48 protein-coding genes, 1 tRNA gene, 1 pseudogene and 1 riboswitch (1 of these 51 only partly in view) are annotated in these 46,556 nt (G+C 70.4%); of the genes and pseudogenes, 35 read left to right on the top strand and 15 right to left on the bottom strand.

All coding sequences use genetic code 11. The annotated features are described in order from the left end of the window. Positions 1-136: 136 nt before the first annotated feature. The 6 genes from QFW96_RS25210 to rpmB form a co-directional block, all read right to left on the bottom strand. Entirely contained in the window at positions 137-1,624 is a 1,488-nt protein-coding gene (locus QFW96_RS25210) for a GGDEF domain-containing protein (RefSeq protein ID WP_281458202.1), read from the bottom strand. Between the two features lie 58 nt (positions 1,625-1,682). Further along, complete coding sequence (bluB, locus tag QFW96_RS25205) at positions 1,683-2,363, bottom strand: 5,6-dimethylbenzimidazole synthase (protein WP_281458201.1); 681 nt, start codon at positions 2,361-2,363, stop codon at positions 1,683-1,685. Between the two features lie 78 nt (positions 2,364-2,441). Then, positions 2,442-2,675: a 30S ribosomal protein S18 gene (gene rpsR / locus QFW96_RS25200; protein ID WP_281458200.1), complete on the bottom strand. Its 234-nt coding sequence runs from the start codon at positions 2,673-2,675 to the stop codon at positions 2,442-2,444. Then, positions 2,672-2,977: a 30S ribosomal protein S14 gene (gene rpsN / locus QFW96_RS25195; RefSeq protein WP_281458199.1), complete on the bottom strand. Its 306-nt coding sequence runs from the start codon at positions 2,975-2,977 to the stop codon at positions 2,672-2,674. Before rpsN ends, rpsR begins: the two co-directional genes overlap by 4 nt. Positions 2,978-3,111: 134 nt before the next feature. Continuing rightward, positions 3,112-3,279: a 50S ribosomal protein L33 gene (gene rpmG / locus QFW96_RS25190; RefSeq protein WP_281458198.1), complete on the bottom strand. Its 168-nt coding sequence runs from the start codon at positions 3,277-3,279 to the stop codon at positions 3,112-3,114. Continuing rightward, positions 3,279-3,515, bottom strand: coding sequence for a 50S ribosomal protein L28 (rpmB, locus tag QFW96_RS25185; RefSeq protein WP_281458197.1), 237 nt, complete (start codon positions 3,513-3,515; stop codon positions 3,279-3,281). The genes rpmG and rpmB overlap by 1 nt, the downstream gene beginning before the upstream one ends. Positions 3,516-3,594: 79 nt before the next feature. On the opposite strand from rpmB, the gene mrf reads away from it, so the two are divergent. The 9 genes from mrf to QFW96_RS25140 all read left to right on the top strand — a co-directional run bounded on the left by mrf (position 3,595) and on the right by QFW96_RS25140 (position 12,036). Beyond that, a complete protein-coding gene (gene mrf, locus QFW96_RS25180; RefSeq protein ID WP_425524791.1) occupies positions 3,595-4,839 on the top strand; it encodes a ribosome hibernation factor-recruiting GTPase MRF in 1,245 nt (414 codons plus the stop codon). After that, positions 4,836-5,087: a type B 50S ribosomal protein L31 gene (locus QFW96_RS25175; RefSeq protein WP_281458196.1), complete on the top strand. Its 252-nt coding sequence runs from the start codon at positions 4,836-4,838 to the stop codon at positions 5,085-5,087. The genes mrf and QFW96_RS25175 overlap by 4 nt, the downstream gene beginning before the upstream one ends. Positions 5,088-5,180: 93 nt before the next feature. Then, positions 5,181-5,333, top strand: coding sequence for a 50S ribosomal protein L32 (gene rpmF, locus QFW96_RS25170; RefSeq protein ID WP_281458195.1), 153 nt, complete (start codon positions 5,181-5,183; stop codon positions 5,331-5,333). 126 nt (positions 5,334-5,459) lie between these two features. Further along, positions 5,460-6,155 carry a response regulator transcription factor gene (locus QFW96_RS25165; protein WP_281458194.1) on the top strand — a complete coding sequence of 232 codons (696 nt, stop codon included), beginning with the start codon at positions 5,460-5,462 and terminating at the stop codon, positions 6,153-6,155. Positions 6,156-6,166: 11 nt separating this feature from the next. Continuing rightward, on the top strand, positions 6,167-7,594 hold the full coding sequence (locus QFW96_RS25160) for a sensor histidine kinase (RefSeq protein ID WP_281458193.1): 1,428 nt from the start codon (positions 6,167-6,169) through the stop codon (positions 7,592-7,594). Positions 7,595-7,710: 116 nt separating this feature from the next. After that, positions 7,711-8,502 (top strand): DeoR/GlpR family DNA-binding transcription regulator, encoded by a 792-nt coding sequence (locus tag QFW96_RS25155; RefSeq protein ID WP_281458192.1) that lies wholly within the window; start codon positions 7,711-7,713, stop codon positions 8,500-8,502. After that, positions 8,499-9,572: a galactose-1-phosphate uridylyltransferase gene (gene galT / locus QFW96_RS25150; RefSeq protein WP_281458191.1), complete on the top strand. Its 1,074-nt coding sequence runs from the start codon at positions 8,499-8,501 to the stop codon at positions 9,570-9,572. Before QFW96_RS25155 ends, galT begins: the two co-directional genes overlap by 4 nt. Before the next feature lie 178 nt (positions 9,573-9,750). Next, entirely contained in the window at positions 9,751-11,160 is a 1,410-nt protein-coding gene (locus QFW96_RS25145) for a S1C family serine protease (RefSeq protein ID WP_281458190.1), read from the top strand. Positions 11,161-11,535: 375 nt separating this feature from the next. Then, positions 11,536-12,036 carry a MogA/MoaB family molybdenum cofactor biosynthesis protein gene (locus QFW96_RS25140; RefSeq protein WP_281458208.1) on the top strand — a complete coding sequence of 167 codons (501 nt, stop codon included), beginning with the start codon at positions 11,536-11,538 and terminating at the stop codon, positions 12,034-12,036. A gap of 81 nt (positions 12,037-12,117) precedes the next feature. Here the strand turns inward: QFW96_RS25140 and QFW96_RS25135 are convergent, their stop codons facing one another. Continuing rightward, entirely contained in the window at positions 12,118-12,468 is a 351-nt protein-coding gene (locus QFW96_RS25135; protein WP_281458189.1) for an antitoxin, read from the bottom strand. A gap of 119 nt (positions 12,469-12,587) precedes the next feature. Between QFW96_RS25135 and QFW96_RS25130 the strand changes: the two genes are divergently transcribed. Next, complete coding sequence (locus tag QFW96_RS25130; protein WP_281458188.1) at positions 12,588-12,761, top strand: hypothetical protein; 174 nt, start codon at positions 12,588-12,590, stop codon at positions 12,759-12,761. A gap of 12 nt (positions 12,762-12,773) precedes the next feature. Here QFW96_RS25130 and mscL read toward each other — a convergent pair whose 3' ends face one another. The 4 genes from mscL to QFW96_RS25110 form a co-directional block, all read right to left on the bottom strand. After that, the gene (gene mscL / locus QFW96_RS25125; protein ID WP_281458187.1) at positions 12,774-13,244 is read right to left on the bottom strand and encodes a large conductance mechanosensitive channel protein MscL; all 471 of its coding nucleotides are present in this window, start codon (positions 13,242-13,244) and stop codon (positions 12,774-12,776) included. A gap of 138 nt (positions 13,245-13,382) precedes the next feature. Further along, entirely contained in the window at positions 13,383-13,577 is a 195-nt protein-coding gene (locus tag QFW96_RS25120) for a hypothetical protein (protein ID WP_281458186.1), read from the bottom strand. A 233-nt stretch (positions 13,578-13,810) separates the two neighbouring features. Beyond that, entirely contained in the window at positions 13,811-14,116 is a 306-nt protein-coding gene (locus QFW96_RS25115) for an FmdB family zinc ribbon protein (RefSeq protein ID WP_281458185.1), read from the bottom strand. Between the two features lie 97 nt (positions 14,117-14,213). Beyond that, positions 14,214-14,807 carry a 5-formyltetrahydrofolate cyclo-ligase gene (locus QFW96_RS25110; RefSeq protein WP_281458184.1) on the bottom strand — a complete coding sequence of 198 codons (594 nt, stop codon included), beginning with the start codon at positions 14,805-14,807 and terminating at the stop codon, positions 14,214-14,216. A 37-nt stretch (positions 14,808-14,844) separates the two neighbouring features. Here QFW96_RS25110 and QFW96_RS25105 point away from each other — a divergent pair, with 37 nt between their 5' ends. The 5 genes from QFW96_RS25105 (at position 14,845) to QFW96_RS25085 (ending at position 19,143) form a co-directional block, all read left to right on the top strand. Beyond that, entirely contained in the window at positions 14,845-15,747 is a 903-nt protein-coding gene (locus tag QFW96_RS25105) for a UTP--glucose-1-phosphate uridylyltransferase (RefSeq protein ID WP_281458183.1), read from the top strand. Between the two features lie 60 nt (positions 15,748-15,807). Continuing rightward, the gene (glp, locus tag QFW96_RS25100) at positions 15,808-17,031 is read left to right on the top strand and encodes a molybdotransferase-like divisome protein Glp (RefSeq protein ID WP_281458182.1); all 1,224 of its coding nucleotides are present in this window, start codon (positions 15,808-15,810) and stop codon (positions 17,029-17,031) included. Positions 17,032-17,037: 6 nt separating this feature from the next. Beyond that, positions 17,038-17,703, top strand: a complete 666-nt coding sequence (locus tag QFW96_RS25095) for a GNAT family N-acetyltransferase (protein ID WP_281458181.1) — start codon at positions 17,038-17,040, stop codon at positions 17,701-17,703. A 364-nt stretch (positions 17,704-18,067) separates the two neighbouring features. Beyond that, positions 18,068-18,979 carry a gephyrin-like molybdotransferase receptor GlpR gene (locus QFW96_RS25090; RefSeq protein ID WP_281458180.1) on the top strand — a complete coding sequence of 304 codons (912 nt, stop codon included), beginning with the start codon at positions 18,068-18,070 and terminating at the stop codon, positions 18,977-18,979. Between the two features lie 91 nt (positions 18,980-19,070). After that, a tRNA-Ala gene (locus QFW96_RS25085) sits at positions 19,071-19,143 on the top strand. A 178-nt stretch (positions 19,144-19,321) separates the two neighbouring features. On the opposite strand, the gene QFW96_RS25080 is transcribed toward QFW96_RS25085, so the two are convergent. Beyond that, positions 19,322-20,257 (bottom strand): AraC family transcriptional regulator, encoded by a 936-nt coding sequence (locus QFW96_RS25080; protein WP_281458179.1) that lies wholly within the window; start codon positions 20,255-20,257, stop codon positions 19,322-19,324. Positions 20,258-20,448: 191 nt separating this feature from the next. On the opposite strand from QFW96_RS25080, the gene QFW96_RS25075 reads away from it, so the two are divergent. From QFW96_RS25075 to QFW96_RS25055, 5 genes are all read left to right on the top strand, one after another. Beyond that, a complete protein-coding gene (locus tag QFW96_RS25075; RefSeq protein WP_281458178.1) occupies positions 20,449-21,006 on the top strand; it encodes a flavin reductase family protein in 558 nt (185 codons plus the stop codon). 156 nt (positions 21,007-21,162) lie between these two features. After that, positions 21,163-22,641 (top strand): 4-hydroxyphenylacetate 3-hydroxylase family protein, encoded by a 1,479-nt coding sequence (locus QFW96_RS25070; RefSeq protein WP_281458207.1) that lies wholly within the window; start codon positions 21,163-21,165, stop codon positions 22,639-22,641. Positions 22,642-22,740: 99 nt separating this feature from the next. Continuing rightward, a complete protein-coding gene (locus tag QFW96_RS25065) occupies positions 22,741-24,303 on the top strand; it encodes an adenylate/guanylate cyclase domain-containing protein (RefSeq protein ID WP_281458177.1) in 1,563 nt (520 codons plus the stop codon). Positions 24,304-24,560: 257 nt separating this feature from the next. Beyond that, on the top strand, positions 24,561-25,754 hold the full coding sequence (locus QFW96_RS25060; protein WP_281458176.1) for a glycoside hydrolase family 64 protein: 1,194 nt from the start codon (positions 24,561-24,563) through the stop codon (positions 25,752-25,754). A gap of 140 nt (positions 25,755-25,894) precedes the next feature. Then, the gene (locus QFW96_RS25055) at positions 25,895-26,704 is read left to right on the top strand and encodes an NBR1-Ig-like domain-containing protein (protein ID WP_281458175.1); all 810 of its coding nucleotides are present in this window, start codon (positions 25,895-25,897) and stop codon (positions 26,702-26,704) included. Positions 26,705-26,993: 289 nt separating this feature from the next. Here the strand turns inward: QFW96_RS25055 and QFW96_RS25050 are convergent, their stop codons facing one another. Next, positions 26,994-27,845 carry a helix-turn-helix transcriptional regulator gene (locus QFW96_RS25050; RefSeq protein WP_281458174.1) on the bottom strand — a complete coding sequence of 284 codons (852 nt, stop codon included), beginning with the start codon at positions 27,843-27,845 and terminating at the stop codon, positions 26,994-26,996. Positions 27,846-27,971: 126 nt separating this feature from the next. Between QFW96_RS25050 and QFW96_RS25045 the strand changes: the two genes are divergently transcribed. Then, positions 27,972-28,700, top strand: a complete 729-nt coding sequence (locus tag QFW96_RS25045; RefSeq protein ID WP_281458173.1) for an SDR family oxidoreductase — start codon at positions 27,972-27,974, stop codon at positions 28,698-28,700. 131 nt (positions 28,701-28,831) lie between these two features. Next, complete coding sequence (locus tag QFW96_RS25040) at positions 28,832-29,839, top strand: SDR family NAD(P)-dependent oxidoreductase (protein WP_281458172.1); 1,008 nt, start codon at positions 28,832-28,834, stop codon at positions 29,837-29,839. Here the strand turns inward: QFW96_RS25040 and QFW96_RS25035 are convergent, their stop codons facing one another. Then, positions 29,840-30,382: a TetR/AcrR family transcriptional regulator gene (locus QFW96_RS25035; RefSeq protein WP_281458171.1), complete on the bottom strand. Its 543-nt coding sequence runs from the start codon at positions 30,380-30,382 to the stop codon at positions 29,840-29,842. Positions 30,383-30,583: 201 nt separating this feature from the next. Between QFW96_RS25035 and QFW96_RS25030 the strand changes: the two genes are divergently transcribed. Continuing rightward, the gene (locus QFW96_RS25030) at positions 30,584-31,354 is read left to right on the top strand and encodes an SAM-dependent methyltransferase (protein WP_281458170.1); all 771 of its coding nucleotides are present in this window, start codon (positions 30,584-30,586) and stop codon (positions 31,352-31,354) included. A 163-nt stretch (positions 31,355-31,517) separates the two neighbouring features. After that, on the top strand, positions 31,518-32,870 hold the full coding sequence (lat, locus tag QFW96_RS25025) for an L-lysine 6-transaminase (RefSeq protein WP_281458169.1): 1,353 nt from the start codon (positions 31,518-31,520) through the stop codon (positions 32,868-32,870). A gap of 44 nt (positions 32,871-32,914) precedes the next feature. On the opposite strand, the gene QFW96_RS25020 is transcribed toward lat, so the two are convergent. Beyond that, on the bottom strand, positions 32,915-34,369 hold the full coding sequence (locus tag QFW96_RS25020) for a dolichyl-phosphate-mannose--protein mannosyltransferase (RefSeq protein WP_281458206.1): 1,455 nt from the start codon (positions 34,367-34,369) through the stop codon (positions 32,915-32,917). A 184-nt stretch (positions 34,370-34,553) separates the two neighbouring features. On the opposite strand from QFW96_RS25020, the gene rsmI reads away from it, so the two are divergent. From rsmI to QFW96_RS24965, 11 genes and pseudogenes are all read left to right on the top strand, one after another. Further along, complete coding sequence (gene rsmI, locus QFW96_RS25015) at positions 34,554-35,390, top strand: 16S rRNA (cytidine(1402)-2'-O)-methyltransferase (protein WP_281458168.1); 837 nt, start codon at positions 34,554-34,556, stop codon at positions 35,388-35,390. 185 nt (positions 35,391-35,575) lie between these two features. Beyond that, positions 35,576-37,372: a methionine--tRNA ligase gene (metG, locus tag QFW96_RS25010; protein WP_281458167.1), complete on the top strand. Its 1,797-nt coding sequence runs from the start codon at positions 35,576-35,578 to the stop codon at positions 37,370-37,372. Next, positions 37,372-38,205 (top strand): TatD family hydrolase, encoded by an 834-nt coding sequence (locus QFW96_RS25005; RefSeq protein WP_281458166.1) that lies wholly within the window; start codon positions 37,372-37,374, stop codon positions 38,203-38,205. Before metG ends, QFW96_RS25005 begins: the two co-directional genes overlap by 1 nt. Positions 38,206-38,502: 297 nt before the next feature. Further along, a pseudogene (locus QFW96_RS25000) lies at positions 38,503-38,751 on the top strand (transglycosylase family protein); the annotation flags it as partial. Positions 38,752-39,372: 621 nt separating this feature from the next. Further along, positions 39,373-40,869 carry a resuscitation-promoting factor gene (locus QFW96_RS24995; protein WP_281458165.1) on the top strand — a complete coding sequence of 499 codons (1,497 nt, stop codon included), beginning with the start codon at positions 39,373-39,375 and terminating at the stop codon, positions 40,867-40,869. Between the two features lie 100 nt (positions 40,870-40,969). After that, positions 40,970-41,839 carry a 16S rRNA (adenine(1518)-N(6)/adenine(1519)-N(6))-dimethyltransferase RsmA gene (rsmA, locus tag QFW96_RS24990; protein ID WP_281458164.1) on the top strand — a complete coding sequence of 290 codons (870 nt, stop codon included), beginning with the start codon at positions 40,970-40,972 and terminating at the stop codon, positions 41,837-41,839. 174 nt (positions 41,840-42,013) lie between these two features. Next, positions 42,014-42,103, top strand: a riboswitch (SAM riboswitch). Between the two features lie 242 nt (positions 42,104-42,345). Next, positions 42,346-43,368 (top strand): methionine ABC transporter ATP-binding protein, encoded by a 1,023-nt coding sequence (locus QFW96_RS24985; RefSeq protein ID WP_281458163.1) that lies wholly within the window; start codon positions 42,346-42,348, stop codon positions 43,366-43,368. Beyond that, complete coding sequence (locus QFW96_RS24980) at positions 43,365-44,048, top strand: methionine ABC transporter permease (RefSeq protein WP_281458162.1); 684 nt, start codon at positions 43,365-43,367, stop codon at positions 44,046-44,048. Before QFW96_RS24985 ends, QFW96_RS24980 begins: the two co-directional genes overlap by 4 nt. A 93-nt stretch (positions 44,049-44,141) precedes the next feature. After that, the gene (locus QFW96_RS24975) at positions 44,142-44,948 is read left to right on the top strand and encodes a MetQ/NlpA family ABC transporter substrate-binding protein (RefSeq protein WP_281458161.1); all 807 of its coding nucleotides are present in this window, start codon (positions 44,142-44,144) and stop codon (positions 44,946-44,948) included. A 354-nt stretch (positions 44,949-45,302) separates the two neighbouring features. Then, a complete protein-coding gene (locus QFW96_RS24970) occupies positions 45,303-46,259 on the top strand; it encodes a 4-(cytidine 5'-diphospho)-2-C-methyl-D-erythritol kinase (protein ID WP_281458205.1) in 957 nt (318 codons plus the stop codon). A 19-nt stretch (positions 46,260-46,278) separates the two neighbouring features. Then, positions 46,279-46,556, top strand: the 5' end (the start) of a protein-coding gene (locus QFW96_RS24965; RefSeq protein ID WP_281458160.1) for an ABC-F family ATP-binding cassette domain-containing protein. Its footprint extends 1,504 nt past the window's final position; 278 of the gene's 1,782 nt are visible here — the first part of the coding sequence; it begins with the start codon at positions 46,279-46,281; the stop codon falls past the right edge of the window.

Here is a 46,556-nt window from a genome sequence, read left to right as displayed (position 1 = left end):
TCCTGGTTCCTGGTTCCTGGTTCCTGGTTCCTGGTTCCTGGTTCCTGGTTCCTGGGCGAGGGTGAGATCTTACCGTGCCGGAGCGCGGAATTCGCCGGTTCGGCGAGGGTCGGCGGGGTCGGCATGACGCTCGATCCTAGTCGGAGCCGGGTTCCCGGCTTTCGGTTTCCACGCGGTTCCGCCCTGCGCGCTTGGCCTTGTAGAGGGCGATGTCGGCGGAGGCGAAGAGCTGGTCGAGGTCGTTGGGGCCTGCGGCGACGCCGATGCTGACCGTCGGTTTCTTCTCCAGGCGGCCCAGGACCAGGCGCCAGTCGTGGGCGTTGACGGCGGCGCGGATGCGTTCGGCGACCAGGGGGCCCGCCTCGCGGGAGTCCTCGGCGGCGTCGACGAGCAGGACCACGAACTCGTCGCCCGCCCACCGGCACAGCAGGTCGCCGGCGCGGCACTCGCGGCGCAGCATGTTCGCGACCTCCTGCAGGACCACGTCGCCCGCGGTGTGCCCGGCGAAGTCGTTGACGTCCTTGAACCAGTCGACGTCGAGCAGCACCAGCCACGGGATGCGGCCGGCCGCGGCGGTGCGCTCCAGCAGGACGGGGGCCATCCGTTCCAGGCCGAGCCGGTTGGCCAGGCCCGTCAGCGGGTCGCGCAGCGCCGCCTCGCGGGCGGCCATCGCCATCCGCTGGGCCTGGGTGGCGACCCTGCGCTGCTCCAACGCCTGGCCGAGACCCTCCTTGAGGATGTCGACGGCCGAGAACGCGGCGGTCACCGCCCGGCGCAGCGCGGCGGCCTCGCCCACCGGGTCGCCGAGGCTGCGGCAGATCTCGGCGAGCTCGCTGGAGAACCGCATCATCAGCAGCGACTCGTGGACGTTCTCCGCGCCCTCCAACGCGCGGCTCGCGAACGTGCGGGCCTCGGTCAGCACGCCCTCGGAGCGCTTGATGCCGGCCAGCACCCAGTTCGCCATCGCCGTCGCGTAGATGTCGGAGGAGTCGCGGGCGAGCTTGAGCGCCTCGTGCGCGACGCGCTCGGCGGTCTCCACCTCGCCCATGCCCGCCAGCGAGCGGGCCAGGACCGCCAGGGCGCTGCGCTTGACCCGGCCCGGCTTGGCGAGCGACTGGGCCTCCTCGGACAGCTCGCGGGCCGCCGCGAACTGGTGCGCGGCCTGGTCCGGGTGGGTGGCGGCGCGGAACACCCGGGAGATGCCCTCGCGGAGCTGGCAGTGCGCCAGCGTCGGCTGGTCACCGGACTCGCGGGCGATCTGCACGGCCAGCGACATCAGGTCCATCGCGGGTCCGCGCCTGCCGATGCCCTCCAGCATGAAGCCGAGCATGCTGATGGTGTGCGCGGCGGACCCGCCGGTCGGCGGCTGCGTGTCGAGCTCCGTCCAACCGTCGGTGAGCAGCTCCAGCGCGAGCGGGATGCGGCCCAGCCGCCAGGCCAGCACCGCGCGGTGCACCAGCACCGTGGAGCGGACCCAGCGGGAGTCGACGGAGTTCGAACCACCGGCCAGCAGCTCGTCGAAGGCAGCATCGGCTCTGGTGAAGCGTCCTGCGTCGAGCAGTTGCCTCACCAGCCGGTCCTGGGCCGGGATGTGGCCGGCCAGCGGTTGATCCTCCAGCTGCACCGCGACCTCGTCATGAGCGCGTCATGGTGGCCGCTCGGCCGAGCGGCCCCGTGCGAGGTTACCGGTTGCGACCACGTCCGTACGCTTCGTAGTGCACGACGTCCTCAAGAGGCATCCGCTGACGCCACCCGTGCCGCTCCAGGTCCGGAGTGTCGGCGAGCTCGCGAACCGGCCCCACGCACAACCATGCCACCGGCCTGACCTCGCTGGGAACTCCCAGCAGTCGCCGCAGGAACTCCTCGCGGTAGAAGCTGACCCAGCCGACGCCGAGGCCCTCGGCGGTCGCGGCCAGCCACAGGTTCTGGATCGCCAGGCACACCGAGTACAGGCCGGCGTCGGCGATGGCGTGCCTGCCCAGCACCTGCGGCGCGCCGCGGTTCGGGTCGTAGGTGACGGCGATGCCCAGCGAGGACTCCACGATGCCCTCGACCTTGATCTTGCTGAAGGTGTCGGCCCGCTCGCCGTCGAGGCCGCTGGCGAACACGCTGCGCTCGGCGAGCACGTGCTCGCGGAACTGGCGGCGCGTGGTGGCGTCGCGGACCAGGATGAAGTCCCACGGCTGGGAGAGCCCGACGCTGGGCGCGGTGTGCGCGGCGGTGAGCACGCGGCGCAGCACCGGCTCGGGGATGTCGGCGCCGGAGAACTCGCGGCGGACGTCGCGCCTGCGGTTGATCACGTCGTAGAGCTCGGCGGCGGGGGCGGAATCGGTCAGGCCGGGGTTGTGTCCAGGGGTCTTCATCGCGGTCAATGCTGCACGCCGATACCGGTCACCCGCGCTCAAGGTGACCGGTATCGCACGTTGTTCGAACGGATCGCCCTATTTGTGGTGATAGGGGAGCAGCGCCATCTCGCGGGCGTTCTTGATCGCCTTGGCGACCTCCCGCTGCTCCTGCGCGGTCAGACCGGTGACCCGGCGGGAGCGGATCTTGCCCCGGTCGGAGATGAACTTGCGCAGCAGGGTGACGTCCTTCCAGTCGACCTGGACGACGCCCTCGCGCTGCAGGAGGTTCGGCTTCTTGCGGCGTTCGGCGGGTCGGCGCACGGCGCTCACCAGCTCGACTTCGTCACGCCGGGCAGTTCGCCGTTGTGCGCGGCTTCGCGCAGCCGCACCCGGGACAGCCCGAACTTCCGGAAGTAACCGCGCGGCCGCCCGTCCACGGCGTCCCGGTTGCGCACCCGGGTCCGGCTCGCGTTCCGCGGCTGCCGCTGCAGCTCCCGCTGGGCTTCGACCCGCGCCTCCGGCTCGGTCTCCGGCGACGCGATGATCCGCTTCAGCTCGCTCCGCCGCTCCGCGTACCGCGCGACGATCTCCTTCCGCTGCTCGTTCCGGGCGATCTTCGACTTCTTGGCCATGCCTTCCTCTCTCGACTTCGCGTCCCACACCCCCCGATCCGGCGACTCAAGTCGAAAACCGCTGCTCTTGACCGATGAAAACCGGGGTTTTCGACCGGGTGACACCTGCGTGTGTGGCCGGGGGAGTGGTGGGGTCAGCGTTCTTCGCGGAATTCGACGTGCTTGCGGGCTACCGGGTCGTACTTGCGGAGGCGCATGCGGTCCGGGGTGTTGCGGCGGTTCTTGGTGGTGACGTACGTGAAGCCGGTGCCCGCGGTGGAGCGGAGCTTGATCACCGGGCGGGTGTCGGTGGCTTTGGCCATCAGAAGCGTTCTCCTCGGGTGCGCATGTCGGCCACGACCGCGTCGATGCCGCGCTTCTCGATCGTCTTCATGCCCTTGGTGGACACCCGAAGGCGGATCCAGCGGTTCTCCGACGGCAGCCAGTAGCGCTTGTTCTGCACGTTGGGCAGCCAGCGTCGGCGGGTCTTGTGGTGGGAGTGCGAAACCTGGTTGCCGTAACCGGGCTTCTTGCCGGTCACCTGGCAGCGGACGGACATGACCTACCTCTCGATAACGACATCCATTTTCATCTGACTGGCCACCAGGGTAGCGTGTCGGTAGCGAAGATGAAAACCGTTGTCGATTGAGGTGGGGATGTTCACCGATCCGTCCGCGCGGACGCCGCTGCTGCTGGTGGCCGGACTCCGCGAACCCCAGGTCGCCGAGGTGGCCGAGGCCGCGCGCCGCCGCGACCCGTCCGGCACCGCCCTGGTGCACGCCGACCTGCGCTCGATCTCCGAAGGCGTGGTGCGCCGCGAGGTCCGGCACGGCGACCACGTCGACAGCCACGTCCTCGAACTCGCCCACGGCTGCGTGTCCTGCACGCTGCGCGAGGACCTCCTGCCGCTGCTGCGCAGGCTCGCCGCCGCGCCCGACGTGCGCCGCATCGTCGTCCGGCTCGACCCGGCGCTGGAACCCGAGGCGATCTGCTGGGCGCTGCGGCACGTCGAGGTCGACGGCCGCACCCTGCTCACCGACGTCGCCGTCGAAGCCGTGCTGACCACCGTCGACCTCGAAACCTGGTTGCCGGACAGCCTCGGCGAGGAGGAGCTCGCCGAACGCGATCTCGGCGGCAGCGCCGACGACGAGCGGACCGTGGCGCAGGTGACCGTCTGCCAGGCCGAGTTCGCCGACGCGATCGTGCTCGCCGGTCGGGCCGAGGACCGCTGGCAGCGGGTCCGCACCGAAGCCGTGCTGGCCCGGCTCACCCCGACCGCACCGCTGATCCACCTCGACGACCTCGACGTCGACGCCCTGCTCGCCCGCATCCCCGCCGACGCCCGGCGCGGTGAGGTCGACGGCCCGCACGGCAGGCTGCTGCGCGGCCAGCCGTCGCTCGACACCGACGCCGGCGTGGCCACGGTGCTGTTCGAGGAGCGGCGCCCGTTCCACCCCAAGCGCCTGCACGAGGCCATCGACCTGCTGCTGGACGGCGTGGTGCGCACCCGCGGCCGGTTCTGGGTGGCCAGCCAGCCCGACGACGCGCTGTGGCTGGAGTCCGCGGGCGGTGGGCTGGCCGTCGCCCACGCCGGACCGTGGCTGGCGACCGTCGACGACTGGGACGACCTGTCCGACGACCGGCGCATGAGAGCCGCGCTGAGCTGGGACGACTACTACGGCGACCGGATGAACGAGCTCGTGGTCATCTCCTGCGACGCCGACCCGCACGAGATCGTCCGCGCCCTGCGCGACGCCGTGCTCACCGACGACGAACTGGCCGCCGGCGAGGAGGTCTGGGCCCGGTACCCGGACCCGTTCGCCGACTGGCGCGAAGAACCCTGCGCCGAACCCGCCGAATCCGAGCTGAAGGGCAACCAGTGAAACCCGACATCCACCCCCGCTACGAGCCCGTGGTGTTCCAGGACCGCACCACCGGCAAGGCCTTCCTGACCCGCTCGACCGCGACCTCCGAGGCCCGCATCGAGTGGGAGGACGGCAACACGTACCCGCTGATCACGGTCGACGTCACCGCCTACTCGCACCCGTTCTGGACCGGCAACCAGCGGGTCATGGACACCCAGGGCCGGGTGGAGAAGTTCCGCCGCCGCTACGGCGACCGCCAGCGGTAGGTGCAGGCAGCGCTCGGCTCGCGCGGCGGTGCGAGCCGAGTCCCACACCTGAAGCAGCGGCTTAGCCGCATCCGATGGGAGGAAAACCGAGAGATGGCCGTTCCCAAGCGCAAGATGTCGCGGGCCAACACCCGCCACCGCCGCTCGCAGTGGAAGGCGAAGGCGCCCGAGCTGGTGCCGATCGTCGTCGACGGCGAGCGGAAGCTGGTGCCGCGCGCGCTGATCCGGCACTTCCAGGAGAGGTGAGCGTCCCGGCGCGCGTCGTCACCAACCGTGATCGGCGCGCGCCGCGGCCGAGACCGCCGTCACCGCGACGCGCGAGGTGGAGGGGCTTCTCAGCTGGTTCTCAGGGCAACGGGTAACACTGTCCGCATGCGCATCCTCGTCGTCGACGACGATCGTGCCGTGAGGGAGTCGCTGCGAAGGTCCCTGCAGTTCAACGGGTACCAGGTGGAGCTCGCCGCGGACGGTCAACAAGCACTGGACCTGCTGGCCGACAGCCGCCCGGACGCGATGGTCCTCGACGTGATGATGCCCCGCCTCGACGGTCTGGAGGTGGCGCGGCGGCTGCGCAGCACCGGCGACGACCTGCCGATCCTGGTGCTCACCGCCCGCGACGCCGTGTCCGACCGGGTCGCCGGGCTCGACGCCGGCGCCGACGACTACCTGCCCAAGCCCTTCGCGCTGGAGGAGCTGCTGGCCCGGCTGCGCGCGCTGCTGCGCCGCGCCACGCCGCCCGAGGGCGGCCCCGACGCCCAACCCGCCGCGCTGCGCTTCGCCGACCTGGAGCTGGACCCGGGCACCCGCGAGGTCCGCCGCGGCGAGCGCGCGATCAGCCTCACCCGCACCGAGTTCGCCCTGCTGGAACTGCTGATGACGCACCCCAAGCAGGTGCTCACCCGCAGCAGGCTGCTGGAGGACGTGTGGGGCTACGACTTCCCGACCTCCGGCAACGCCCTGGAGGTCTACATCGGCTACCTGCGCCGCAAGACCGAGGCGGAGGGTGAGCCGCGGCTGATCCACACCGTGCGCGGTGTCGGCTACGTGCTCCGCGAGACGCCGCCATGATGGGCAATCCGATGACCGTTCCCGCGCCGCCCCCACCCGAGCTGGACGAACCGCCGCGGCCGAGCCGGCTGCAGCGGGTGTCGCTGCGCAACCGCGTCACCTGGCTGGCCGCGATGTGCGTGGCCGGTGCCGTGGCGCTGGTGTCGGTGGGCGCGTTCGTGACCGTGCGCGACAGCCTCTACCAGCAGCTCGACGACAACCTCACCGAGCGCGCGGTGGAGGCCGCCGAGGGGCCGCTGGTGCGCACCGCCGACCTCCAGCAGGTGCCGGTGGCGTTCTTCGTCGCCACCAACTTCAAGATCAACGTGCTGTCCGCGGACGGCACCGTGTTCGGCCCGGAAGAGCGCCCGCCGATGAGCGTGCTGGAGCTCTCGGTGGCCAAGGGCGAGGCGCAGCGCTCGCTGCGCACCGACAAGGGCAGCAACAGCCGCGTCGTCGCGGTGCCCACCGGGCGCAACGCGGCCCTGGTCATGTCGACCTCGCTGCAGCCCACCCAGGGCACGTTGGCGCAGCTCAGCGTGGTCCTGGTGGTGATGGGCGGCGCCGGGATCCTGCTCGCCGCGGCGGCCGGGACCGCGGTCGCTCGGGCCGGTCTGCGGCCGGTGCAGCGGCTGACGGCCGCCACCGAGCGCGTGGCGCTGACGGGTGATCTGCGGCCGATCCCGGTCAGCGGTGACGACGAGCTGGCGCGGCTGACGGCCAGCTTCAACGGCATGCTCACCGCCCTCGCCGAGTCGCAGGAGCGGCAGCGGAGGCTGGTCGCCGACGCCGGGCACGAGCTGCGCACGCCGCTGACCTCGCTGCGCACCAACCTGGAGCTGCTGCAGGCGGCGGCCCGGCCGGACGCGCCGTCGCTGTCCGAGCAGGACCAGCGGGAGATGTTCTCCGACGTCCAGGCCCAGGTGGAGGAGCTGTCCGCGCTGGTCGGCGACCTGGTGGAGCTCGCCCGCGAGGACACCCCGCAGGCCGTGCACGAGCCGGTGGACCTGGTCGAGGTCGTCGAGCGCGCCCTGGGCCGGGCCCAGCGGCGCGCCCCGCGCATCGAGTTCGACGTGGACCTGAGCCCGTGGGTGATGATGGGCGACGCGACCGCGCTGGAGCGGGCGGTGCTGAACCTGCTGGACAACGCCGCGAAGTGGAGTCCGGAGGGCGGGCGCGTCCGGGTCGAGCTGCGGCCGGAGGAGGGCGCCGGGATGACGGTGCTGGAGGTCGCCGACAGCGGGCCGGGCATCGCCGAGGCCGACCGGCCGCACGTCTTCGAGCGCTTCTACCGCTCGTCGGTGGCGCGGACGCTGCCGGGCTCGGGCCTGGGTTTGTCGATCGTCAAGCAGGTCGCCGAGCGGCACGGCGGTTCGGTGCTGGCCGCGGAGGCCCCGGAGGGCGGTGCGCTGCTGCGCATGACGTTGCCCGGCAGCTCTCAGCAAAACGAACAGCAATGAACACTTGATTCCGTTTCAGGCGGCTGCTCCCCGGCTGTCGGTCCCGTATTCCGTCAGGTATTGTTTGTTTTTGTTGACTTGACGGCTGAAAGACGGCGCCGGGCCAGGGAGTGGACGTGCTCGCACGACAACGCCAGGAAGTGATCCTCGACGAGGTGCGGCGCACCGGAGCCGTGCAGGTCGGCGAGCTGGTGCAACGGCTCGGCGTGTCCGACATGACGATCCGCCGCGACCTCGACGCGCTGGCCCGGCGCGGCCTCGTCGAGAAGGTCTACGGCGGTGCGACCTCCACCATCGGCACCAGCACCGACGAACCCGGATTCGAGGCCAAGTCCGTCCGGCAGCTCACCGAGAAGGAAGCGATCGCCGCGCTCGCCGCCGAGCAGATCCAGCCCGGCACCGCGATCGGCCTGTCCGCCGGAACCACGACCTGGACGCTCGCGCGCCAGCTCGACGAGATCCCGGACCTGACCATCGTCACCAACTCGGTCCGGGTCGCCGACGCCCTGCAGCAGCGCGGCCGCGTCGACCGCACCGTCGTGCTCACCGGCGGCGTGCGCACGCCCTCCGACGCGCTGGTCGGACCGGTGGCCGTGCAGTCGCTGCGCTCGCTGCACCTGGACCTGGTGTTCCTCGGCGTGCACGGGATGGCGCCGCGCGCCGGATTCACCACGCCGAACCTCAACGAGAGCGAGACCAACCGGGCCTTCGCCGAGGCCGCGGGTCGGTTGGTGGTGGTCGCCGACAGCTCCAAGTGGTCGACCGTCGGGATCTCGACGATCGTCGATTTCGACGAGGTCGACCTGCTGATCAGCGATCAGGGGCTGCCGCCCGAGGCGCGCGAGCTGCTGGGCGAGCACGTCGAGCTGCTGCTGGCAGATCAGCAGCCAACGGAGGAGGACGAGTGAAGCGCACCGCGCGCCGCCTGGCCGACGGCCGGGAGATCATCTACTTCGACGACGACGGCGCCCAGGAGCGCACCGCGGAGGACACCCGCGAGCTGCCGCCCCAGGCGCCGGCGTCGGAGATGCGGCGTGATCCGCTGACCGGTGAGTGGGTGGGCATCGCCGCGCACCGGCAGTCCCGCACCTACAAGCCGCCGGCGGAGATGTGCCCGCTGTGCCCGAGCGCCCCGGGGCGTCCCAGCGAGATCCCCGAGCCCGACTACGACATCGTCGTCTTCGAGAACCAGTTCCCGTCGTTCGCCCAAGGGATCCCCGGCGAGGCGGGTGTCGTGGACGGGATGCCGATGGTTCCGGCCGCGCCCGCGCGGGGCCGCTGCGAGGTCGTCTGCTTCACCTCCGACCACCACTCCTCGTTCGGTTCGCTGAGCGCGAAGCGGGTGCGCGGCGTCGTCGACGTCTGGGCCGACCGCACCGCCGCGCTCAACGAGACGCCCGGTGTCGAGCAGGTCTTCTGCTTCGAGAACCGCGGCGAGGAGATCGGCGTGACGCTGCACCACCCGCACGGGCAGATCTACGGCTACCCGTTCGTCACGCCCAAGACCGCGACGATGCTGCGCGTCGCCGAGCAGTACCGCGCCGAGCACGGCACGCACGTCATGGGCGACGTGCTGGCCGCCGAGCGCGCCTCCGGCGAGCGGGTGCTGGTCGACTCCGAGCACTGGACGGCGTTCGTGCCCGCGGCCGCGCGCTGGCCCGTCGAGGTGCAGGTCGTGCCGCACCGCCAGGTCCCCGACATCGCCGCGCTCACCGACGCCGAGCGCGACGACTTCGCCACCACCTACCTGGACGTGCTCGGGCGCCTGGACCGGCTCTACGACAAGCCGCTGCCCTACATCGCCGCCTGGCACCAGGCCCCGGTCAACACCGGCCGCGACCTGTCGTGGCTGCACCTGGAGCTGTTCTCGGTGCTGCGCAGCGCGGACAAGCTGAAGTACCTCGCGGGCTCGGAGTCCGGCATGGGTGTGTGGATCAACGACGCGACCCCGGAGCAGATCGCCGCCCGCCTGCGCTGAGCGCGGCAGCGGGTCCGAACCGGCCGCGTCGACCGGTCGGTTCGGACCGGAACTCCCGACCCGCTCTCGCCTTTCGGGCGGTTCGACGGGGTAGGTGAGGACGATCATGGCGACTTATCATCCGGGACCACAGCCAGATCTCAGGCACTTCTCAGACGCCCGGAGCACAGTGGGAGCCATGACCGAACACACCCCGGAATTCGGTGACAAGCCGGACGAGCCGAAGCCGAGCGGAGAAGGCGTCGGCGCGGGCGAAACCCCTCAGTCCGGGGTGTCGTCCCAGCAGCCGAACACTGCCGAGGCCCAGCCCGGTTCGGCGAGCCAGCCGACGCAGCCGACCCAGTACCAGCCCGGCCAGCCCAACCAGCCCGGCCAGCCCGGTTCGCAGCAACCCGGCCCGTACGGCCAGGACCCCTACGCGCAGCAGCACCCGTACGGCGTGCACCAGCAGCCGCAGCAGACCCAGCAGTTCGGGCAGCAGCCCTGGTACACCTCGGGCCAGGCGACGCAGCAGAAGAAGTCCGGCCGTGGCCTGGCCACCGGTGTGGCCGTGCTCGCGCTGGTGTGTGGCCTGGTCGGAGGCGGTGTCGGCGGCTTCGTCGGGCACCAGCTCGCCGGTGACACCAGCACCGGGGCCAGCGCGCTCGACGAGTCCAAGCCCGCCCGCAGCGCCAGCACCGCGCCGCAGGGGTCGGTGCAGCAGGTCGCGCAGAAGGTCCTGCCGAGCGTCGTGCAGATCCAGATCGCCAGCTCGCAGGGCTCCGGCGAGGGCTCGGGCATCGTGCTCAGCAGCGACGGCCTCATCCTCACGAACAACCACGTCGCCGAGGGCGGCCAGGGTGGTCGGCTGACCGCGCTGTTCCACGACAACCGCACCGCGCCGCTGCGCGTCGTGGGCACCGACCCGAACTCGGACCTGGCGGTGGTCAAGGCCGACATCACCGGGCTGACCCCGGCCGAGCTCGGCCGCAGCGACGACCTGCCGGTCGGCTCGCAGGTCGTGGCGATCGGTTCGCCGTTCGGCCTGTCCGGGACCGTGACCAGCGGCATCGTCAGCGCCAAGGACCGCCCGGTGCGCGCGGGCGGCGAGTCGGGCAGCCAGGACACCGTCCTCAACGCGCTGCAGACCGACGCCGCGATCAACCCCGGGAACTCCGGTGGTCCGCTGGTGGACATGGACGGCCGCGTGGTCGGCATCAACTCCGCGATCTACAGCCCCGGTTCCGGCCAGGAGCAGGCCGGTTCGGTCGGCCTGGGCTTCGCGATCCCGATCGACCAGGCCCGCCGCATCGCGACCGAGCTCAAGGAGACCGGCTCGGCCAGCCAGACCACGCTGGGCGTGATGATCACCAACGCCAACCAGCCCGGTGCGATGGTCCGCGAGGTCACGCCGAACGGCCCCGCTCAGCAGAGCGGGCTCCAGCAGGGCGACGTGATCACCAAGGTGGACGACCGGTCGATCCTCGACTCGGACGCCCTGGTAGCCGCGGTTCGATCGCACAACCCCGGTGATCGGGTCAAGATCACCGTCGCCGGCCCCGGCGGCGAGCGCACGGTCGACGTGACGCTCGTCGGCCAGAAGGGCTGACCCTGATCGCGTCGGCTGGTCCTCGCAGCCCATGCCCCCTTCCTGTGAGGCTGCGAGACCGGCCGACGTGTCCAAATGCTTGTCTGAGAACTCGTTCTGCGCAGCGGTGCGGGTAGCGGAACCTCAGACGCCGCCTGGCTCCGGGATCCGCGACTGATGTATGACCAATGCACGGCGCTGCGGCTGTCCTCACCAGGCGACGTCTGAGAACCCGTGGCGGTGCCAGCGGCGAGGGTGGTTGTGAAGACGAAGGAACATCTGGGGAGGACCATGTCCGACAAGACGCGCACCGTGACCGGGATCGCGCCGAAATTGGTGGAGCTCACCGACTCCTTTGACCTGACCGAACCCGACCTTGGCACTACGGTTACCGGCATGGAACGCAGCGCGCAGCGGCTGGGGCGGGCTCTGGTGGTCGTGGTGGACGACCGGATCGCCCAGGGCGAGCAGGAGGACAACATCGGTCCGCTGGTGACCGAGTTGCTGGAAGAGGCCGGATTCATCGTCGACGGGACCGTCGCGGTGGCCGGTGAAACGGTGGACATCCGCAACGCGCTGAACACCGCGGTGATCGGCGGTGTCGACGTGGTGATCACGGTCGGCGGCACCGGCGTGTCGCCCCGGGACGTCACGCCGGACGCGACCGCGGGCGTGCTGGACCGGCCGGTCCCGGGCATCGCGGAAGCGCTCCGCGCCTCCGGGCTGGCCGCGGGTGCGGTCGACGCCGGGGTGTCGCGCGGGCTCGTCGGGGTCTCCGGCAGCACGTTGGTGGTGAACCTGGCAGGTTCGCGGTCCTCGGTCCGCGACGGCATGGCGACCCTGACACCGCTGGTGGCCCACGTGATCGAGCAGCTCTCGGGGCTCGACACCCCGTGAGGCGGACGACGACTCCCTGAGGGGGAGAACGAAAGAGCGGTGGCGGCTCCCACGTGGGAACCGCCACCGCTCTTTCGTCGATCAGCTGGGCTTCGCACCGCCGGTGGGGTCGTCGGGGCCCCTGTCCTGCGAACCGTTTGAGTCCTGCGAACCGTTGGACCCGGTTCCGGGGTCGTCCTTCTTCGCGGAGTCCCCGTTGGCGGAATTCCCGGGGCCGGCGTCGGCGCCGCCGGAGTCACGCTTGAGGACGCCCTCGACCTTGCCGCTCACCGACTCGATCTTGTCGTGGTACTTGCCGCCGGTGGCTTTGTCCAGGCTCGACTTGGCGGCGTCGAGCCCTTTGGCGGCGTGGGGGCTCGCCTTCTCGGCGAGCTCCTCGGCCTTGCCCTTGGCTTGGCCGGCCAGTTCCTTGGCCTTGTCCAGGAAACTCATCGCAGCCTCCCTGCGTCGCTGTCTCCCGCGACGGCGAGATACGCACACACTGTAACCGATTTCACACTCGCTGAGACCGGTTCGTGCGAGAACCACCGCGATCGAGGCAGGATGGACGGGTGACCAGCGAACCCGAGAAGAAGGCCGAGCGCGACCGGCGCCGCAGGCTCGCCGAGATCTTCGGCGACGTGCTCCCGGAGACGACCTCCGACGATCGCCCCGAGCCGTCCTCGGCGAGCACCCGCGAGAGCTGGTACCGCGAGAACCGCCCCCCGCACCACGACGCCCGCTAGGGCCGGATCAGGTCAGTTGCGCGAGGACGCGGTGCCGCCGTTGGTGGAGGCGGACTTCTCCTCGGCGCTGGCGAGGCCCTCGATGTGCGGCAGGCCCTGCTCGGCGCGCAGCAGGTTGCGGATCTCCAGCAGCAGCTCGACGTCGGTGGGCTCGGACTGACCCTCTTCCTTGCCCTTCTTGCGGCGCTCGGAAATCTTGTTCATCGGGACGACGAACAGGAAGTAAACGACGGCGGCCGTGATGAAGAACGTGATCACCGCGTTGATCACCGCGGCGAAATCGATCGTGGAAGCGTTGTTGCCGGGAACGACCGTCAGGCTCAGGCCGGTGACGTTGCCACCGCCGGTGGCGGCGATCAGCGGCTTGATGATGCTGGTCGTGAAGGCCGTGACCAGCGCGGTGAAGGCGCTACCGACGACCACCGCGACGGCGAGGTCGATGATGTTGCCGCGCATCAGGAAGTCCTTGAATCCCTTGAGCACGCTGGAACTCCTCTCGAAGAATGCGGGTCCGGATTTTCCGGATCGATGATCGCCCGTTTCTCGCCACCGATCGGCGCGGTTTCAGGCACTGCGGGGCAGCGTAACGGTAGTTGAATCCCGGAAAGTCATTACCGACGCTCAATGCTCACCCGATTGGGTTACCCCTGTGGTGATGTCCACATCGCTGCGCACCTCCCCGATGGCGAGGACCAGCGCCAGCAGCAGGAGGGCCGCGGCGGCCGTTCGGCGCAGCCACAGCGCGCTGCTCCTGCTCAGCAGCAGGTCGCGCAGCCTGTCCAGCGGAGTGGGATCGAGCCCGGAGCGTGCGGGCATGGCGCGCCTCCTGAGCGTTCGGCGGAGATCGGTTCGTCCGAAGGTAGGGACGCGCTCACCGGCGGGGGAAGGGGTGGGTTCGAATCTGTGGAGCAACCCGGTGCCTGTGGACAACTCGGCTCACCCCTGCGAATGAACGCGGATGCCACCCGGCCGCGGAATTCGGACTTCTCGTGCGCACGACAAAGCCGCCGGTCACCTCGAAAGGTGACCGGCGGCCGGGAAGTGCGGAATCAGGAAGCCGCGGCGGTGGTGCTGCTCGACGACCCCGATGAGGAGGAGCTGGAACTCGTCGACGAGCTCGTCGAGGACGACGAGTCCGAGGAGGAGCTCGAGCCGGTCGTGCTCGACGCGGAGGACGAGGACCGGTTGTCGGTGCGGTAGAAGCCGCTGCCCTTGAACACGATGCCCACGGCGTTGAACAGCTTCCGGAGGCGGCCGCGGCACTGCGGGCACTCGGTGAGGGAGTCCTCGCTGAACGACTGCACCTGCTCGAATCGATGGTCACATTCGGTGCAGGCGTACTGATATGTGGGCACGGCCGCGAACCTCCGAAATCTGGGCTTGGCACTCAAACTACGGGAGTGCTAACCCGATAATGCTAGATCAGGGGTGTCCAGTGCAAACAGCGCTACGTCACACCGGAAGCCGCACGACCCCGCGCGAGGGCGTGACGACGCTGGTCATCCGCACGTCGTGGTCCTCACCGGGCAGCGCGGGCACGAACTCGGAATCCCGCACGACGCCCAGCAGCTCGGCCGCCGAATCGCGCAGCGGCAGCGACCGGTCGTAGTGACCGGCCCCACGCCCCAGCCGGACCCCCCGGTGATCGATGCCCAGAGCCGGGACGAGGACCACCTCGGCGCGGGAGATCGCGTCGGGGCCCAGCCGCTCGCCCGCGGGCTCCAGCAGTCCGAACGTCGCCGGTTCCAGCGAGTCCGGACCGGTGTACTCGGCCCAGTCCAGCGGCTGCTTCCGGCGCACGATCGGCAGCAGCACCCGCAGCCCGGCCTCGCGCAGCAGCGCGGGCAGATCGGCGCCCGGCTCCGGCCCGACCGGCACGTACGCGGCCACCACGTTCAGGTCCCGCTGCCGCAACCAGCCGAGCAGGCTCGTCAGCAGCGCGCGGTCGTCGGCCTGCCGGGTTGGTTCGTCCAGTTCGTCGCGCTGGCGCAACAGTCGGCTCCGCCAGTCCGCTTTCGACGTACAGAATTCATCCAGTGAGCTCACGGGTTCACTCTAGGTTCGACCGATAAGCTGCGGCGTCATGAGCAGCCCGACGAGCACGCCGACCGCGTTCCGGACCGCCATCGTGCCGGCGGCAGGCCTGGGAACCAGGTTCCTGCCCACCACCAAAGCCGTGCCCAAGGAGTTGCTCCCGGTCGTGGACACGCCCGGGATCGAGCTGGTGGCGTCCGAGGCGGCCGAGGCCGGTGCGCAACGCCTGATCATCGTCACCTCGCCGGACAAGGGCGCCGTCGCCGACTACTTCCAGCCGAACCCCGAGCTGGAGCAGACCCTCAAGGCCCGGGGCAAGGACGGCCTGCTGGCCAAGGTGCACCGGGCGTCGGAGCTCATCGAGGCCGAGACCGCGCTCCAGGAGAAGGCGCTCGGGCTGGGCCACGCGGTGGGATGCGCCGAGGACTCCCTCGGCGACGACGATGACGCGGTCGCCGTCCTGCTGCCCGACGACCTCGTGCTGCCGACCGGGGTGCTGAAGCGGATGGCCGAGGTCCGCGCCCGCTACGGCGGCAGCGTGCTGTGCGCCTTCGACGTGCCCCGCGAGCACATCTCCGCCTACGGCGTCTTCGACGTCGCCGACACCGACGCCGACGACGTCAAGATCGTCAACGGGATGGTCGAGAAGCCCGCCCCGGGCGACGCGCCGTCGACGCTGGCCGCGGCGGGCCGATACCTGCTGGACCGGGCCATCTTCGACGCGCTGCGCCGCATCGAGCCCGGCGCCGGTGGCGAACTTCAGCTCACCGATGCCGTAGCGTTGCTGATCTCGGAGGGACACCCGGTTCACGTCGTGGTCCATCACGGTGGGCGACACGACTTGGGAAATCCTGGCGGTTTCCTGAAAGCTGCGGTGGACTTCGCGCTAGCGGATCCCGAGTACGGGCCGGACCTGCGGGACTGGCTCGCCGAGCGGATCGACAGAAGCTGATGCCGAACGCCGGGTAGGCCCACCCCGGCGCCGGTGAGGAGCGGGGAAGAGGCGACAGCCATGAGGTCAGTGGACGAGCAGCTGGCGCGCGTGCTCACGGCCGCCGTCCGGCCCGCCCCTGTTCGGGTGGCGATCTCCGAGGCGCAGGGACTGCTGTGCGCCGAGGAGGTCGTGGCCGAACGGGCGCTGCCCGGATTCGACCAGGCCGCGGTCGACGGCTACGCGGTGCGCAGCGTCGACGTGCAGTCGGCAGCCGAGGAGTCCGTGGTGCTGCCGGTGGTCGGGGAGATCCCGGCCGGTTCGCGGCAGCCGCGCAGGCTCCAGCCCGGTCAGGCGGTGCGGGTCGCCACGGGTGCCCCGCTGCCCACCCTGGCCGACGCCGTGGTGCCGCTGGGCTACACCGACGAGCACCCGGCCAAGATCACCGTCGAGCAGCCGGTCCCGTCCGCCGCGTTCGTCCGCCGGACCGGCGAGGACGTGCAGACCGGCGACGTCGCCGTCCGCCGCGGCGCGCCCATCGGCTCGGCCCAGGTCGGACTGCTGGCCGCCGTCGGCCGCGACAAGGTGCTGGTCCACCCGCGTCCGCGCGTCTCGATCATCTCGCTGGGCGACGAGCTCGTCGACGTCGACCGCACGCCCGGCCAGGGCCAGGTCTACGACGTCAACTCCTACGCGCTGTCCGCGGCCGCCCGCGACGCCGGCGCCGAGGTCACCCGCGTCGGCATCGCCAGCAACGACCCGCGCCGGTTGCGCGAGGTCGTCGAGGGGCGGCTGCTGCTGTCCGAGATCGTGGTCATCGCCGGTGGCGTCGGCGGCGCCGCCGGTGGCGACGTGCGCTCCGCGCTGGCCGACCTCGGCTCGCTCGACGACGACCGGGTCGCGATGCAGCCCGGCTCGGTGCAGAGCTTCGGGCGGCTCGGCCCCGACGAGATCCCGACGTTCGTGCTGCCCGGCAACCCGGTCAGCGCGCTGGTGGTCTTCGAGGTCCTGGTCCGGCCGCTGATCCGCTCCGCGCTCGGCAAGGAGAACCCGCACCGCCGCAGCGTCTCCGCCGAGCTGCTCTCGCCGATCACCGCGACCAAGGCCCGTCGCGGATTCCTGCGCGGCCAGCTGCTGCGCGACCCCAAGAACGGCTCCTACCTGGTGCAACCGCTGGGCACCTCCGGTTCGCACCTGCTGGCCTCGCTGGCCGAGGCGAACTGCCTGATCGTCGTGGACGAGGACATCACGGAGGTCGCGGCGGGCGAGGACGTGCAGGTGCGGTTCCTCTCGCAGCGTTCGTGAGCCCGGATGCAGCCCACCGACGCTGATGGGTTCCCGATCGGCCGCCACCCGGGCTGGCCGGCGCGGCTCGGCCCGCTGCGCACCGCGCGCGGTGCGGTGGCGCTGCGCCCGCCCCGGCTGCGCGACGGCGGGATCTGGAGCCGGACCCGGCTGCAGGACCGCGACTACCTGCAGAAGTGGGAGCCGACGGCGCTCGGTGGCTGGCGGGAGCGCAACGCCCCCGCCGCCTGGCCCGCCCAGTGGGCGGCGCTGCGCGGGATGGCCCGCCGGGGTCAGGCGCTGCCGTTCGCGGTCATCGTGGACGGCGAGTTCGCCGGTCAGCTGACCGTCGGCAACGTGGTGCGCGGCGCGCTGCGCTCGGCGTGGATCGGTTACTGGGTGGCGAGCAGGCTCGCGGGCGGGGGAGTGGCGCCCGCCGCGGTGGCGCTGGCCGTCGACCACTGCTTCGGCCCGGTCGGTCTGCACCGGCTGGAGGCCACCGTCCGGCCGGAGAACGAGCGCAGCATCCGCGTCCTGGAGAAGTCGGGCTTCCGCCGCGAAGGGCTCTTCCAGCGCTACCTCGACGTCGCGGGCTCGTGGCGGGACCACTACGTCTACGCGCTGACGACCGAGGAGGTCCCGGACGGCGCGGTCACCCGGCTCGTCCGCTCCGGCGGCGCCAGCCGCTTCTAGGAGCTGTTTGCCGATCACCTTGCTCAGCGGTGCGGGTGGCAGAACCTGATCGGTGGTGAACGAGGATGCGGCTCCGCCGCATGCCTCAACAGGTCCCAACGGCTGAGATCGATCGCACACCGCGGGCCCCGACCTGCGGCAGCGCAGCGCGGATTGCTCCGAACGGTCGCCTGATCGAGGGCATTCGGCGGCGCGGAACCCGACACGCCGGTGTCGATGTTGCTCGCGACTGCTCTGTTCGTGCGGTTCTGTAGTCCGAGGCACAACTGTTGCGCGGCGTGGCTGCGAGACAGGAGTGACCGATGTGACTAGCGTGGCGATCGCAGATCTGTGCACTGCCGGTGGCCAGGGGGAGGTGGCGACGATGCCGAGCTCATTGATCTTCGCTGCACTGGCGGCGGCCTGGCTGGTCGTCCTGGTGCCCATGTTCGCCCGCCGTCGGCAAGAAGTGTCCAAGACCACCGATTCCGCGCTCGCGGCCCGAGTCGTGCGGCGCGGCAGCGATCGGCGACCGGCGAGATCGGAAGCCGCGACAACCGACAGGGTGGAGGTCGGGATGCCTGAACCCGGGCTGGACGTCGACGAGCAGGACGTGGACGAGACCGTCGAGGAGCACGACGAGGACTGGCGTCCCGTCAACAGCGAGGACGTCCGGGCCGGTCGTCGCTACCGCCCGGGCCGCGGTGGGTACGACCCCGAGGCCGCGGCCCTGGTTGCCCGCGCCAAGTACGCGCGCAGGCAACGCATCGTGCTCACCATGCTGCTGCTCGCGGTCACCACCGCGCTGCTGGCGGCCCTGCTGTGGCCGGTCCTGTGGTGGGGGCACGTACTCGTCGACCTGTCGCTGGTCGGTTACCTCACCTACCTGCGCCGCCAAGTCCGCATCGAGGAGGACATCCGCGCCCGTCGGCTGGCTCGCATCAACGGCGAGCGCGAGCTCGACGAACCCGAGCTGGACGAGGCCGAGCTGGACGAGCGCGACGACTACCGCGATGGCGACTGCCGGGACGGCGATTACCGGGACGGCGACTACCGGGACGACTACGACGACTACGCGGGCGACCCGGAGTTCGACGAGCTCGGCGAGTTCGTCGAGGACTACGAGGAGGAGGTCGAGGCCGAGCGCAGGCCCGAACCCGTCTCCGCCCAGGACCGCGCCGCCGACATCCGCCCCGTCGTCCCCGGCGTCCGCGTCGAGATCGACGACGAGGACCCCGTCTTCGACGAGCTCGACGAGCGCACCTGGGAGCCCTACCGCAGGGCGGCCGGGGAGTGACATCCGCGGCGAGGGGGGTGCTGCACAGCTCCGGACCGGGGCTTGCTAAGCTCTCCTCACAACAAAGCCGGAGGGTCTGACTCACCGGCGAGGGGCTGTAGCGCAGTTGGTAGCGCGTCTCGTTCGCATCGAGAAGGTCAGGGGTTCGATTCCCCTCAGCTCCACTTCACGATCGGGACCGCCTTGCTTACCGCAGGGCGGTTTCGCTTTTCTCGCTCCGTCATGATTTTGGGGGAGCGACTCCCCCAAACCCCCTGCGGTGCGGTGGTCGTCCGGCGTCGGCTCCTCGCCGTGAGACGCGGGGCCCGACGCGGCACTGCTGCTGGTGCGCGCGTCCTGGGCCTACGTGCAGCGCAGGGTGTGGGAAGGGGTTACTCCGTAGCGGTTCTTGTAGGCCGCTGCGAACCTGCCCAGGTGGGTGAAGCCCCAGCGGTAGGCGGCTTCGGTGACGGAGTCCGCGTTCCCGCCGAGGAGGTCCGCGTGCACTCGGCTCAGCCTGATCGCAGTCAGCTCCTGCGTCGGCGTGGAACCCAGGTAGTGCCGGAATCCCTGCTGGAGGCGGCGGATTCCGATGCCGGCTGCGCGGGCGAGGTCCGAGGCGGTCCAGTCGCGGGCCGGGTCCTCCTCCATCGCCGCGACCACTCTGGACACGATCCGCGGGCGGATCTCGCCGTGCACCGGCTCTTCCGGGAAGCAGGCCGTGACGAACGCGGCTGACAACGTGCCCGCCAACCGGCGGCTCACCCGCGGGTCGTGCGCGAGTTCAGGGGAGGCCAGCGCTTCCGCGCCGATGGAGGTCAGCAGCGCCATCCAGGTCCGGCCGCCACCGGTGCGCAGGTCCAGCTGCGCGGGCAGCCGGTCGACGTGCATGCCGACGAGCGCGGACACCTCGTCGGCGAGGTAGTCGCGCTCCACGCGCATCCCGACTATCGAGCAGTCCGCTGACCAGCGGGTCATCCGGGTCGGCTGGTCCGGCGGGCAGACCGTCGCTTGCCCGTCCAGGGAGAGGACGTGCCGACCGCTGACGCGGGCTTCGAGGACACCGCTGCGCGGCACGTTCACGGCCCAGGCGCCCGGGTGGTCGGACTCGACGGCGACCTCCGAACCCCAGCCGATGCGTGCCAGCCGGATCGGGCCGAGGTCCACGGCCCGCAGCTCAGCAGGGCCTGCCGCCTGTGCCCTGATCGCCAGATCGTGGGGGAAATAGGCGCGCGCGACCGACGCGGAGAAGCCGTCCAGCTCCTCGGGCGAGGCCGTCAACGTGCCTGTCGTGCTCATACCACTCCTTCGTGATGCGCCGATGGTACGTGCTCGGCAGTGGCGCGCATAACAGTTCGAGGCTGTCCGATTCGCAATCCGGATCGATCGTTCGCAGCGCGGATCGCCCGGGACATCGGTTCGACCTAGCGTCACCGCGTAGTTCCTGACCGCGCATTTCCGCAGGTCTTGCCACTGCGAAGGAGCAGAACATGGATCCGCGCACCCTGCGATCGACCTACGGCCGCTTCGCGACCGGAGTCACCGTCATCACCTGCCGGACCCAGGACGGGCACTACCACGGCGCCACGGTCACCGCCTTCACCCCGATCTCGCTCGATCCGCCGCTCGTGCAGGTCGCGCTGACGCGCACGGCGAAGGCCGCCGGTCACCTCGTGGGCGCGTCGTTCGCCGTCAACGTGCTGGCAGCCGACCAGGTCGACGTCGCCATGCACTTCGCGGGACGTCCGAGCCCGGACCCGCTGCCGTGGCTGGACGGCGCGCGCGCACCCTCGCTCGCGGGGACCGCCGCGTCGATCATCTGCGACCCGTGGCGGGCCGACGACGGGGGTGACCACGTGCTCTTCCTGGGCGAATGCGTCGACGTCCGCGCGACCGAGCGCGCTCCGCTGCTGTTCCACGACAGCGCTTTCCACCACATCGGGCAGCGCACGTCCGACACCGTCTGGCTCGGATGCCAGGACGACCCGCACGCGGGCTGGTTCGACGCGACGGCGCGGTTCCACCCAGCACCCGCGCGGTCCAGCTGAGGTCCCCGCACACCACCATCGAGATCAAAGGAGAAGCAGATGGCTGACACCCGCACCTCCGCTGCCGAGGAATCGGAGTTCGCGGCGAGCGCGCCCGAGTCCAACCCGGCGCAGGACGCTCCCGCCAACAGGCAGGCGAACTTCGCCTCCCGGCCGATGACCGGGGACGAGTACATCGAGAGCCTCCGCGACGGCCGGGAGATCTACCTCCACGGCGAGCGGGTCAAGGACGTCACCGAGCATCCCGCCTTCCGCAACCCGGTCCGCATGACCGCGCGGCTGTACGACGCGCTGCACACCGGGCCGCACGTCGACGCTCTCACGGTGCCGACCGACACCGGCAACGGTGGCGTGACCATGCCCTTCTTCAAGACCCCGACCTCCTCGGCCGACCTGATCAAGGAGCGCGACGCGATCGCGCAATGGGCTCGCCTGACCTGGGGCTGGATGGGCCGCAGTCCCGACTACAAGGCGAGCTTCCTCGGCACCCTGCACGCCAACAAGGAGCTCTACGCGCCGTTCGAGGCCAACGCCGAGCGCTGGTACCGCGAGTCCCAGGAGAAGGTCCTCTACTGGAACCACGCGATCATCAACCCTCCCGTGGACCGCCAGCTGCCGCCGGACGAGGTGGGCGACGTCTACATGAAGGTGGAGGAGGAGACCGACGCCGGCCTGGTCGTCTCGGGGGCCAAGGTGGTCGCGACCGGTTCGGCGATCACCAACTACAACTTCATCGCCCACTACGGGTTGCCGATCCGCAAGAAGCAGTTCGCGCTGATCTGCACGGTCCCCATGGACGCGCCCGGGGTCAAGCTGATCTGCCGCCCCTCCTACACCGAGCAGGCGGCTCAGAACGGCACGCCGTTCGACTACCCGCTGTCGAGCCGGATGGACGAGAACGACACCATCTTCGTCTTCGACAAGGTGCTGGTTCCGTGGGAGAACGTGTTCATGTACGGCGACGTCGACCGGATCAACGCGTTCTTCCCCCAGTCCGGTTTCCTGCCGCGGTTCACGTTCCAGGGCTGCACCCGGCTGGCGGTCAAGCTCGACTTCATCGCCGGCTTGCTGATGAAGGCCCTCGACGCGACCGGCTCGGGAGGTTTCCGCGGCGTGCAGACGCGGGTCGGTGAGGTCATCGGCTGGCGGAACCTGTTCTGGTCGCTCACCGAGTCGATGGCTCGCGACCCCGAGCCGTGGGTCGGTGACGCCGTCATCCCGAAGCTGGAGTACGGGCTGACCTACCGGATGTTCATGATCCACGGATATCCGCGGGTCAAGGAGATCATCGAGCAGGACGTGGCCTCCGGCCTGATCTACCTGCCTTCCGGCGCGGCCGACTTCCAGAGCCCCGACGTCAGGCCGTACCTCGACAAGTACGTGCGCGGTTCCAACGGGGTCACCGCCGTCGACCGCGTCAAGGTGATGAAGGCGTTGTGGGACGCCATCGGATCCGAGTTCGGCGGCAGGCACGAGCTCTACGAGCGCAACTACTCGGGCAACCACGAGAACGTCAAGGCCGAGCTCCTGTTCGCCGCGCAGAACCGCGGCGGCGTCGACCAGATGAAGGGGTTCGCCGAGACCTTCCTCGACGAGTACGACCTCGACGGTTGGAAGGTGCCGGACCTGTTCTGATCCCGCCTCCGGCAGCGGGCGCCGCACCACACCCGGTCGGCGCCCGCCCGCCCGGTCTGAACCCGACCTCGCGTCGTCGTGTTCGATTACCGTGGCGGCGTGACTCCTCCTCGCGTTCTCGTGCGGTACCTCCCTGCGTTCCTGAGGGCGGACGTCCGGTTGGAGGACGCCGAGGGAAAAGCGCTCGCGGACCTGACGCGAGTCGTCCTCGCCGCAGTGGTGGTGCTGGCGAACCTGATCGGGACCGTGGCGGTTCTCGCACTCAGCCTCGTGGTCATTCCGCTGCCGCCGGATCGCATGCTGCCCAACGGTTTCTACGTCCTGGCCGCGGCCGCGTACATGCTGCTCGCGGCGCTGATCGGCGTCGTCGCGGGGATCCGGGGGCAGCGGGGGCTCAACCGGTGGCTGGCTTCCGGTGGCCCGGCCACCTCACAGCTGCGAGCCGCGGTGCTGCGGTTGCCGCTGCGGGTGTTCTGGCTGCAGGTGTGGTTGTGGATCGGTGGCGCCGTGGTGTTCGCCGTCTTCGAGGCGAGTCGTGACGTTGAACGCGGCCTGTGGGTCGGGGTCATCGTGGTCCTCACCGGCGTGACCACGGCCGCGTGCGCCTACCTGCTGATCGAGCGGCTGCTGCGACCCGTCGCGGCGCGGCTGCTCACCGGCGTCGACCCGAACGACCTGCGGGTCGGTCGTGGTGTGGCGGTGCGCAGCGTCCTGGCGTGGGCGCTGGGAAGCTGCGTGCCGATGGCGGGGTTGTTCATGCTCGGGCTGCGGACCTTGGCCCCCTCGCAGGTGACCGACACCCAGCTGGCCGTGGCGATGGTGGTGCTCGCCGGCACGGCGCTGGTGGTCGGCATGCTCACCGTGTACCTGGCGGCTCGGGCGACGGCCGACCCGATCAGCGGTGTCGCGGACGCCCTGGCCGAGGTGCGTCAGGGGCGCTTCGACATCCGCATCCCGGTGTACGACGGCACCGAGATCGGTCGGCTGCAGTCCGGATTCAACGAGATGGTCGTGGGTTTGGCGGAGCGGGAGCAGATCCGATCCGCGTTCGGCACCTACGTCGATCCGGCCATCGCCGAGCTCGTCCTCCGGGAGGGCACCGATCTCGCCGGTGAGGAGGTGGAGGTGTCGATCATGTTCATCGACATCCGCGACTTCACCGGACTTTCCGAGACGATCTCCGCGACCGAGATCGTCGGCACGATCAACCGCCTCTTCGAGAGGGCGGTCCCGGTGATCCGCGAGCACGGCGGCCACGTGGACAAGTTCGTCGGGGACGGGCTGCTCGCGGTTTTCGGCGCGCCCCGGCGCATCGCCGACCACCCGAGGCAGGCGCTGCTGGCGGCGCTGGCGATCGCGGAGGCCGTGCGCGAGGAGTTCGGTGGTGGCCTGTCGGTGGGGATCGGGGTCAACACCGGGGTCGTCGTCGCGGGAAACGTCGGTGGCGCGGGCCGTTTCGAGTTCTCCGTCATCGGTGATCCGGTGAACGTCGCCGCGCGGATCGAGGCCGCGACCCGGCAGACCGGTGACACCATCCTGATCGCGGAGCGCACCCGCGAGCTCGTCGCGGGCGCTCCGGCGGAGCTCGAAGAGCGGCCGGGCGTGGAGCTGAAGGGGAAGTCAGAACCGGTTTCCTTGTACGCGGTGCACGTATCGCGGTAGATTTCGGTTCACTCGCGAAAATCACGGATTTCGCTTGGTCGATTCGAGTGCATTCACAATTATCTGTCGGAATGTCGCCCTCGGCTTGCGCATTCAACGGTGAATGTGCGCTTCCGTTGAATAGTGTTCAGATGTGATTACTTCGCTCCAATTGGGGGTATGGAAGGGGTTGTCCAGACCGGCAGACTTCGGGATCGATCACGAGAGAGGATCGGCTGCCCACACGTGGTGGTCCCGTTGTCTCTGGAGGTATCCACATGGTTTCTCGCCGGCGGTTTCTCGGTTATTCCGCTGCGGCCCTGACGGCACCGTTCTGGGCTCAGGCGATCAGCGCTCCGTTCGCTTCGGCGGCTCCGGAAAGCATGAAGTTCGTTCTGCAGAACAACTCCGGTGGTCCCGCCAACGCCTACATCGCCGGATTCTCGGACGCCGAGAAGAAGGCCGTTTTCATCAAGGCGGACGGCACTCCGTACTTCCCCGAGGCGGGCGGCCCCGAGCCGACGCCGATCGGTGACGACGTCGCGATCCCGGTCGACGGCACCGTCGAGGTCACCGTGCCGCGCATGTACGGCGCGCGGGTGTACTACTCGCTCAACGACACCCTGGAGTTCCAGGTCGTGCAGGGCGCAGACGGCACGACCTCGGTCGTGCACCCGAACTTCGTCTCCAGCGAGGACCCGAACTTCGGCAAGGACTGGACGTTCGCGGAGTTCACCCTCAACGCGGAGCAGCTCTACGCCAACATCAGCTACGTGGACTTCGTCGCCGCCCCGATCGGTCTGCACCTGACCACCACCGGCAGCGGTGAGCAGAGCGTTCCCGGCATGCCCACCGGCGGCATGGACAAGGTCGCCGAGAGCCTCAAGGGCATGGGCGGCAACTGGGCCACCCTGGTCCAGGAGGCCGACGGCAAGGTCGTCCGGGTGCTCAACCCGAACCACCGCGCCGGCGACTTCGAGGGCTACATGGAGCCCTACGTCGACGAGGTCTACGCCAAGTACGCGGGCGAGTCGCTGTTCGTCGACACCCAGCGCGAGGACCTGGGCATCATCGAGGGCAAGGTCGAGGGCGAGGAGCTGGTGTTCGGCTCCGAGCGCTTCGCCAAGCCGTCCTCGGTGGACATCTGGGGCTGCAACAGCGGTCCGTTCGCCAACAACCCGGAGAGCGACTCGCAGGAGCGGCTGGCGATCGTGCCGCGGCTGGCGGCGGCGTTCAACCGCACCACGCTGCTGATCAACCCGAACCAGCCGCACGAGGAAGACCCGGCGACGTTCTACCAGAACGACATCACCAACCACTACGCCCGCGTGGTGCACGAGAACCTGCCCGACGGCAAGGGCTACGCGTTCGCCTACGACGACGTGAGCTCCAACGCCGGTGAGGACCACAGCGGCAAGGTCAACGCCGGTGACCCCGAGGTCTTCACCCTGACGCTCAACGCCCTGCGCTGACCGAAGCGTGGCGGTGCGGGTAGCGGAACCTCGCGGCTGCGCCGCTCGCCCGCAGTTCAGCGACGACGGCGGCCGGTCCACGACGTGGGTCGGCCGCCGTCGTGCTCGGTGGGGAGCGGCTTTGCGCAAGAATGCTCGGCGTGGACGATTCTGTGCTCGGGGATGACGCGGCGCGCAAACGAGGTCGCAAGCAGCAGCGCCCGGACCCGCAGGAGAGTCCGGTCGCCGAGTTCGCCTGGCGGTTGTGCGAGTTGAAGGAGTCCGCAGGCGATCCGTCGTACGACCGGATGCGCGCCGAGTTCGGTGCGATGGCCTCCAAGTCGGCGCTGTCGGCGGCCGCGCGCGGCAAGGACCTGCCGTCGTGGGAGACGACGTGGGAGTTCGTGCGCAGCCTCGCCGTCGGCGTGCTCGGCCAGGACGCCGAGACCGCGCGCCGGGAGTGGTCCCGGCGCTGGGAAGCGGCGCGGACCGTCGAGGAACCCGAACCCGCCGAACCCCCGGCGACCCGGCCGAGGTGGTTGAAGTGGCTGGTGGCCGGGGCTGCGGCGGTGCTCGTCGTGGCGGGCGTGGTCTGGTGGACGTGGCCGGAGGAGCGCCCGATCCCCGGTGACGCGTCGCTGATGCTCAGCGAGACCGTCCCGGACGGCACCGAGTTCGCGGCGGGCGAGAACTTCGTCAAGACCTGGGAGGTCCGCAACGTCGGCCGCGAGCCGTGGGACGGCCGCTACCTCGCGCAGGTCTTCCGCGAGGGCGATGCCGACTGCACCGCCCCGCAGCGCGTCTCCGTCGGCGAGGTGGCGCCCGGCGGCACCGTCCAGCTCGCGGTGCCGGTGTTCACGGGTGAGAAGCCCGGCCGCTGCAAGCTCGGCTGGAAGATGGTCGACGAGGACGGGCGCCAGTACTTCCCGGAAGAGCTCCGCGCCGTCTTCTTCGACATCCGGGTCCGGTGACGTCGGGCAGGTCCGGTGACGTCCGGACCCGCGGGACTCCCCGGCACCCCCGGTCGGCCGGGGAGTCCCGCTCGGGTCACGACCCACGTTATTCACCCGGACGGGTGAAGATCTACTGATCAATGGGCAGGTCTTCCCCGCGAGCCAATTCCGGATGTCTTCGCAGGTCACAGATTTGACCAACCCGGATCCCAGGTCAAAACCCGCCTGATCCGGCGGTGGGGATGACCCGATTTCAATGCGAATCGGGTCCCCGACCTCCATTGAAATCGCGGATCCCCGGCGGGGGTCAGGACGGGTCCGGGATGAGGGATTGGGTGCCGAGGACGCCGAGGAGGTCGAGCTTGTCGGCCGAGTCGGTGCCGACGGCGGGGGTGAACCACAGGAGTCGCTGGCGGCAGTCCTCGCTCACCAGGTTCAGGCAGTTGACGTCGATCGTGCCGAGCTCCGGGTGCACCAGGCGCTTGCGCTCGTCCCGGCGGACGGCGATGTCGTGCCGGGACCACAGGTCCGCGAACTCCGGGCTGCGGGCCTGGAGGTCTTCGACCAGCTCGCGCGCTTCGGGATCGTCCGGGGCGCGGCGGGCGACGGCGGCGCGCAGGTCCGCGACGAACGTCCAGGCGTGGTGCGCGTGGTCCTCCTCCGGGTACAGCGCGCGCGAGCTCGGGTCGGTGAACCAGCGGTGGACGAAGCTCGCCCGCATCCCCGAGTCCGGCACCTTCGGACCGAGCAGCGCGACCGCGAGGTCGTTCTGCACGAGCGTCACGTGCAGGTCGGTGATGACCTGGGCGGGCGTGCCGGACAGCCGGTCCAGCAGGTCGAGCATTCCCGGGTGCACGTGCGCCGCGGACCCGCCGCGCAGCGGCAGCGGGCGCCCGGCCAGCGCGTAGAGGTGGTCGCGCTCGTCGCGGGTGAGCCGCAGCGCGCGGGACAGCGCGGCCAGCATCTGCTCGGACGGCTGCGCGCCGCCGCCCCGCTCCAGCTCGATGTAGTAGTCCACCGAGGCCCCGGTGAGCTGCGCGACCTCCTCGCGGCGGAGCCCCGGCACCCGCCGCCGATGCCCGGTGGGCAGGCCGACGTCGGAGGGGCGGATCCGGTCGCGCCGCTTCTTGAGGAAATCGCCGAGTTCACCCAGGTTCACGTCGTCCAGTTTCCGCTCGCCGGGTGCGGCCGAGCCAGGGGACGGCATCCCCCGGGTCAGCGGCAACTGGTTGACCTCGGTGTTCCGCCGGAGGCTTGGTGCAGGTCACCGAGGAGAGGAACACGCATGACACGCACGGCCATCGTCACCGGCGGATCGCGCGGCATCGGCCGCGACGTCGTCACCCGGCTCGCCGCCGACGGGTTCGCCGTCGTCGCCGGGTACGCGGGCAACGAGGAGCTCGCCACCGAGGCGGTTCGGGAGGTGCGGGAGTCGGGCGGGCGCGCGATCGCCGTGCGGGCCGACGTCGCCGACGAGCACGCGGTCGCGGCGATGTTCGACGCCGCCGAAGCCGAGTTCGGCGGGGTGGACGTGGTCGCGCACGCGGCAGGGAAGATGGCGCAGTCCACCGTCGCCGACCTGGATCTGGCGGTGCTCGACGAGGTGTACCGGACCAACGTGCGCGGCACCTTCGCCGTCGCCCAGCAGGCGGCCCGGCGGCTCCGCGACGGCGGCGCGCTGATCACCTTCTCCAGCTCCGCGGTCGCCCTGGCCTTCCCGGCCTACAGCCCGTACACGGCGACCAAGGGCGCGGTCGAGGCGATGACGATGGTGCTGGCCCGCGAGCTGCGCGGACGCGACATCACCGTCAACACCATCGCACCCGGCCCCACGGCCACGGACCTGTTCTTCGAGGGCAAGACCCAGGAGACCATCGACCGCCTCGCCGCCCAGCCCCCGCTCGAACGCCTCGGCACCCCCGCCGACATCGCCGCGGTCACGTCCTTCCTCGCGGGCCCCGACGGCCGCTGGATCAACGGCCAAACCCTCCGAGCCAACGGCGGCATCAACTGACCGACCCCCACCCCACGTCGAAAACCGCTGCATTCGCGCGACGAAAACCGCGGTTTTCGTCGCGGGGAGGGGTTCGAGGGCCGGGTAGGGTGGAAGTCAACAGCGTTGACTTCGTGGGTCGGAGGTGTTCGGTGGGTGAGGTGCTGAGCTCGAAGAGCACGGTGGGGGCTTGGTTGGCGCATCCCGAGGGCGGGCCGTTGATCGGGGAGATGCTGGCCGCGGCCGGGCACGAGCCCGAGGCGCTGGCGCCCGTGAGCGGGTTGCCGTTGGAGCAGCTGGTCGAGCTCAGCCAGGGGGCCATGAGCCGGGAGGCCGTGGACGAGCTGGTGCTGCGCGTCAACGGCGGTGTGATGCCGGAGGTCGACGCCGCCGCGAGCGGGTGGCAGGAGCGGGTCGTGCCCGGGCGGTTCGAGGGCAAGACCGTGATCGTCACCGGGGCCGCTTCCGGGATCGGGCGGGCGACCGCTTCGCGGATCGCGCGGGAAGGCGGCCGGGTCGTCGCCGCCGACATCAACGCGGGTCCGCTCGACGAGCTCACCGCCGAACTGCCCGGCGCGGTCGCCGTGGCCGGCGACATCTCGCAGGCCGCCGACGTCGACCGGATCGTCGCCGCGGCCGGCGAGCGCATCGACGGGCTGGCCAACGTCGCCGGGGTGATGGACGACTTCAGCCCGCTGCACGAGCTCGACGACGCCACCTGGGAGCGCACCTTCCGGATCAACGTCGACGGGCTGATGCGGCTCACCCGGGCCGCGCTGCCGTCGATGCTGGCCGCGGGCGCGGGCTCGATCGTCAACGTCGCCTCCGAGGCCGCGCTGCGCGGCAACGCCGCGGGTGTCGCCTACACCGCCTCCAAGCACGCGGTCCTCGGCATCACCCGCAACGCCGCGTTCATGTACGGGCCGTCGGGCGTCCGGGTCAACGCGGTCGCGCCGGGCGGGGTGGCGACCGGCATCAGCTCGTCGGTGGACGCGATGTCGGAGTTCGGCCGCGAGCGCACCGGCGGGTTCATCGGCCTGATGCCGCCGGTGGCGACCGCGCCGCAGCTCGCCGCCTCGATCACGTTCCTGCTCAGCGACGACGGCGTGAACCTCAACGGTGCGATCCTGCCCTCCGACGGCGGCTGGTCGGTGCAGTGATCACGGCGTGAGCAGCCGCTGCAGCAGTCCGCCGTAGCGCTCGACGAGCCCGTCCCGGTCGGCGGCCAGCCGCTGGTCGCCGACCACCCACAGCGAGTACAGCAGCCCGCCGACCAGGGCCGCGGCCGCGCGGGCGCGCTCCTCGGCGTCGGCACCGCGCATCCGCACCCGCAGCGGCTGCACGAACGAGGTCTCGTGGGTCTCCCGCAGCCGCTCGGCGATCTGCGGGTGCCCGCTGCCCTGCACCATCGCGAGGTGGATCGCGCGGGTGCGGTCGTCGGAGTCGAGCAGCACCTCGACGAACCGGGTTCCCAGCCGCTCCAGCGGCACGTCCAGCAGCGGTTCGTCGTCGATGCTCAGGTGCATGGTGTCCAGGAACAGCAGCTCCTTGCTGCCGAAGTGCCTGATCACCAGCGCCGGATCGGTGGCGGCCCGCGACGCGATGTCCCGGACGGAGGTGTCGGCGTAGCCGCGCTCGGTGAACAACCGGGTCGCGGCGTCGCGGATCGCCTCGCGCGTCTGGGAACCCGATCTCCTGGCCATGACCGGGATCGTATCCGGCCGGAGGTGGCGTCGAGCCGTGCCGAACCCGGTCTCCACCGGAGCCTCGACGGACCGGAACGCGCCTGGTGAGACGGGGTGCGCCGAGTCCGCCGCGAGTAGCATCGGCCGCATCGGCGCCCGGATGCGCGCTCGGTCGATAGGGTGATCGCGCAGTCTCGGTCGGTGAGGGAGATGTGAGCGGTGGAGATCGACATCAGCACGCCGCAGTCGGCGCGGATCTGGAACTACTGGCTGGGCGGCAAGGACCACTACGCGGTCGATCGCGAGGCCGGTGACGCCGTGATCGCCCAGATCCCCGACATCCCGGAGGGAGCCCGCGCCGAGCGCGCGTTCCTGGTGCGGGTCGTGCGGCACCTGGTCGAGGAGGAGGGGCTGCGGCAGTTCCTCGACGTCGGCACCGGTCTGCCGACCGCCAACAACACCCACGAGGTCGCGCAGCGGCTGGCTCCGGAGAGCCGCATCGTCTACGTCGACAACGACCCGATCGTGCTCGCGCACGCCCGCGCGCTGCTGACCAGCACGCCCGAGGGCAAGACGGACTACCTCGACTCCGATCTGCGGCGCCCGGAGGAGATCGTCGAGGCGGCCCGGGAGACGCTGGACTTCGACCAGCCGATCGCGCTGATGCTGCTCGGCGTGCTCAACCACGTGATGGACGACGACGAGGCCCGCTCCGCGGTGCGCGCGCTGGTCGACGCGCTGGCGCCGGGCAGCTTCCTGGTGCTCACGCACTCCACCGCCGAGGTCCACGGCGAGCCGATGCTGCGCGCGATGCGGGAGACCACCGAGCGCGGCGGAACCCCGATCCGGGCGCGCACCGCAGCCGAGATCGAGGGCCTGTTCGCCGGGACGACGCTGCAGGAACCGGGCGTGGTGACCTGTTCGCAGTGGCGCCCGGAGAGGGAAGGCGAGAAGCCGGTCTACCTCTTCGGCGGCGTCGGCCGGGTCTGACACCGCGGATTCTTCGGCTCCGGGGGAGAAGTGCACCTGGAGCAGAAGAATATCTTTCGTTGGTGCGGACGATCAGCTGAAGTATCTTGCTCGATCTCCGGCTTCCTGTGTAATTCTTGTTGTGTGCGCGAGACCCGTGCACATGCAGCCGGGAGGCCGAACCATGACCGCTCAGCACGAGACCTTCTCGACCGCAGTCCCCGCCCCGCGCCCCGGAACCGACCCCGTGACCGCGCTGAAAGCGCAGGTCACCGGCGACCTGATGGACATCGTCGTGGACCTCGACGCCGGTGACGGCTGCCGGCTCCGCGACGTGCGCGACGGCACCGACTACCTCGACATGACGATGTTCTTCAGCTCCGCACCGCTCGGGCACGGACACCCCGGCCTGCGCACCCCGGAGTTCGAGGCCGCGCTGGTCCGCGTCTCGCGGGTCAAGCCGTCCAACCCCGACTTCGCGACCGAGGAGCAGGCCCGGTTCGCCGAGACCTTCCAGCGGGTCGTCGGCATCCCCGAGCTGCCCCTGCTGTTCTTCATCGACGGCGGCACCCTCGCCGTGGAGAACGCGCTCAAGGTCGCCTTCGACTGGAAGACCAAGGTCAACGCGCGCCGCGGGATCGCCGTGCGCGGCAGCCGGGTCATGCACCTGGAGAAGGCCTTCCACGGCCGCAGCGGCTACACGCTGTCGCTGACCAACACCGACCCGTCGAAGATCCGCGACTACCCGATGTTCGACTGGCCGCGCGTCCCCAGCCCCGCCGTCGAACCCGGCGAGCGGTGGGACACCGCCGACCTGCTGCCCGAGGAGGTCCACGCGCTGGAGGTCGCCGAGTCCGCGCTGCGCCGCTACGGCGCCGAGATCGCCTGCTTCGTCTACGAACCCGTCCAGGGCGAAGGCGGCGACCGGCACCTGCGGCCGCAGTTCCTGCAGGCCGTGCAGCGGTTGTGCGTCGAGCACGACGTGCTGACCGTCGCCGACGAGGTGCAGACCGGCGCGCTGACCGGTCAGGCGTGGGCGCACCAGGCGCTCGGGCTCGAACCCGACCTGGTCGCCTTCGGCAAGCGCATGCAGGTCTGCGGTGTCATGGGCGGACGTCGGGTCCTGGACGTGTCCGACAACGCCTTTCGCGAGCCCAGCCGGATCAGCTCCACCTGGGGCGGCTCGCTCACCGACATGGTCCGCGCGACCCGCATCCTGGAGATCATCGAGGAGGAGGACCTGTTCGCGCACAGCCGCGCCATGGGCGAACTGCTGCTCGGCGAGCTCCGCGACCTGGCCGCGGAGTTCCCGCGCCTGATCCACTCGCCCCGCGGCCGCGGCCTGATGTGCGCCATCAGCTTCCGCGACCCCGGCCACCGGGCCCGGGCCCTGGCGGTGGCCCGGGAGCAGCACCGCACGCTGTTCCTGCCCTCGGGCCCGGACTCGCTGCGAGCCCGGCCCCCGCTCACGGCCCGCCCGGAGGAGATCCTCGACGCCGTCTCAGCCCTCCGGAAGACCCTCGCGTCGCTGACCTGAGACGCGGTCGCGCGGAGCCCGATCCGGTCGGGCTCCGCGCGCGGTCAGCGCCAGGAGGGGAGCCAGAGCTCGGCCTGCCAGTGCTCGTGGGTGATGGGGTCGCCGTTGAGGACCGGCCAGAGCCAGATGAAGTTGGCGACCACCAGTCCGATGTAGAGCGACACCGCGAGCAGGCCCGTCTTGCGGCGCTCGTAGTGGTCCTCGGCCGTGCCCAGCACGTGGCCGAGGACCAGGACGATCCCCAGCACCAGGAACGGGACCAGCGGAGTGGCGTAGAAGAAGTACATCTGCCGCGACAGGTTCGTGAACCACGGCAGGTACCCGGCGCCGTAGCCGACCAGGACCGCCGCGTAGCGCCAGTCCAGCCGGAACACCGCGCGCCACACCGACCAGGCCGCGACCGGCAGCGCCAGCCACCACATCGCCGGGGTGCCGATCAGCATCGTCGCCTGCACGCAGCTGTTGCGGCCGCAGCCCGGCATCCCCGACTCGTAGTAGTAGAGCATCGGGCGCATGCCCATCGGCCACGCCCACGGCTTGGACTCCCACGGGTGCGGGGTCGCCGGGGTGGTCAGGTGCGTGTGGAAGTCCAGCACGTTGAGCTGGTAGTACAGCAGCGACCGCAGCGCGTCCGGCAGGCCGTTCATGCCCACGTCGTCGTTGAGCAGCACCGCGTGCCGGTCGGTGGCGGTCTCGCTGGCGAACCAGCCCGACCAGGTCGCGAAGTACACCAGCAGCGGGATGCCCACCAGCGCCCACAGCGCAGGGGCGGTGTCGCGCACCAGCGCCGCCCGCCACGGCCGCCGCACCCCCGCCGCCCGCCGGGCCAGCGCGTCCCAGAACACGCTGAGCAGGCCGAACGCCATGATGTAGTAGATGCCGTTCCACTTGGTCCCGCAGGCCAGGCCGAGCATCAGACCGGCGCCGAAGCGCCACCAGCGGAAGCCCAGCGCCGGACCCCACGTCGCCGGGTCGAGACGGCCGTCCGAGCAGACCTGCCACAGCCGCTCGCGGACCTGGTCGCGGTCGACCAGCAGGCACGAGAACGCGGCGAGGATGAACAGCGCCTGGAAGATGTCGAGCATGCCGACGCGCGACTGCACGTGGCTGAGCCCGTCGCAGATCAGCAGGACACCGGCCAGCGCGCCGAGCAGCGTCGAGCGCGTCAACCGGCGGGCGATGCGGACGATCAGCAGCACCATCAGCGTGCCGAACAGGGCGGCGATGAGCCGCCAGCCCCACGGCGTGTAGCCCAGCAGCCACTCGCCGATCGCGATCATCTGCTTGCCGACCGGCGGGTGCGCCACCAGCTCGTAGCCGGGGTTGTCCTCGTAGCCGCCGTTGCGCAGCATCTGCCACGCCTGCGGGACGTAGTGCTTCTCGTCGAAGACCGGCGTGCCCTCGTCGGTCGCCCGGCCCAGGTCCCAGAAGCGGACCAGCCCGGCGACCAGGGTGATCACCAGCGTCACGATCCACGCGCGCTTGCGGTCGGTGGGCATCGAGGTGTCCAGCAGCGGCAGCGGGTCGGTCTCGCCCGGCCGGTGAACCGCCGGTGCGCGGCCTACCTGGACGAGTTCGTCGGCACCGCCGAACCTGCGGACTGGGACGCTCACACCGTCGATCGTAAGGGTCAGGCACGCCTCGACCGGGGCACGCCCCGCGAGCGGCCTACGCTGTGCGGTCATGGACTCCGGCACCCTGCTCCTCGCCGCCACCCCGCTGGGCGATGCCCGCGACGCCTCCGCACGACTGGTCGAGGCGCTCGGCTCCGCCGAGGTGGTGGCCGCCGAGGACACCCGCCGGGTGCGCAACCTCGCGAGCGCGCTGGGCGTCGCCCCGGAGGGCAAGGTCGTCAGCTACTATGAGGCCGTGGAGTCGGCGCGCGCCCCGATGCTGCTCGACGCGCTGCGGGACGGGAAGTCCGTGCTGCTGGTGACCGACGCCGGCATGCCGAGCGTGTCCGACCCCGGCTACCGGCTGGTGTCGGCGTGCGTGGCCGAAGGCCTGCCGGTGACCTGCCTGCCGGGCCCGTCGGCGGTGACCACGGCGCTGGCGGTGTCCGGACTGCCGTCGGACCGGTTCTGCTTCGAGGGGTTCCCGCCGCGCAAGGCCGGGGACCGGCGGAAGTTCTTCGGGCGGCTGGTCGCCGAGGAGCGCACCAGCGTGTTCTTCGAGGCCCCGCACCGGCTGGCCGACGCGCTGGCCGACGCGGTGTCGGTGCTGGGGGAGTCGCGGCAGGCCGCGGTGTGCCGCGAGCTGACCAAGACCTACGAGGAGATCAAGCGCGGCACCCTCGGTGAGCTGGCCGAATGGGCGGCCGAGGGCGTGCGCGGTGAGATCACGGTGGTGCTGGCAGGAGCCGAGCAGGCCGCCCCGACCGACCCCGCGGAGCTGGTCGCGCAGGTCGAGGAGCGGGCCGCGGACGGCATCCGCCTCAAGGACGCCGTCGCCGAGGTCGCCGAGCTCGCGGGAGTCCGCAAGAAGGAGCTCTACGACGCGGTCCTCGCCGCGCGCAGGTGACTCCCGGAGGGTTTCGGTGGCACTTCGCCGCGTGCGGGAACGTGCGGGCGTTCGCCCAGGAAAGGGACAGTTTTAGTCATAATTAACCGGGCACAACGGACTTTGATCATGGGTGATTATCACTAAAACTGTCCCCTGCCCCCGCGCGGTCACGCGAGAGGAGCGGCCGACTACCCTTGAACACCATGAGTGCCTCTGTGTTGACGGCTGTGGCCTGGCCTTATGCCAACGGTCCGCGTCACATCGGTCATGTCTCCGGCTTCGGTGTGCCTTCGGACGTCTTCTCCCGCTACCAGCGAATGGCCGGCAACCAGGTGCTCATGGTCTCCGGCACCGACGAGCACGGGACCCCGATCTCCGTCCAGGCGGAGAAGGAGGGGCTGACCACCCGCCAGCTCGCCGACAAGTACAACCGGGTGATCACCGAGGACCTCCAGGGACTCGGCCTGTCCTACGACCTGTTCACCCGCACCACCACCGGCAACCACTACGAGGTGGTGCAGGACCTCTTCCTCGCGCTGCACCGCAACGGCTACGTGCTGCCCAAGACCACGACCGGTGCGATCAGCCCGTCCACCGGCCGCACGCTGCCCGACCGCTACATCGAGGGCACCTGCCCGATCTGCGGTTACGACGGCGCGCGCGGCGACCAGTGCGACAACTGCGGCAACCAGCTCGACCCGGCCGAGCTGAAGAACCCGGTCTCCCGGATCAACGGCGAGAAGCCGGAGTTCGTCGAGACCGAGCACCTGTTCCTCGACCTGCCCTCGTTCACCGAGTCGCTGGGCAAGTGGCTGTCCACCCGCGACGGCTGGCGGCCCAACGTGCTCAAGTTCGCGCAGAACCTCGTCGAGGACATGCGCCCGCGCGCGATCAGCCGCGACCTGGACTGGGGCGTGCCGATCCCGCTGGACGGCTGGCGCGACCAGCCCATGAAGCGCTTCTACGTGTGGTTCGACGCCGTCATCGGCTACCTGTCGGCGAGCGTCGAGTGGGCCCGCCGCACCGGTGACGCCGACGCCTGGAAGCAGTGGTGGACCGACCCGTCGGCGCAGGGCTACTACTTCATGGGCAAGGACAACATCACCTTCCACGCCCAGATCTGGCCGACGCTGCTGATGGGGCACAACGGCCAGGGCGACAAGGGCGGCGAGGTCGGCCCGTTCGGCGAGCTGAACCTGCCCGACGAGGTCGTCTCCAGCGAGTTCCTCACCATGAGCGGCTCGAAGTTCTCCACCTCGCGCGGCACCGTCATCTACGTGCGCGACTTCCTGCGCGAGTTCGGCCCGGACACCCTGCGCTACTTCATCTCGGTGGCGGGCCCGGAGAACCAGGACACCGACTTCACCTGGGACGAGTTCGTCCGCCGCACCAACTTCGAGCTGGCCAACGAGTGGGGCAACCTGGTCAACCGGTCCATCTCGATGGCGGCCAAGAACAACGGCGCCGTCCCGGCGCCGACCTCCCCGGCCCCGGCCGACGAGGAGCTCAAGGCCCAGGCCCGCGCCGCGTTCGACACCGTCGGCACCCACCTGCGCAGCTCGCGGTTCAAGGCGGCCTCGCAGGAGGCGATGCGGGTCGTCTCGGCGGCCAACAAGTACCTGTCCGACCAGGAGCCGTGGAAGCTCAAGGAGGACCCGGACCGCCGCGACGCCGTCCTGCACACCGCGCTGCAGGTCGTCTCCGACGCGAACACGCTGCTCACGCCGTTCCTGCCGCACTCCGCGCAGAAGGTGCACGAGCTGCTGGGCGGCACCGGGGTCTGGGCCGCGCAGCCGGAGATCCGCGAGGTCGACGACCTCGACGACGCTTCGCTGTCCTACCCGGTGCTGATGGGCGAGTACGCCGCCGAGCAGGCCAAGTGGGAGTCCACCGAGATCGAGGTGGGCCGCCCGCTGAACAAGCCGAAGCCGCTGTTCGCGAAGCTCGACGCCGAACTCGGCGAGACCGGCCCGGAGTGGGCCCCGATCCAGCAGGGCTGATGGGCAAGAAGACCTCCAGGAGCGAGCTGCCGCCGGTGCCCGAGGCGCTGGCGGCAGCCGCCGTCGACTCCCACACCCACCTCGACGCCTGCGGCGCCAAGACCGCCGAGGACGTCCGGGCGATGGTCGACCGCGCCCAGGGCGCCGGCGTCGGCCGGGTCGTCACCGTCGCCGACGACCTCGACTCGGCCCGCTGGGCCGTCGAGGCCGCGACCTGGGACGAGCGGGTCTTCGCCGCGGTGGCGCTGCACCCGACCCGGGCCAAGGACTTCGGCGACGAGGAGAGGGCGACGCTGGAGGAGCTCTCCGCGCACCCGCGCGTGGTGGCCATCGGCGAGACCGGCCTGGACTACTACTGGGACTACTCGCCGCCGGAGCCGCAGCAGGAGGCGTTCCGCTGGCACATCGACCTCGCCAAGCGGACCGGCAAGCCGCTGATGATCCACGACCGCGAGGCGCACGACGACATCCTGCGGATCCTGGACGAGGAGGGGGCGCCGGAGACGGTCGTCTTCCACTGCTTCTCCGGTGACGCCGAGTTCGCGAAGTCCTGCGTGGCCAAGGGATACGTGCTCTCGTTCGCCGGCACGGCGACCTTCCGGAACGCCAAAAGCCTTCGCGAGGCGGCCGAAACGGTGCCGCTGGAGCAGATGCTGGTGGAGACCGACGCGCCGTTCCTGACGCCGCACCCCTTCCGGGGACACCCCAATCAGCCCTACTGCGTCAATTACACCCTTCGTGACCTCGCCGAACTCCGCGGTATGAAGGTCGATGAGCTGGCAGTAGCCACCACCGCCACGGCCGAGCGAGTTTTCGGCCTCGATCAGGGGTAATCACACCCTTGTAGTCCTCTACGCTGCGATTTCTGGTAAGTGGCGTTCATGTTCGCCCGCTTGCGGTCCGCACGCCGACTCCTACCGTCCACTGTGGAAGCCGGAACGGGGGACACCCCGAACTCCGCCGGGAATTCCGGGCGGAGGTCCTCCAGGCCGGACCATCGGTTGTGAGGATGCACAGTGGAGTTCCATAGATTCACGAAGTGGACTGTGGCGGCTGCTATCGCTCTCAGCGGTAGTGCCCTGGTCGCGGTGGCCCCGAACGCCGCGGCAACCCCGACCGACGATCGAACCGCGGTGTGGGACCGGCTCGCCGGTTGTGAAGCCGGTGGTAACTGGGCCGCGAACACGGGCAACGGTTACTACGGCGGCCTGCAGTTCAACCGCAGCACCTGGGCCGCCTACGGAGGCGAGCGGTACAACCGCTATCCGCACCGCGCATCGCGGGAGCAGCAGATCGAGATCGCCGAGAAGGTGCGCGCCGACCGCAGCGGTTACGGCGCCTGGCCTGCTTGCGCGAGGAAGCTCGGCCTGCCGCGATGACGTGAACTCGCCGCAATTCCGCGAATGATCGTCGCGAGGGAACCTCGGTTCCCTCGCGCGAGGGGAGGGGAGGTCCGGCCCGGGTGCGCGCAGCGCCCGGGCCGGACCGGTGCGCCGGGGACTTTTCGCTGGCCCGAGCGTCGTTTTGATCTAGGGATCGCAGCTCGCGAGGCCGTGTTATATGTCACGCAAGGGGTTCGAGGGGTGGCTAACGAATCCTGTACGTGCCCCCCGAACGGCCTAATTTTTGCCGATCTTGACTACAGATCGTGTTGGGTTGCTCGGCATTCCGGGGTTATCGGACTCACATGTCGGAATCAGGTGCTTGGCGCCCTCGCATGATCACGGTAGAGTCTCGGCCCCGTAACCGATGACATCCAGTCATGGGGAACGCCCGTTAGTCTCGCCGGTGTACGTCGGGGAAGTCCGCGGTGAGCTCCACGAGCTCGTCCGGACTAGGCGGCAATTGGCTTGCGGGAGTCGGATACAGACACGAAGCACGAAGGTTGCGCACGCGCGACGAACGAGAGGGGTTGAGCGAGGAGACATGAACTCGCCCAACGGTTCTCACGTTCTCCACGTCGTGGGTGCGACTTTGCGCCTTCGGGAGGTAACGACCCTGTGAACGGACGTGGCGAGCCCAGCCATGCCGGTTTCGCGACCCCGCGGAACGACGGCTACTGGGCTGATTCCTTCGATGCGGCGACTGACTGGTTCACCCCGGTCCAGCCGACCGAGCAGCACACCGCGGTAGGCCTGCTCGACCGCCCGGACCAGCAGTGGTCCGACGAGCACCCGAGCTTCCCGCCGGGCGGTCTCGAAATCACCCCGCAGGACGTCTACGACGTTCTCGGCCCCGACGCCGAGGACGTGCTCGCGACCGCCGAGATCGACGTCGACGAGGTCATCCGGCTGATCAACGCCGAGACCACCGTCCTGCCCCCGATGAACTTCCTCGAGGCGATGCCCGAGGGCGACGCCTCCGGCGCGCTGCCGCCGCAGCAGGTCGCCGAGGGCATGACCGCCTGGAAGCGCCGCTTCCTCAAGGGTGCCGTGGCCGGTGTCCTGCTCTCGCTGACCGGCACCGGCGGCGCGGCCGCCGCGATGGACAAGTCGGTCACCGTCGAGATCGACGGCCAGGAGAAGACCGTCAGCACGTACGACGGCACCGTGGGCGAGGTCCTGGAGGACCAGGGCATCACCGTCGGCCCGCACGACGCGCTGAGCCCGTCGCCGCAGGCCGAGGTCGGCCACGGCGAGACGATCACGCTCGACCGCGGTCGCCTGATCAAGCTCAACGTGGACGGCGACGTCCGCGAGGAGTGGGTCCGCTCGGTGACCGTCGAGCAGGCGCTGCGCCAGCTCGGCGTCAACGCCGACGGCGCCGTCCTCAACGCGGACCGGAACATGGCCGTGCCCGAGCAGGGCATGGAGCTGTCGGTCCGCACCAAGAAGGACATCACCCTCATCGACGGCAGCGGTGCGCCGAAGCAGCTGAGCACCACCGCGGCCAACATCGACGAGCTGGTCAAGGAGCAGAAGCTCAACCTCGGCCCGGACGACAAGGTCACCCCGGGTGCCGACGCGAAGCTGGTCACCGGCGCCGAGGTGCGCATCGACCGCACGCAGAGCTCCGTGATCAGCGTGACCGTGCCGGTCCAGCCGCCGGTCCGCGAGATCGTCGACGACTCGATGTTCAAGGGCGAGGAGCGGGTCGAGTCCCCCGGCGAGGCCGGCGAGAAGATCCAGTTCACCCGGGTCACCAAGGTCAACGGCGAGGAGTCCGGCCGCGAGGTCGTCGACGAGAAGGTCACCAAGCAGCCGGTCGAGAAGGTCGTCCGCGTCGGTGGCAAGCCCGCGCCCAACAGCGGTGTCTGGGACAAGCTCGTCCAGTGCGAGGCGACCGGCAACTGGGCCATGAACAGCGGCAACGGCTACTACGGCGGGCTGCAGTTCGACAAGTCCACGTGGGACGCCTACGGCGGCGACCAGTACGCCCCGTACCCGCACCAGGCCAGCCGCGAGCAGCAGATCGCGGTGGCCGAGAAGGTCCGCGCCGCCCGCGGCGGCAGCTACGGCGCCTGGCCGTCCTGCTCGTCCAAGCTCGGTCTCGACTGAGCTGAGATCGCTTTCCGGGAGGCACCCGCCGACTTCGGCGGGTGCCTTCTTGCATCACCCCCGCTGACCTCGCGAAATCGGCGCGGGTAGGTTCATCGGCGTGGATGAGCAGGGGGCGTCTTTGCTGGGACCGGCCGACGTGCGTCGGCTGGCCGACGAGCTCGGCATCAAGCCGACCAAGAAGCTCGGGCAGAACTTCGTGCACGACCCGAACACGGTGCGCCGGATCGTCTCGGCCGCCGAGGTCGGCGCGGACGACGTCGCGCTGGAGGTCGGCCCGGGTCTGGGCTCGCTGACGCTCGCGCTGCTCCCCGCCGCCGGTTCCGTCGTAGCCGTGGAGATCGACCCGGTCCTGGCCGAGCGGCTGCCGCGCACCGCGCGCGAGTTCGCGCCGCAGCTGGCCGACCGGTTGACCGTGCTGCCCGCCGACGCGCTGCGGGTGCGCGCCGAGGACTTCCCGAAGCCGCCGACCGCGCTGGTCGCCAACCTGCCCTACAACGTCGCCGTGCCCGTCGTGCTGCACCTGCTCGCCGAGCTGCCGAGCCTGCGGCACGGTCTGGTCATGGTGCAGTCCGAGGTCGCCGAGCGGATGGCCGCCGAGCCCGGCAGCCGCGTCTACGGCGTGCCGAGCGCGAAGGCGGCCTGGTACGCCGACGTGCGCCGCGCGGGTCCGGTGCCGCGCAAGGTGTTCTGGCCGGTGCCCAACGTCGACTCCGGGCTGGTGGCCTTCGAGCGCGTCGACCCGCCGTCGAGCGCGCCGCGGGAGGACGTCTTCCGCGTGGTGGACGCCGCGTTCGCGCAGCGGCGCAAGGCGTTGCGGGGCGCGCTGTCCGGCTGGGCCGGTTCGGCGGCCCGCGCGGAGGAGTTGCTGCGCGCGGCCGGGATCGATCCGATGGCGCGCGGGGAGCAGTTGCGCATCGCCGATTTCGCCCGGATCGCGGAGATCGCGTCATCCGGCTCGCCGAGCTGAACCACTCGTCCGGCGGCTTGCGCACACGCGCTGCGACATCACCGAGAGTGACCGAAACGCCACCCTGGGCGGAAAAATTCCCGCTCCGACCGGTATGTGATCTGGCAAACGATTTCGGTCAGTGACCGCTATCAGCTTGCGCCTGACCCTGTCGATGGGGTCTACTATTCGGGAAATCCATCCCGAGCGGCTGAGAGACCTGGCTTGTTGACGCCGCAGCAACCACCCATCGCGGGCAGGTGCTAACGCCAGGACCGATGGAGTAGCTGTGGATTCCAACGCGCGGTTAGCGAACCTGCCTGCCTCCGGCGATGTCCGGTTCGAGGTACCCCACATCCGGGAACTGCTCACGCAGCGGCGGGTCATCGACCACGGACGGCGCACGACCTGCGCCTGTCGTCGCGAGATGTGACCCGGTCCTTCCCCCTTTTTTCTTTCCCGAGAAGTTCCCCCTGGCCGCTGCCCGAACGCGGGCGCGGTCGTCGCGAGCTGATGTGGAGCAGATCGTGATCTCTGTTGAGAACCTGACCAAGTCCTTCCAGCACAACGGCAGCACCGTCCGCGCCCTCGACGGCGTGTCGATGGAGGTCAACCCGGGTTCGGTCGTCGGCGTGGTCGGCCCGAGCGGTGCGGGGAAGTCGACGCTGGCCCGGTGCATCGCGCTGCTGGAGAAGCCCGACAGCGGTGCCATCCGCGTCGACGGCACCGACCTGGTGTCGCTGGACGGCAAGGCCCTGCGCGCCGCGCGCAGGCAGATCGGCGTTGTGCCGCAAGGGGATTCGCTGCTGCGCCAGCGCACCGCCGCGGGCAACGTGGCGCTGCCGCTGGAGGCCGCGGGCATCGGCGGACCGCAGCGCCGCCAGCGCGTCGGCGAGCTGCTCGACCTCGTCGGTCTCACCGACAAGGCGTCGGTCCACCCCGACCAGCTCTCCGGCGGGCAGCGCCAGCGCATCGCGGTCGCCCGCGCGCTGGCCGCCAAGCCGTCGGTGCTGCTGGCCGACGAGCCGACCTCCGCGCTGGACCCGACCACCACCGACTCGGTGCTGACCGTCCTGGACCGCGCGCGGGCCGAGCTCGGCGTCACCGTCCTGGTCGTCACCCACGACATGGCCGTGGTGCGCAAGCTCGCCGACGACGTCGCGGTGCTGGAGGACGGCCAGGTCGTCGAGCAGGGCAAGGTCCTGGACCTCGTCGCCGAACCCGCCAGCAGGATCAGCGGCACCCTGCTGCCCGAAACGGACCAGGCCGACCAGCTGCGTCCGACCTCCGGCCGCCACGACGTGGTCGCCGAGATCGTCCTGGTCGGCTTCGCCGCCGTGGGAGCGCTGCTCCCCGAGGCCTCCAACCGGTTCGCCGTCGACCTGGCGATCCTCGGTGGTGGCCTGACCCGCCTCGGCGACACCCCGGTCGCCAAGTTCAAGATCGGCCTCACCGGCGAGCGTTCCGAGGCGGCGCTGAAGTGGATGATCGAGCGGGACGCGCACGTTCGGCGCGCCCCGGTAAGCGTTGACGGAGTTGCTGCTGCGTGACTGATGTGACCCCCTGGTCGGAGGTCGGCGAACTACTGGGCGAGGCAACGCTCGAAACGCTTTACATGGTGCTGGTGGCGACCGTGCTGGCCGTGGTCGGCGGGTTGCCGCTGGGTGTGCTGCTGCACCTGACCTCACCGGTCGGGCTGAACCCCAAACCGGTGCTCAACAAGGTGCTCGGCGTGATCGTGGACGTGGTGCGCTCGGTGCCCTTCGTGGTGCTGCTGGTGATCCTGGCGTCGTTCACCCGGCTGCTGATCGGAACCTCGATCGGCAGCAGCGCGGTGATCGTGCCGCTGACCATCGGAGCGATCCCGTTCTTCGCGCGGCTGACGCAGAACGCCGTGCGCGAGGTCGGTTTCACCGTCGTCGAAGCCGCGATCACGACCGGATCCAGCAGGCTGCGGATCGTGTGGACGGTGCTGCTCGGGGAAGCCCGGGCGGCGCTCGTCGGCGCCGTCGGCGTCACCGCCGTGGCGCTGATCGGCTACGCCGCGATGGCCGGTGCCATCGGCGGCGGTGGCCTGGGCTCCACCGCGATCCAGGACGGCTACCAGGGCTACGACGACCGGATCCTGTGGGGATCGGTCGTGGTGCTGGGAGTGCTGGCCTTCGGGATGCAGCTGCTCACCGACCGCACCGCCAAGCTCGTCGATCGCCGGCGCACCGCCGCCGGCTGACCCGAACCCCGTTCGAGCGCACCCGTCTCACGAGGACGGTGCGTTCCCCCTGCCTGCCTGAAAAACAGGCTCGTACCCGAAAGGACGCACGACATGCGTTTGCGCTTCGCTGCGCTTCTCGCCTCGGCCGGAGTGCTGCTGGCCGCCTGCGGTGGTGGTTCCGCCGCCGAAGACCCCAACGCCCCGCTGCGGATCGGGGTCAGCCCGACGCCGCACGGCGAGATCCTGCAGTACGTCGACGACAACCTCGCCGAGCAGGCCGGGATCGACATCGAGATCGAGAAGTTCGACGACTACAACCGGCCGAACGAGGCCGTCGCCCACGGCGAGCTGGACGCGAACTACTTCCAGCACGTGCCGTACCTGGAGGAGTACCGCAAGCAGCGCGGCGGCGACTTCGCCTGGGTCGCGCCGGTGCACCTGGAGCCGCTGGCGGTGTACTCCAAGCAGGTCAAGTCGCTGGCCGAGCTGCCGGCGGGCGCCACGGTGACGCTCTCCAACGACCCGGCCAACCAGTTCCGCGGCCTGAAGCTGCTGGAGCAGGGCGGTCTGATCAAGCTCAAGCCGGAGGCCGCCGTCGGCACCCGGCTGGACGCCGCGATCGCCGAGAACCCGAAGAACCTGCAGCTCAAGGACCTGTCCCCGGACCAGCTGCCGCGCTCGGTCGACGACGCCGCCGCGGCGGTCGTCAACGGCAACTACGCGATCAAGGCGAAGCTCTCGGACCCGCTCCTGGTGGAGAACGCGCAGAACAACCCCTACGCCAACGGCCTGGTCACCACCCCGGCCCTGGCGAAGGACCCGCGCATCCTCAAGCTCGCCGAGCTCCTCCGCAGCCAGCAGGTCAAGGACTTCATCAACCAGAAGTGGGGCGGCGTCGCCGTCGTCCCCGCCTCCTGATCAGCCCGCCTCCTGATCAGCCCGCCTCCTGACCCGCGGGGTGACCCGAATACGGCCGTAATCGGACCCCCGATTACGGCCGTATTCCGTTCCCCACCCAGGGGAGACCCGATTACCGCCGTAATCCGCCGCCGGATTACCGCCGTAATCGGGTACCGGAATACGGCGGTAATCGGGTACCGGAATACCGCCGTAATCGGGTGCCGGAACACGGCGGTAATCGGGTGCCGGGATACGGCGGTAATCGGGGCGTCTGTCGGGGTTGATCGTGGCTGATCCGGACTTCGGGAACGGTGTGCGCAGGGAAGTGGGCGGTGAGGTTCTCCGGGCACGTAGGCTCTTGGTGTGCTCTCCGTGGTTCCTACACCGATCACCGTCCGCGTCCCGGCGAAGGTGAACCTCCACCTTTCGGTGGGTGACGCGCGTCCGGACGGCTACCACGAGCTGGTCACCGTCTTCCAGGCCTTGTCGCTGACCGACGACGTCACCGTGCTGGCGGCCGACGAGCCCGCCCTCGAGGTCCAGGGCGAGGGGGCGGACTCCGTCCCCACCGGTCCCGAGAACCTCGCGTGGAAGGCGGTGCGGCTGCTCGCCGAGCGCAGCGGCCGCGACCCGGAGAACCCGGGCCTGCGCATCTCGATCAACAAGGGAATCCCGGTCGCCGGCGGCATGGCCGGTGGCAGCGCCGACGCCGCCGCCACGCTGCAGGCCGTCAACCAGCTGTGGCGCCTGGAACTCGGCCGCGACGAGCTCAGCGAGATCGCCGCCCAGATCGGCAGCGACGTCCCGTTCTCGCTGCAGGGCGGCACCGCGCTGGGCACCGGCCGCGGCGAGAGCCTCGTGCCGGTGCTGGCCCGCCACACCTTCCACTGGGTCATCGCCCTGGACAAGGAAGGGCTGAGCACGCCCGGCGTCTACGGCGAGCTCGACCGGCTCCGCGCCGAGAACGGCAACGGCCGGATCGGCGAGGTGGAACCGCTGCTGGAGGCGCTGGCCTCCGGCGATCCCCGGCAGCTCGCGCTGCTGCTGGGCAACGACCTGCAGGCCGCGGCGGTCTCGCTGCGCCCGAACCTGCGCCGCACGCTGCGTGCGGGCGTGCAGGCGGGCGCGCTGGCCGGGGTCGTCTCCGGCTCCGGCCCGACCTGCGCCTTCCTGTGCACCGACGGCGAGGAGGCGGTCCGGGTGGCCGCGGAGCTCTCCGGTGCCGGCGTGTGCCGCACCGTCCGGGTCGCGCACGGTCCCGTGCCGGGGGCGAAGGTCCTCACCGAGGAACCCGCCAACCGCCCCACCCCGCCCCAAGTCCACGCGTGACGGAGTAGTCGAAAACTCGATGGTCAACCTGGTCAACCTGGAAACGGTCAGCAAGTCCTACGGCGTGCGCCCGTTGCTCGACGGCGTGTCGCTGGGCGTGTCGGAAGGCGAGCGGATCGGCGTCGTCGGCCTCAACGGCGGCGGCAAGACGACGCTGCTGGAGGTGCTGGCCGGCCTCGCCGAACCCGACGACGGCCGCGTCTCGCAGTCCCGCGACCTGCGGATGGCCGTGGTCACCCAGCGCACCGAGCTGCCGGAGGACGCCACGGTCCGCAATGCGGTGCTCGACCCGCACGG

The sequence above is a fragment of the Saccharopolyspora ipomoeae genome (assembly GCF_029952525.1).
GTDB classification, from domain to species: domain Bacteria; phylum Actinomycetota; class Actinomycetes; order Mycobacteriales; family Pseudonocardiaceae; genus Saccharopolyspora; species Saccharopolyspora ipomoeae.
Note: the sequence above shows the minus strand (reverse complement) of the source record. Positions and strands in the feature narration are given on the sequence as shown.

Bases quoted from the DNA above. Each gene is read 5' to 3' on its own strand.
- rpmG (WP_281458198.1), bottom strand. From the start codon at position 3,279: ATGGCCAAAGCCACCGACACCCGCCCGGTGATCAAGCTCCGCTCCACC.
- QFW96_RS25145 (WP_281458190.1), top strand. From the start codon at position 9,751: ATGACCGAACACACCCCGGAATTCGGTGACAAGCCGGACGAGCCGAAG.
- QFW96_RS25070 (WP_281458207.1), top strand. From the start codon at position 21,163: ATGACCGGGGACGAGTACATCGAGAGCCTCCGCGACGGCCGGGAGATC.
- QFW96_RS25105 (WP_281458183.1), top strand. From the start codon at position 14,845: ATGAGCAGCCCGACGAGCACGCCGACCGCGTTCCGGACCGCCATCGTG.
- lat (WP_281458169.1), top strand. From the start codon at position 31,518: ATGACCGCTCAGCACGAGACCTTCTCGACCGCAGTCCCCGCCCCGCGC.
- QFW96_RS25075 (WP_281458178.1), top strand. From the start codon at position 20,449: ATGGATCCGCGCACCCTGCGATCGACCTACGGCCGCTTCGCGACCGGA.
- rsmI (WP_281458168.1), top strand. From the start codon at position 34,554: ATGGACTCCGGCACCCTGCTCCTCGCCGCCACCCCGCTGGGCGATGCC.
- glp (WP_281458182.1), top strand. From the start codon at position 15,808: ATGAGGTCAGTGGACGAGCAGCTGGCGCGCGTGCTCACGGCCGCCGTC.
- rpmB (WP_281458197.1), bottom strand. From the start codon at position 3,515: ATGTCCGTCCGCTGCCAGGTGACCGGCAAGAAGCCCGGTTACGGCAAC.
- rpmF (WP_281458195.1), top strand. From the start codon at position 5,181: ATGGCCGTTCCCAAGCGCAAGATGTCGCGGGCCAACACCCGCCACCGC.
- QFW96_RS25020 (WP_281458206.1), bottom strand. From the start codon at position 34,369: ATGCCCACCGACCGCAAGCGCGCGTGGATCGTGACGCTGGTGATCACC.
- QFW96_RS25120 (WP_281458186.1), bottom strand. From the start codon at position 13,577: ATGCCCGCACGCTCCGGGCTCGATCCCACTCCGCTGGACAGGCTGCGC.
- metG (WP_281458167.1), top strand. From the start codon at position 35,576: ATGAGTGCCTCTGTGTTGACGGCTGTGGCCTGGCCTTATGCCAACGGT.
- QFW96_RS25165 (WP_281458194.1), top strand. From the start codon at position 5,460: ATGCGCATCCTCGTCGTCGACGACGATCGTGCCGTGAGGGAGTCGCTG.
- QFW96_RS25080 (WP_281458179.1), bottom strand. From the start codon at position 20,257: ATGAGCACGACAGGCACGTTGACGGCCTCGCCCGAGGAGCTGGACGGC.
- bluB (WP_281458201.1), bottom strand. From the start codon at position 2,363: ATGAAGACCCCTGGACACAACCCCGGCCTGACCGATTCCGCCCCCGCC.
- QFW96_RS25035 (WP_281458171.1), bottom strand. From the start codon at position 30,382: ATGGCCAGGAGATCGGGTTCCCAGACGCGCGAGGCGATCCGCGACGCC.
- QFW96_RS24975 (WP_281458161.1), top strand. From the start codon at position 44,142: ATGCGTTTGCGCTTCGCTGCGCTTCTCGCCTCGGCCGGAGTGCTGCTG.
- QFW96_RS25005 (WP_281458166.1), top strand. From the start codon at position 37,372: ATGGGCAAGAAGACCTCCAGGAGCGAGCTGCCGCCGGTGCCCGAGGCG.
- QFW96_RS25090 (WP_281458180.1), top strand. From the start codon at position 18,068: ATGCCGAGCTCATTGATCTTCGCTGCACTGGCGGCGGCCTGGCTGGTC.
- QFW96_RS25140 (WP_281458208.1), top strand. From the start codon at position 11,536: ATGGAACGCAGCGCGCAGCGGCTGGGGCGGGCTCTGGTGGTCGTGGTG.
- QFW96_RS25135 (WP_281458189.1), bottom strand. From the start codon at position 12,468: ATGAGTTTCCTGGACAAGGCCAAGGAACTGGCCGGCCAAGCCAAGGGC.
- QFW96_RS25160 (WP_281458193.1), top strand. From the start codon at position 6,167: ATGACCGTTCCCGCGCCGCCCCCACCCGAGCTGGACGAACCGCCGCGG.
- QFW96_RS25060 (WP_281458176.1), top strand. From the start codon at position 24,561: ATGGTTTCTCGCCGGCGGTTTCTCGGTTATTCCGCTGCGGCCCTGACG.
- QFW96_RS25045 (WP_281458173.1), top strand. From the start codon at position 27,972: ATGACACGCACGGCCATCGTCACCGGCGGATCGCGCGGCATCGGCCGC.
- QFW96_RS25095 (WP_281458181.1), top strand. From the start codon at position 17,038: ATGCAGCCCACCGACGCTGATGGGTTCCCGATCGGCCGCCACCCGGGC.
- rpsN (WP_281458199.1), bottom strand. From the start codon at position 2,977: ATGGCCAAGAAGTCGAAGATCGCCCGGAACGAGCAGCGGAAGGAGATC.